This window comes from Streptomyces turgidiscabies Car8 (assembly GCF_000331005.1).
GTDB classification, from domain to species: domain Bacteria; phylum Actinomycetota; class Actinomycetes; order Streptomycetales; family Streptomycetaceae; genus Streptomyces; species Streptomyces turgidiscabies.
This window is the reverse complement of record NZ_AEJB01000622.1, coordinates 1-46,410: the sequence shown is the minus strand read 5'-3', so window position 1 is coordinate 46,410 and position 46,410 is coordinate 1. Positions and strand designations below refer to the sequence as shown.

Here is a 46,410-nt window from a genome sequence, read left to right as displayed (position 1 = left end):
CTCCTGGCGGCAGCGGTCGCCGGGGCGCGGCACCGGATCTGATGGAGCTGCTGCCCCAATGGCTCGCTGCGGCGAACACACATGGCTACGCGGCCCCTCCCCAGACGCTGCCCGCACTGCTCGACGCAGCCAGGGGGCGTACGGATCTGCGCCCGGCGGCGTTGGCGTTCGCGGGTCCGCGCGCGCTGTGGCTCGCCCGGCTGAACACGGACTGGCGGTTCGCCCTGCGCTCGACCCCGGGCGGGGGCACGGCCCTGCCCGGGGTCGAGGAGTCGGACCGGATCCGGCGACTGTGGCAGGAGGGCCTGTTCGCCGAACGCGTCTCCCTCCTCGCGGCGATTCGCGCACGAGAGCCCGCCGCCGCACGGGAGTTGCTGGAGACCACCTGGTCGACGGAGCGCGCCGAGGACCGGCTGATGTTCCTCGACTCGCTCCGCATGGGACTGCACGCCGAGGACGAGCCCTTCCTGGAGCGCGCGTTGGCCGACCGCAGCCGCAACGTCCGCGCGACAGCGGCCGAGTTGCTGTCCGCCCTCCCTGATTCGGCGCTCGCCGCCCGGATGGCGGTCCGGGCGGGTGCGTGTGTCGCGCTCGACCACACGAACAGCGCGGACAGCGCGGACAGCGCGGACAGCGGCGGTGACGACACGAGAGGCGGGCCCGCGCTCGTCGTCGAGGCACCGCACGAGTGCGACGCGGGAATGGAGCGCGACGGTGTCGTGGCCAAGGCCCCGGCCGGTCGGGGCGAACGGTCGTGGTGGCTCGGCCAGTTGGTGGAGGCAACCCCGCTCGGCTCCTGGTCGGCGCGGCTCGGCGGACGTACGCCGGAGGAGATCGTGGCGCTGCCGGTGACCGACGACTGGCAGGGTGAGCTGCACGCCGCGTGGTGCCGGGCGGCGGTGCGGCAGCGGGACGCCGACTGGTCCCGGGCGCTGCTCGGCAGGCCCTCGACACCCGAGGCGGGCGGGCCCGGAGCGGTGTCCCTGGCGGAACGGGCCAAGCTGCTCGCCACGCTGGACTCCGCCGAACGGGCCGAGTGGGTCGCGGGGTTCATCGCGACGCACGGGCTGTCCGAGGCCTTCCAACTGCTCGGGGTGTGCGCGGTGCCGTGGGCTCCGTCGCTCGGGCGGGCAGTGGTCGACGCGCTCAATATCGCGCGGGACGCGGGAAGTTACCCATGGAGCTTCAGCGGAGTGATGGGGCTGGCGGAACGCTGCCTGGACCCCTCCGAGGCCGGCCGCCTCGACGGCCTGCTGGCGATCCCGGACGAAGGGGAGGACGCGTCACCGGGCGCGGGAAGCTACTGGGCGGAGGCATTCCAGCGCCTGGTGGGCACACTGCGCCTCCGCGCGGCGATGGCGGAGGAACTGGCGACGGGCGGGGCGGTGGGCGAAGCGTGACCCGCGACCGAGAGCAACCCGCACCCCGGCCCTACGCTCCCGCCGACTCCCGTACGTTCGCCCGTAGCCACTCCACGACCGATGCGCTGGTCGCCTCCGGCGTGAAGATCTCCGCGATTCCCTTCTCCTTCAGCGCGGCGATGTCCGCCTCGGGGATGCTCCCGCCGCCGAAGACCCTGATGTCGGCCGCGTCGTGCTTGCGCAGAAGGTCGATCACGGCCGGGAGGAGGGTGTTGTGGGCGCCGGAGAGGACGGAGAGCCCGATCGCGTCGGCGTCCTCCTGGATCGCGGTGCCGACGATGTGCTCGGGCGTCTGGTGGAGGCCCGTGTAGATGACCTCCATACCGGCGTCACGCAGCGCCCGCGCGAGCACCTCGTCCCCGCGGTCGTCGCCGTCGGGCCCCGGCTTCGCCACCACCACGCGGATCGGACCGGCTGCCGCACCCATCGCTGCCTCCCTGAAGTGACCGAACGTCAGGTCAAGCATCCCCCAACCGGCAGTTTCACGACCGGTGCCGAGGGGGAAATCACACGGTGGGACACGTTCGCCGCGCACCGGTGGGACCGGCGCAAGGGGAGCCGCATCGAGGTCGTCGCACCACCGCGTCGCGAGCCACGCGCCGGGGCGGGCAAGGCGGGGCGGTGTGTCGGAGATGGCAACGAAGGGCAGCAGGGCACGACAGCGGGGAGCTTCGTCGCCGTACGGCAAGGAGCTTCAGCACCCCCTTGGCGTCCCACCCGCCGCACGCCCCACTCGCGCACCACCGCCGACGCCACCACCACCGGCCGTCCTCGTCGCGACCCCCACTTAGGGCACACGGGGGCCGGAGAAGTCCTCCGCGTGCCGACAGGAGGTCGGCCATGAAGGTCACATGGGCAGCACTGCCCCTGCTTCCGCTCTGCCAGCGCGTTCTGCCGAGCAGACTGACGGGTCTCTCCGCCGCCCTCCTCAAAGCGACGGCCCTGGAGCTGGCGATCCTGGCGGGACACCTGCTCCTCTATCCGTCGGGCATCGCCCAGGAACGCCGGGCCGCGGCCATCCCGGACCCCGTCGAGCTCCCCGAAACCGTCACCGCGCACCTGCCGGCGGAGCCGAAACCCCCGGTCGTCCTCCTCCACGGTTTCATCGACAACCGCTCCGTCTTCGTCCTGCTGCGCCGGTCCCTGGCCCAGCACGGCCGCCAGCAGATCGAGTCGCTCAACTACTCACCGCTGACCTGCGACATCCGCACCGCGGCGGAGCTGCTCGGTCGGCACATAGAGGAGACATGCCGGCGCACGGGCCAGCCACGGGTGGACATCGTCGGGCACAGCCTGGGCGGCCTGATCGCGCGCTACTACGTGCAGCGCCTCGGCGGTGATCTCCGCGTCCGTACGCTCGTCACCCTCGGGACCCCGCACTCCGGCACCCGCGTCGTTCCGCTGGCGGACGCGCATCCGATCGTCCGGCAGATGCGTCCCGGTTCGGATGTCATCGAGGAGCTGCGCCTGCCCGCACCCGACTGCCGTACGCGCTTCGTCAGCTTCTGGAGCGATCTGGACCACCTGATGGACCCGCCGGAGACGGCCTGCGTCGACCACCCGGACCTGTCCGCGCAGAACGTGCAGGTCACCGGCGTAGGTCACCTCGCCCTGCCCGTGCACCCGGCCGTCGCGACCGGGATACGGCAGGCCCTGGACCAGAGCGACGACATCCTCTCCGCCGGAGCACGGTCCGACCGGGCACGAACCGGTGGACTGACCGTGGCGTAGGACCCGCCCAAAACGCCTGCCACAGGCGGCTCATGAGCGCCGAGCGGCCCGCAAAATTCGAACAATCTTCGAACGCCAGGCCAAACCCGTGCCCGCAGTCCCCCGAAACACGGCCGATTGCCCGTTTCCCTCAGGCACGAAACCTGCAGAAGATTGTCGCGCCCGCATACCGCCGGGTACAGTCGCCGCACTGCTCTGCCAGCCCCTGTTGTCGAGGCGAAAGAGAAGTTGGTGAACGAACGTCACCCGTCGGGAGCGATGACCGCCCCGGCTCCGGCTTCCGATGCCGCGACGGCTCAGTACGCGTCGTACGGCACAGAGGAAGTCCCTTTTGGTGACTTCACCACGTACGACCCCACCTTCGCCAACGGTTTGGACGCGGACTTGGGCACGGGTACCACCACGGGAAATTTCGAAACCGACCCGCTCTTCGGCAATATGCCGGGCGGCGACACCGGTTCCTACGACAACTCCCAGTGGTCCACCGGCAGTCACCACACTTTGAACTACGACGCGTACGCGGCCCAGCACCACGCCGCCTACGACACCGGGGCGTACGACACCACCACCTGGGCGCCCGGCTACCAGCAACTCGCCGACATCCCCGCGCAGTCACCGCCCCCGGGCAGCGAGACCAACGGCTGGGGGTCCCCCCTCTGGGAGCAGGACGCCGGCAGCTGGACCCAGCCCGAGCAGACCGGCACGGCCGACCAGACCCAGCAGTGGGAATGGGGCACGCAGGTCTCCGACACCGGTGTGTACGACGCCACGCAGTGGAACTCGGACAGCGGCCCGGACAGCGCGTCCGCCCCGTCCGCCGAGTACGACCACGAGCACGAGTACGACCAGCGGGCCACCGCGATGTTCGAGCAGATCACGGACCTGGCGGACGTACCGGAGTACGACCTGCACGGGCTCGCCCACGACGAGTCGGACCTCGTCACCGACGGCGAACTCCCCGCCGAGGCCCCGCTGCTCGACGGTCAGGAAGAGCTCGCCCCGGGCATCGTGCCCGGCGCCGGCCGCGCGGCGTCCCGTACGGCGGCGCGCAACGCGGGCCGGTCCCGGCGGCGCACCCCGGCCAAACGTTCCGCTCTGCTGACCATCGCCGTCCCGTCCGCCTGTGTGATGGGGGTCGCCGGTATCGCCGCCGCCTCCGTGGGCGGGCTGAACGGTGACGAGGCGCAGAACACGACGGCGTCGGCGCCCGACGGCGTCGCCGTGAAGCCGTCCACCGCGAACAACAAGCTGGACTCCCAGCTGGAGAGCCTCTCCGCGGGCGCCGACGACTTCGCCGACCGGGCCAGCCGGACGCAGGAACGTATCGACCTCAAGGCCCAGCAACTCGCCGACAAGAAGGCAGCGGCGGCGGAGGCGGCCCGCAAGGAGCGACTGCGCCCCAAGTACGCCCTTCCGGTCGCGCAGCGCGGCCTCAGCGCCTACTTCGGCCAGGCCGGCATCAACTGGATGTCCGTGCACACCGGCATCGACTTCCCGGTCTCGTACGGCACGACGGTGATGGCCGCGACCGACGGCACCGTCCGGACCCAGTGGAACAGTGCTTACGGCAACATGCTGATCCTGACCGACAAGGACGGCACGGAGACCTGGTACTGCCACCTCTCCAGCTACCAGGTCGCGTCCGGTACGACGGTCAAGGCCGGCGAGCCCATCGCGTACTCCGGGAACTCCGGCAACTCGACCGGACCGCACCTGCACTTCGAGGTTCGGCCCGCCGGCGGCTCGGCGATCGACCCGCTCCCGTGGCTGCGCAGCCACGGCCTCGACCCGACGTAGTCACGTCCGGTTCAGGTTCCCGCACCCCTTCACCTGTGTCACCGGCGTGACCCGGGCATCTCGACGATGCCCGGGCGTCCGGTCAGAGCTTCTCCACCGGCGCGTACCGCAGCAGCAGCCGCTTCGGCTTGTCCTCGCCGAAGTCGACGGTCGCCTCGGCGTTCGAGCCGGTGCCCTTCACGCCCACCACGGTTCCCAGACCGAACTGGTCGTGCGTGACCCTGTCCCCGACGGCCAGCGCGACCACCGGCTTCTCGACTCCGCCCCGGCGCGTGGCGAAACCCGACGCGCCCGAGGCCGCGGTGCGCGAGCGCGAGGACGACAGCGAGGACGCCACCCCGGAGACCGGGCCGGAGGAGGTCGCCGAAGCCATCGCGCCCGTGCGCTTCCATTCCAGATGGGCGGCCGGGATCTCCTCCAGGAAACGCGAGGGCGGGTTGTACGACGGCTGACCCCAGGCGCTGCGCAGCGACGACCGCGTCAGATACAGGCGTTCACGCGCGCGCGTGATGCCGACGTACGCGAGCCGTCGCTCCTCCTCCAGTTCCTTGGCCTGGCCGAGAGCACGCATGTGCGGGAAGACGCCGTCCTCCATGCCGGTCAGGAACACCACGGGAAACTCAAGGCCCTTGGCGGTGTGCAGGGTCATCAGCGTGATGACGCCCGAGCCGTCGTCGTCCTCGTCGGGGATCTGGTCGGAGTCGGCGACCAGGGCGACCCGCTCCAGGAACGCGGCGAGCCCGGGCGGGGCGGCCGCCTCACCCTCGGCGGGCCCATCGGCCTCCCCCGCCTCGGCGGCCGCCCCCGACTCCTGCTCGAACTCCAGGGCCACCGCGGCGAGTTCCTGGAGGTTCTCGATCCGGGTCTCGTCCTGCGGGTCGGTCGACGCCTGCAACTCGGCGAGATAGCCCGTGCGTTCGAGGACCGCTTCGAGGACGGTCGCCGGGCCGGCGCCCGACTCCACGATCGTCCTCAGGTCCTCCATCAGCGTGTTGAACCGCTTGACGGCGTTGGTCGAGCGGGAGGCCATCCCGTACGCCTCGTCCACCCGCTTCAGCGCCTGCGGGAAGCTGATCTTCTCGCGCTGGGACAGCGCGTCGATCATCGCCTCCGCGCGGTCGCCGATGCCGCGCTTGGGCACGTTGAGGATGCGGCGCAGCGGCACCGAGTCCTCGGGGTTGGCGAGGACGCGCAGGTAGGCCAGGACGTCCCGGACCTCCTTGCGCTCGTAGAAGCGGACACCGCCGACGACCTTGTACGGCAGGCCGACGCGGATGAAGATCTCCTCGAAGACACGCGACTGGGCGTTCGTCCGGTAGAAGACGGCGACGTCACCCGCCTTCGCGTCGCCCGCGTCCGTCAGCCGGTCTATCTCCTCGGCGACGAACTGCGCCTCGTCGTGCTCAGTGTCGGCGACATAGCCGGTGATGCGCGCGCCCGCGCCCGCGTTGGTCCACAGGTTCTTGGGGCGGCGGGACTCGTTGCGCTCGATGACCGCGTTGGCGGCGCTCAGGATCGTCTGCGTGGAACGGTAGTTCTGTTCGAGCATGATCGTCGTCGCGTCCGCGTAGTCCTCCTCGAACTGGAGGATGTTGCGGATCGTCGCGCCCCGGAAGGCGTAGATCGACTGGTCGGCGTCTCCCACGACGCACAGCTCGGCGGGAGGCAGATCGTGCTCACTGGGCGGTACGTCGACCGGGTGCTCGGACGTTCCGACGAGTTCCCGTACGAGGGCGTACTGGGCGTGGTTGGTGTCCTGGTACTCGTCGACGAGGACGTGCCGGAAGCGGCGGCGGTAGTGCTCGGCGACGTCCGGGAAGGCGCGCAGCAGGTTGACCGTCGTCATGATCAGGTCGTCGAAGTCGAGCGCGTTGGCCTCACGCAGCCGCGACTGGTACATCGCGTACGCCTGGGCGAGGGTCTTCTCGAAACCGTCGCTCGCCTGGGCGGCGAAGTCCTCCTCGTCGATCAGCTCGTTCTTCAGGTTGGAGATCTTCGCGCTGAAGGACTTGGGCGGGAAGCGCTTGGGGTCCAGGTCCAGATCGCGGCAGACCAGCGCCATCAGCCGCTTGCTGTCGGCGGCGTCGTAGATCGAGAAGGATGAGGTGAAGCCGAGCCTCTTGCTCTCCCGCCGCAGAATCCGTACGCACGCGCTGTGGAAGGTCATCACCCACATCGCGTTCGCGCGCGGGCCGACGAGCTGCTCGACGCGTTCCTTCATCTCCCCGGCGGCCTTGTTGGTGAAGGTGATCGCGAGGATCTGGCCGGGATGGACACTCCGCTCGCCGAGCAGATACGCGATGCGGTGCGTGAGCACACGTGTCTTGCCGGAGCCGGCGCCCGCCACGATGAGCAGGGGGGTGTCGGCGTGCACGACGGCCGCGCGCTGGTTCTCGTTCAGCCCGTCCAGGAGCGCGGCCGGGTCCACCACGGGGCGCGGGGCGCCGTCGCGGTAGTACGCGTCCCGGTCCGGCGGCGCGTCGAACTTCCCGCCGAACAGGTCGTCCGGAACGGTCTCCGGAACATGCTCGTCCTCGGGCGGTGGCGGGGGCTCCTCCGCGTGGGCCCGAGGGCCCTGGAGGTCCGCCAGGAAGCTGTCGTCAAAGAGGCTGCTCATCGCTCTCCGAGTCTAGGCGCCCCCACTGACAACCCGCCGCCACCCCGAAAACATCCGCCGAACACAGCCGGCCCGAAGCTCCTGCCGCCACTCGACCGCCCGACCGAACTACATACAACATGCTAATTAATCTCATATCACCCTGAATCGAATTCACAGAGCGATGTTTAGGGCCGAGGTCACAAAAACGTATCGGGCATAGCGGTCATCAACCTTCACAGGAGCCACACCTGTTGGTTAGCGTGCCGTAAGGCCGCTCGATCTCCACCGGCGAACATCGCCGGGCCGCGCGGCCTCCGCCGAGTCCGATCGTGCCGCCCTGTGCGGCAGGAGCCGGGGACCCACCGAGAACTTGGGGTGAATCGGTCCGACTGCCGTCCAGGGCAAGGACCGTAGGGCAACCCTTCCGAACCACCCGCCCGAACCCGACAGCTAACCCGGTAGGCGGAACGTGGAAGGAGTCGCCTCCCTTGGCGTCGTCGCACCGCAAGTCGCGTCCTACGGGAACGCGCGTAGCAGGCATACGGACCCCGGCCTTCGCCACGGCGGCCCTGACCGCTTCCGTCGCCCTGCTGACCCAGACCGCCAACGCCGCGCCCACGGAGCCCACCACTCCCCCGGCGCCCTCGGCCGACGACAAGCCGAGCGTGGAGGAGGTCGAGGCGGAGGTCGATGACCTCTACCACAAGGCCGAGTCGGCCGCCGACGTGTACAACGCCGCCAAGGAGCGGGCCGCCAGGCAGCAGGGTCGCGTCGACACCTTGATGGACGACGTGGCCCGGCGCACCCAGAAGCTCAACGACGCGCGCGAGGAGCTGGGTTCCTTCGCCGCGGCCCAGTACCGCACGGGATCCGTCGCCCCCGACACAGCGACGTTCCTGCTCGCGGACGACCCGCAGGACTACTTCGACCAGAACCAGCTGATGGACCGTATGACCGCCCGCCAGAAGGACACGGTCGACGAGTACATCACCCAGCAGGCCGAGACGACGCGGAAGCGCCAGGAGGCCGCCGCGAGTCTCGACGCGCTCACGGAGTCCCAGGACGAGCTGCAGACGACCAAGACGGCCGTGCAGACGAAGCTGGTGGAGGCCCGCCGGCTGCTCTCCCGTCTCACCGCCGAGGAGAAGCTGCGGCTCGCGGCGATCGAACGCGAGAAGCAGGCCGACGCCCGCCGCCAGGCGGAGGAACTCGCCCGGCAGCAGCAGGCCGCGGAGCAGCAGCGTCAGCAGGACGCGGCAGCGGCGGCGCAGCAGTCGCCGGGCACCGCCTCCTCGGACACCCCCACGCCCGCGGTCCCCGACTCCTCGTACGCCGGCAAGGCGGAGAAAGCCCTCGCCTTCGCACGCGCACAGGTCGGCAAGCCGTATGTCTGGGGTGCGACAGGACCAGATTCATACGACTGTTCGAGCCTTACTCAGGCCGCCTGGCGCGCCGCCGGCGTCAGCCTTCCGCGCACCACCTACGACCAGGTGAACGCGGGCACAACCGTCCCCCTCTCCGACATCCAGCCCGGTGACCTGGTCTTCTTCTACGAAGGCATCAGCCATGTCGGCCTGTACATCGGCAACGGAATGATGATCCACGCACCGAAGCCGGGTGCGTACGTCCGCGAGGAATCGATCTTCTACGACGGTGAGTCGGCGATCCACAGCGTGGTGCGCCCGGCCTGACGCACAGCCGACGGGGGAGGTCGGTGGGTCAGGTCCAGAGCACGGCGATGAAGATGTTCGCCGTGGTGAACAGACCCACCAGGCCGAACAGACGCTTGTCCACGGTCTCGTCGTCCCGCTTCACATAGACGAGGCCGAGGATCACGATCAGCAGGGCCAGCTTCACGCCGATCTTGACGTTGTTGACCGGCTGGTCGTCGGCCTGGTTGAGGCCCACCAGGGCGACCCCCGTGACCAGCATGGTGAACGCGCCGTGCAGCATCGCCGGCACGAAGCGGGCCGTGCCCTGCCCCATCGCCTTCAGCTGGGTGAGAAACCCGCCCAGGAGGGAGGCGATGCCGATGATGTGCAGGCCGACACAGAGATGGATGAGTACGTCCATGGGCCGGAGCCTAGCCAGAGGCGCACGCGCCGTATGACACCGGGCCGGGCGTACGGGGTTCGTGAGGTGTCCGCCCGAGGTGTCCGCCAGGCGCCCTGTGGTTGAAGGCACCTCGCATATATGCACCCCATAGCACCCTGTAACCGCCACGCGCCCCGTGAATCGCCGCATCGGTCAGCCCTCTGCGCGAGTCGGCGACGCCGGAAGGGGATCACGGTCGCATGCGGTCACCCGACGGTCGGCTGAGACCAGTTCCGTACATGCCGTTACCCCACCACACCCTCAGGTTTAGCGTCCTCCACCAGGTGACCGGCTCCCCACCGCCGCCCGGGCCAGGGGCGGCAGTCGGACACCACCGCCGAGAAAGTCCGGCGGCGGACCGCTCCCCCTGTGCGAGCCGTCGCCGGACGCGCAACCGCCCTCCTGGGTCCGCTTCCCAGGCAGCCTTCCGGCGGTCGTCGTGGTGGCGGTCGTACGAAAGGACGTGACGCCCCCGTGGCCGCGCACCGCAAGCCCCGACAGCGCTCACTCAACGGCAATACGGCCCGTACCGCCGCGACGATCGCCCTCGCGGGCGCGGCGACGGCGACCGGCTTCGACGGCATCGGACACGCCGAGCCACAGCTGACATCGGCGCAGGTCGAGGCCAAGGTGACCAGGCTGTACGAGGAGGCGGAGGTCGCCACGGAGAAGTACAACGGCGCGAAGGAGAAGGCCGAACGGGCGGAGCGGCGGCTGGGCACCCTGCGGGACGAGGCGGCACGCAAGGAGGAGCGGCTCAACTCGGCGCGGGAGGCGCTGGGCTCGATGGCCGCGGCGCAGTACCGGTCCGGTGGGCTAGACCCCGCGCTGCAGCTCGCCCTCTCCGACGACCCCGACGGCTATCTGGACGGCGCCGCGTTCGCCGAACGGGCGGGCACCAGACAGGCGTCGAACGTGGCCCGCGTACGCAAGCAGCTGCGGGAGATCGAGCAGCTGCGCGGGGCCGCCCACGTCGAGCTGGCCGCCCTCAAGTCCCGCCAGGCCGAGCTGAACCGCCACAAGAAGACCGTGACGGGAAAGCTGGGCGAGGCCCGCAGGCTGCTGTCCCGCCTCACCACGGAGGAACGCGCCCGGCTCGCGACGGAGGGCGGCAGCGGTGGCTGGGGGCACGCTTCACGGTCGTCGGGGAGCGCGCGGGAGGGCCTGGGGGCAGCAGGGGCGACCGGAGCCACCGGGACCCCCGGTGCGGCCGGGGCTTCCGGAGTGGCCGAGGCACCCAACTCCCGTGCGGCGGCGGCTGTCGCCTACGCCTATCAGAAGCTCGGCAGCCCCTACGTGTGGGGCGCCACCGGGCCGGACGCCTTCGACTGCTCGGGCCTCATCCAGGCCGCGTACCGCTCTGCGGGCATCTCCCTGCCCCGCACGACCTACGCCCAGATCAACGCCGGCCAGCGGGTCTCACCGTCCGAACTCCTCCCCGGCGACCTGGTGTTCTTCTACTCGGGCATCAGCCATGTGGGCATCTACGTGGGCAACGGCCAGATGATCCACGCCCCGAACCCGTCTGCGCCGGTACGGGTGGCACCTCTGGGCGAGATGCCGCTCGCGGGCGCCACGAGGGTGGTCTGAGACAACGTCGTCCTCTGGGAGCACCCCTCTCCCCCTAGACCAGGCGCCGTGCCGTGGCCCACCTCGTCAGCTCGTGCCGGTTCGACAACTGGAGCTTCCTGAGCACCGCCGACACATGCGACTCCACCGTCTTCACGGAGATGAAGAGCTGCTTGGCGATCTCCTTGTACGCATAGCCCCTGGCGATCAGCCGCAGTACCTCACGCTCGCGCTGGGTAAGGCGGTCGAGGTCCTCGTCCACCGGCGGGGCGTCCGTGGAGGCGAACGCGTCCAGGACGAACCCGGCGAGGCGCGGCGAGAACACCGCGTCGCCGTCCTGGACGCGGAAGACGGAGTCGACGAGGTCGGTGCCGGTGATCGTCTTCGTCACGTAGCCACGCGCGCCGCCGCGGATCACACCGATGACGTCCTCGGCGGCGTCCGAGACGGACAGTGCCAGAAAGCGCACCGGCTGGGTGGCGTCGCCCATCAACGGCGCACAGCGGCGCAGGACTTCGACACCGCCCCCGCCCGGCAGATGGACGTCGAGGAGGACCACCTCGGGCCGGGTGGCGGTGATGACCGTGACCGCCTGGTCGACGTCGGCGGCCTCGCCGACCACCTCGACGCCGGTGCGCTCGGTCTCCCCGATCTCGGCCTGGACACCCGTACGGAACATCCGGTGGTCGTCGACGAGCACCACACGCACCCGCCGGCCGCCCGTGTCACCGCTGCCGCTGCCGTCGGCGGCGGCAGCGGCAGCGGACCGGCCTGCCGGTGCGTCCGGTACGGCTGGGGCGGATGCCGTCGGTCCGGCCGGTACGGCAGGTCCTGTCGGTTCGGCCGACTCCGCCGAACCGGCCGCCCCGGTCTGCCTGTTGTCCCCGTGCGCCTCGCTCATGACGTGTTCTCCGCCCTCTCCATCTCCAGCTCGACCTCCGTGCCGCCGCTCGGTACCGCGCGCAGCCGCGCCGTACCGCCGTGGCGCTCCATACGGCCGACGATCGATTCTCTGACGCCCATGCGGTCGGCGGGTATGGAGTCGAGGTCGAAGCCGGGTCCGCGGTCCCGGACGGACACGAAGACCGTCCTGCCCTCGACCTCGGCATAGACCTGCACCGCGCCGCCCTCGCCACCGTACTTGGCGGCGTTCACCATCGCTTCCCGCGCGGCCTGCATCTGTGCGCCGGTTCTGTCGTCGAGCGGGCAGTCACCGACGACCACGACCTCTATGGGGACGCCGTGCTTGTCCTCCACCTCGGCCGCGCTGCGCCGCACCGCCTCGGCGAGAGTGGCCGGCTCGTCGGCCTCGTCCTTTCCTGTGCCCTCCGGTTTGTAGAGCCAGTTGCGCAGTTCGCGTTCCTGGGCGCGGGCGAGGCGACGCACCTCGTTCGGGCTCTCCGCGTTGCGCTGGATCAGGGTCAGGGTGTGCAGCACCGAGTCGTGCACATGGGCGGCGACCTCCGCGCGCTCCTGCGCGCGAATGCGCATCAGTCGCTCCTCGGAGAGGTCCTGGGTCATCCGCACGAGATACGGACCGGCCAGCAGCGCTATCCCGACCAGCACCGCGAGCGCCGCCTGCAGAACCGAGCCGAGGTGGGCGGCGGAGCCCTGCAGGACGAAGACGCCGGACACTCCCGCCGTGACCAGCATGACGCCGGCCGCGGCCCGGACGAGGGTGAGGGTGCGCCGACGGCTGCCGACCTCCATCCAGCGGGCCCGCCGTGCGTTGTCCGCCTGGCGCCAGACCAGGGCGACGCCGGCGGCGACGAGCACCGTCGGGAACAGATAGGCCTTGGCACCGCCGCCGAGATTCACGTTGCCGACGAAGACCATCGCCACGACGACCATGAGGAGCAGGGCGACCATCTGCCCCTTGTCCGGCTTGCGGGCGACCAGTCTGCGGCGCCCGTCCGGCGAGGTCTCGGTGCTGACGAGGGACGGGGGCCGCTGCGCCTCCACGCCGCCGACCCCGAGCGGGACGAAGAACCAGAAGGCCGCGTACAGCAGCGCGCCGAGTCCGTCCGCCATGAACAGGCCGACGAACATGAGGCGCAGCCAGATCACGGGCAGCCCGAGATGCCCGGCGAGCCCCCGCGCCACGCCTCCGAGCCAGCGTCCGTCGCTGCTGCGGTAGAGCTTGCGCGGGGGCCGCGGTTCGACGAGTGGCAACGCTGCGGCTTCGGGCATGCCATCGATGTTCACACGCCCGGCGGGCCCGGGCATCAGGGTCCGCCCCCGAGACTCCCCTGATCTTCGAGCCCGGCTGCCGTCGAACGCTTCCCCCGCCCCGTCTCAGGGCCGATATCAGGGTTCGTCCAGGGTCATACCGGCTGCCGCCGGGCCGCCTCAAGCGCCACCATGGACTCATGACAGATCACGCACACGCCGCGACGGGTCCGGGACCCGGCTCCGGCCCACGCCCCGCCCAGGGCGCCGGGCCGCAGGATGCCGCGCCCGCCGCGGCGACCCCGCCCGCGGAGAAAGGGGAACCGCGCGCACCCGAGCACGCGGCAACGGACGATCAGCTGCCGGCCAGGTTCCGGCGCGACCGACGGCAGAAGATGCTGGGCGGAGTCTGCGCCGGGCTCGGGCGGACGTGCGACATGGACCCGGTGATCTTCCGGATCACGCTCGCGGTGCTCTCCGCGACCGGCGGCATCGGCCTCATCTTCTACGGCTTCGCCTGGTTGTTCGTGCCGTACGACGACGAGGAGGAGAACGAGGTCCGCAAGCTGCTCACCGGCCGTGTGGACGGCCAGGCACTGACGGCCGTGCTCTTCGCCCTGGTCGGCTGCGGGGTGTTCCTGACGATGCTGAAGAACGGCGGGGTGCTGTCCTTCGCCGTCATACTGTCCATTCTCCTCGCGGGCGCCGGCTACTGGTCGCGCAACCGCGGCGCCCCCGACCCCGACCCGCTGGCCGCCCAGGCCGTCGCCGACGCCCCACCGGAGGCCAAGGCGCCCCCGGCCCCCTCCGCCTACCCCTCCTGGTGGCGCGACCCCATCGTCAAGGACGGCACCCACGTCGGCGGTACGGGCTATCTGTGGGGCCCTCCCGACACCCGCGACCGTGACATCACGGCAGCGGTCAACATCACCTACGGCAACTACGGCGGATCGCATCCGGGCATACGGACCTCCTGGCCCAGCCAGCCGAAGCCGCGCGGCCCGCGCTGGATCGGCGGCTGGATCTTTCTGCTCGCCCTCCTCGCCGGCTTCCTCGGCACGGCCGCGAGATGGGACGACGGGGCACTCGCCACCAGCTTGCAGACCGGCCTGGCCTGCGCGCTCATCGTGTTCGGTGTCGGCATCGCGGTCAGCGCGTTCCTCGGCCGTACGGGAGCCGGCTCGATCTTCCTGGCGATCATCACGGCAGCTCTGCTGGCAGGCTCGGCCGCACTGCCCAAGGACGTCAGTTCCCACTGGGTGCGCACGGAGTGGACACCGGCCGCGGTGGCAGACGTACAGCCGAGGTACGACCTCGGTACGGGCGTCGCCACGCTGGACCTGACCGGGCTGCGCCTCGCCAAGGGGCAGACGGTGACGACCGCGGTCGAGGTGGGCGTGGGCAGGATCGAGGTGATCGTGCCGAAGGATGTGACGGTGGCGGCGGAGATCGAGGTCGGCATAGGTGACATCCAGTTGCCCGGCGAGGGGAAGCAGGACGTGGACGTGGCACCCGGCAAGCACAAGCAGGTCACGCTGTCGCCGGTCGGCGGGGGCGACGCCGGCACGGTCGACCTGGACCTCGGTGTAGGCGTGGGACAGGCGGAGGTGACCCGTGCCTCGTCATGAGTTCCAGCCCGGAAAGCTGATCGCCGGCCTCTTCGTCACCGTCGCCGGTATCACCTACCTGGGCGACGCGGGCGACGCCTGGGAGACACCCTGGTTCGCCGTGATCCCGCTCCTGGTGTTCGGCCTGGCCCTGGCAGGCGCGGTGGGCCTGCTGGCCGGGGCGGTACGCCGCCGCAGAACATCCCGCCACGCGGCGGCGCTCACCGAGAACAGCAGAACGGAGACGGCAGAACCTGGGTGAGGCTGCCGGAGATGCCCGACCGACCGGCCGCCCACCGCACCGGCGGTGGGCACCCGACCACGCGCACCGGCTCTCAGATCACCGCTGCGCTACCGATAGCCGCCGGACCGCTGCCGCCGTCGCGACCGCAGGGCGGCGTCGACGGAGAAGACGGACGCGCCGGCGAGGACCAGGGGAAGCCAGGCCATCAGATAGGGGAGGTCGTTGCCGTAGTAGTACGGGGTGGAGGCCCAGCTCACGGTCAGCCAGAGGCTGAGCGAGATCAGCGCTCCGCCGACCGCCGCCAGCCGGGCCAGCAGCCCCAGCAGCGTGCCGATACCGACGGCCAGCTCGCCGAAGGCGATGGCGTAACCGAAGCCGGCGGGGCTCTTGAGGGCGAGGTCCACCAGGGCCGGGATCGCGGAGGAGTCCCGGACGCTGCGCATCAGGTCACCGACAGAGCCTGATCCGGAGTCGGCGAAGAAGGAGCTGTCGGTGAGTTTGTCCAGGCCCGCGTAGATGAAGGTGACGCCGAGGAAGACGCGCAGAGGCAGCAGGGCGTAGCGGGTCGCGGTGTCCCGCCAGTCCCGGTCACCGTCGAGATAAGGGGAGTGCGTATCCGTCCGAGTGCTGTGAGTCATCGCCCTGAGCCGCCTCTCGCCTGCCATACGTTGACCCCTCAACAGACCATACGTACGACAACGTGATCTCGCTCACCCCCGGCACCGGATTTTTCCCGTCGGTGACCGACCGTTCTCCCGCCCGGCCGAGGACGTGCCCCCAGTTCGTTCGCTCAGCAAGTCCGGCGGCTTGTCAGCCTGTTCGGTCCGTTCAGCCCGTCCGGTTCGTTCACCTGCCGGTCCGTTCTGGCAGTTCCGGCCGTTCAGTCCGTCACGTCGATCACGCACCGGTTCGTCTCCACGCCCGCCGCGGTCACCACCTGTACCTCCACCCGGCCGGGCTCCACGTCTGCCGGGACCGGCACCGTCAGTACCTCGTCACGGGGGTTGCTGAAGCCGCCGGGTACCGGGACCAGGGGGACGTGGACGTGGACCGGGCCGATGCGGACGACCATGCGGGACAGCCGGTCGGCGGTGCCCGCGCCCGGGGGCACGAAGCCGGCGCCGCGGATCTCGATGTCGTCGCCGGTGCGGATCGGGGCGTCCAGATCGCCCGCCTCGCGGGACCGGACGACCGAGAGGATCACCGGTCGGCCGCCCTCCGCGTACTTGCCGGCCACATAGGTGGCCGCCGACACCAGCACCACCACCGCCAGCCCCCACGGCAGGTCCGGCAGCTGATCCGGGCGCCGGGCCAGCCGTACGACCGCGAACAGGAGAGCGACCGTGCCGATCATCACGTACTGGATGTCCGCGAAGGTGCCGCGGCCCGCGTCGTCCGTCAGCAGGTCGGCCGCGCGGGGGCGGTCCGCGCGTACCTTCTGGAGGCGCTGGCCGAGGACACGCAGGCCGACGACCCTGCGGACGAGCACCGCGATGGCGCACACCACCGCGAGGACGGTCACGACACCCGCGCCCCGGGCGAGGTCGAGGCCGGCGATCAGTGCGTCGCGCTCCTCGTGGCCGGAGGCCCCCGCGAGCCGGCCCACCAGGACGAGCACGGCGTACGCCAGGAACAGCACCCAGCTCGCCGCCACCACACGGGAGGTCGACAGGCGGTTGTCCTCGCCGATCAGGGGCGCCAGCGCCCCGCCCCGCGCCCGGTGGAACCAGGACGCGGCGGTCAACACGCCACCGACCAGTACGGCGGCCACCAGCCCTGCCGTCCGGGCGGCGGTCCAGCCCGCCCCGATCGCGGTGAGCGCCTGCACGAGCAGCAGGACGCCGATCAGCGCCCACACCGTGAACGCCGTACGGCGCCACAGCCGCGCGAGCCACACCTCACCCTCGGCCCGGCCGCGCTCGGCGACGACGGCCGCGGACTGGGTCAGCTCGTCGGAGACCCACTGGCGGGACGCCGAGAAGGAATGGGCCACCGCGGCCGGCAGCCCCTGCCCGGCCGCGAACCCCTCCCGCATGAGCAGGAACTCGGCGACCGCGCGCCGGTGCCCCGTACGCGCCCCGTGCGGGCAGTCCCCACAGGCGCAGCCACCCCCGTGTTCCCCGGGGAGCACACCTTGCCTCGCCTCCTGCACCGCCACGCCCGACGCCCGCCTTCCCCACACCCGACACGACACATCACGAACCAGGACATCCACCCACTGGAACAAACCGGGGCAGAACGGGACTTCGGAAGCCTCAAACGTGGCTCACGCAACTCCCCTACGACGAGAGCGAATTGTGCCCTACATAACACTCGTCGTGTGCGGCAGGTCGGCCCCGGCAGGGGAAAAGGCGAGTGAAACCGCGGCCCGCTTGTTGACCCGGCTGCGAGAATTCACGTATGGCCGAGATCATCCAGCGCGACGGGACCTGGGTCTTCGACGGCAGCACGGTCAGGATCACGCCGGGGCTCCACCGTTCCGTGCCGCTGTTCCGGCAGACGTACGGCGAGGTCGCCGTGCCCCTGGAGGCGGTCTCGGGCATCGTCTACGAACCGGAACGCAGGCGCGGGCGGCTACGGCTCAGGCTCCGCGAGGGCGCCGACCCGCTGCTCCAGGCGACCGGCGGACGGCTGCCGGACGCTGCTGACCCGTACCGGCTGACCGTGGACATCGACCGGTCCGGAGTCGCCGAGTACCTCGCCGAGGAGATCCGGCACGCCCTGCTCCTCGACCAGGTTCCCAGGGAACCGGCCAAGGCGTATCTGCTTCCGGGCCCGCCCGTGCCGGTGTCGGTGCGGTCCAGCGACGGCATGGTGTCGTTCGACGGTACGCAGGTCCGTATCGACTGGGCCGACACCTCCGACCGGGTCAAGCGGGCCACCGGCCCCCGCATCATCTCCAGCCACGATCTCGTGCGGGTCGACTGGCTGCCCAACTCCGGTTACGAGGACGGCTTCATGCGCTTCGTGACCCGCGAGACGGTGTTCTCCAAGCTGCCGCCCGAGAAGGACCCCTATGCCCTCGACCTGTGGGGCAGCACCCGCCGCGACCTGCTCACGGCGCTCGTCGCGACCGCCGTCACCGCCCGTCTGCCGCATCCCTCCACCCGAGCGGTCGACCACCTGGACGGGTTTGGGCCCGGACTCGCGCTCCCGCCCCGGTCCGACCATCACGACGTACTCCTGCGCAGGCTCCGGGAGTTGGGTGAGCTGCACCGCGAGGGCATGCTCACGGACGAGGAGTTCGCGACCACCAAGGCGGCCGTCCTGCGGGGTTTCTGAGCCGTACGGGCATCGGGGCCCACCCGGAGTCTCCGACCCGGCCGCTAACCCAGCAGGTCCGGCTCACTTCTGCTGATGTCCCGCCACAGGGGCTGGTAGTTGATCCACGCGACCAGGTCACCGCCGAGCTGTTCCCGTGTCGAGACCGCCTGCTTGTGGTCGATCAGGATGGGCCTGCCCGCCGCCCGTGCCGTCAGCTGGACCTGACTCGACCGTTCCATCGACACGAACCACCAGGCCGCCGCGTCCACCGAGTCGCCCACCGTGAGCAGCCCGTGGTTGCGCAGCACGAGAGCCTTGCGAGAGCCCAGTGCGGAGGCGATCCGGCGGCCCTCGTCGGCGTCCACGGCGACGCCCGTGTACGTGTCGTACAGCGCGTGGTCCTCGTAGAAGGCGCAGCTCTCCTGGGTGATCGGGTCGAGGAGGTCGCCGAGGGCGGAGAGAGCGCGGCCGTGCACCGAGTGGCAGTGGGCCACGGCGACGACGTCCGGGCGGGCGGCGTGCACCTGGGCGTGCACGGTGAAGGCCGCCTGGTTGATGTGGTAGCGGCCCTCGATGACCTGGCCGTCCTGGTTGGCCATGACGAGGTCGCTCACCGTGACCTGCTTGAAGGGGATCCCGAAGGGGTTCACCCAGAAGCAGTTGCTGTACTCCGGGTCGCGTGCCGTGATGTGCCCCGAGACACCGTCCTCGAAGCCGAAGCGGCCGAACAGCCTGATCGCCCCGGCCAGCCGTTCCTTGCGGTGCCTGCGCTCGTCGTCGAGCGACTCGTACATCGGGGGCATCGCGAACTGCAGCTGGTCGGTGGGCAGCGGCAGGGGCGGAGTGGGCCCGTGCATAGGTCCTCCAGCACTGGGTTCCTTTACGGAGCGGAAGTTACCGTCGGTCCGCGCAGGAGAACAGGGATGTTTGCGAAGAGATGTGCGACGAGATGAAAGAGATATCTGGGCCAGGGATCCGAGGCGCCGACGCGACACCGACCGGACACCGGCGAATACACGTCACAGGATGTCGGGTATCCACGTCAGACTCGGCCCCATGAACTGGGCAGTATTCACCACCGCGGAACCCGACCTGGCCGGAACCGTCGAAAAACGCTTCCGGGCCTTCGGCCACCACACCCTCGCCACCCTCCGCAGGGACGGGTCGCCCCGCACCTCCGGCCTCGAGGTCCGCTTCCTGCGGGGCGAGTTGTGGCTCGCCATGATGCCGGACTCGCTCAAGGCACGGGACCTGCGCCGCGACCCCCGTTTCGCCCTCCAGGCGAACCCCGGCCCGGGGACGGACATGGCCGGCGGCGACGTACGCGTCAGCGGGCGCGCGTACGAGGTCGAGGATCCGGCCGTCAAGGCCGCGTACGCCGAAGAGGTGGAACCGCCGGAGCCGTTCCACCTCTTCCGCACCGAGCTGACGGAGGTCGTGCGGACGTACGTCGAGGACGAGAAGTATCTGGTCGTCCAGGTCTGGCAGCCCGGAGAGCCGGTGCGCACCCTCAGGCGGACGTGAGCCGCCCGGCCCGGGGAACTACCGCCTGCGGGACTACTCCCACTCGATGGTGCCTGGCGGCTTGCTCGTCACGTCGAGGACGACCCGGTTGACGTCGGCGACCTCGTTGGTGATGCGTGTCGAGATCTTCGCCAGGACCTCGTACGGCAGGCGGGACCAGTCGGCGGTCATCGCGTCCTCGGAGGAGACCGGGCGCAGGACGATCGGGTGGCCGTACGTACGGCCGTCGCCCTGGACGCCGACGCTGCGCACGTCCGCGAGGAGGACCACCGGGCACTGCCAGATGTCGCGGTCGAGGCCGGCGGCCGTCAGTTCCTCGCGGGCGATGGCGTCGGCCTCGCGGAGGAGGTCGAGGCGGTCCTTGGTGACCTCGCCGACGATGCGGATGCCGAGACCGGGGCCGGGGAACGGCTGGCGCTGGACGATCTCGTCCGGCAGGCCCAGCTCCTGGCCGACCATCCGGACCTCGTCCTTGAAGAGCTTGCGCAGCGGCTCGATCAGCTCGAACTCGAGGTCCTCGGGCAGGCCGCCCACGTTGTGGTGGGACTTGATGTTGGCGGTGCCGGTACCGCCACCGGACTCGACCACATCGGGGTAGAGGGTGCCCTGCACCAGGAAGGCGACCTCGGGACCCTCGTCGGCGATGATCTCCGCCTGCGCCTGTTCGAAGACGCGGATGAACTCGCGCCCGATGATCTTCCGCTTCTCCTCGGGGTCGGAGACCCCGGCGAGCGCGTTCAGGAAGCGCTCCTCGGCGTCGACGACCTTCAGGGTGACGCCGGTCGAGGCGACGAAGTCCTTCTCGACCTGCTCGGTCTCACCCTTGCGCATCAACCCGTGGTCGACGTACACGCAGGTCAGCTGGGATCCGATGGCCTTCTGTACGAGGGCTGCGGCGACCGCCGAGTCCACGCCCCCGGAGAGGCCGCAGACGGCACGCTTGTCGCCGACCTGCTCGCGGATCAGCGCCACCTGCTCGTCGATGACGTTGCCGGTGGTCCAGGACGGGGTCAGGCCCGCGCCCCGGTAGAGGAAGTGTTCGAGAACCTGCTGGCCGTGCGTGGAGTGCATGACCTCGGGGTGGTACTGGACCCCGTACAGCTTCTTCTCGTCGTTCTCGAAGGCGGCGACCGGGACGACGTCCGTGGACGCCGTGACCGAGAAGCCCTCGGGGGCGGCGGAGCAGGCGTCGCCGTGGGACATCCACACCGACTGGTCGGCCGGGGTGCCCTCGAAGAGGGTGGAGGACGGCTTGGTGACGGCCAGCTGCGTACGGCCGTACTCGCGGGCTCCGGAGTTGTCGACCGTGCCGCCGAGGGTGGTCGCCATCAGCTGGAAGCCGTAGCACATGCCGAAGACGGGGACGCCGGCTTCGAAGATCGCGCGGTCGAGGCGCGGGGCGCCCTCCGCGTAGACCGACGAGGGGCCGCCGGAGAGGATGATCGCCGCCGGGTTCTTGGCGAGCATCTCCTCGACCGGCATGGTGCTCGGCACGATCTCGCTGTAGACCCGGGCCTCGCGGACTCGGCGGGCGATGAGCTGGGCGTACTGCGCACCGAAGTCGACGACCAGGACGGTGTCGGGGGCGGGGGTCGCTGCTGACACGGGGGCCTTCCGGCGGTTGGGCGGGGGTCTGTACGGGCGATTCTACCGGGGTGGGCGTGGGACACCTTGCCGTCGCTGAGGGCTGCCGCCCCCAGGCCCCCGCTTCGGCGCGGAACGGGCCTTGTCCTCAATCGCCGGACAGGCTCAAGAACTAACCCCCCGCCTTGGAAAGGCGCCCGTCCCCCATGCATACTGACCCCCATGCTCACGCACCCGACCTTCGTCTTTACCTATGGCAACCGGCCCACCGGCTGCCATGGTCGTGCTGCTTGAGCAACTGACAAGCGACTTCCCAGGCGCCCCGGGCCGACAAGGCCCGGGGCGCCTGCCGTTTTCCGGGTTCTGCCGGTCCGGGGCACCTCCTTCCGATCTTCGGATCCTTCCGACAAGGAGCCCCTCATGACCTCTCTCGATGTGACCGGCGCCCGTACCCCTGAGGCCGCCGATGTGATCACCGGCGCACGGGAACGCATCGACGCCCTCGACGACCGGATCATCGGTCTCGTCCAGGAACGGATGGCCGTGTCCGCCGTGATCCAGGAGTCGCGGATCACCTCCGGCGGGCGGCGCGTGAACCTGTCCCGTGAGATGGACGTCCTCAGCCACTACCGGGACGCGCTGGGCAGGCCCGGCACGTCCCTCGCGATGACGTTGCTGGAGCTGTGCCGGGGTCGTATCTGAGTTCGGGCGCCGCCTCGCCCGTCCGGAGCGTGACCGCCGTACGCCGCCTTCGTTGGTACCGGTGTCCGTGCCAGCCAGGGGCGGGCCCGTACAAACCACGCGTGGCTCCAGGGTTGTGACCGGACGGCAGGGGACAGCAGCCCGGTCACACCGGAGAACGGCCGGCCCCGGGGACGCCCGGAGCCGGCCGGCACAGCACAGTCGACTGCAGCACAAGGGCCAAAGAGTACGAGTCCGGGTCAAAAGGTTGCGTACTCGGAGACCTTCCAGCACGATGCAGGAACAGCCCCAAGTCCCTCAGCAGGCAAGTGCATTGCCTTGCGATCCCCTACCGCCATTGGTCCAGACCAGGCGTGCGCCCCCTGTACGCCGGGGCGCCGACGGTGGGTACAGACCAACAACGCGGCGCAACCCCCCGGCGCCGCTTCCCCCAGGCACCGGCGCTGCCCTGACGCCGGTGCTGACGGAGAAGGGCCCCGCGGCTCCGCCCCGCGGGGCCCTTTGCCATGGGGCCCACAGCAAAGGGGCCCATTGCCGTACAGGCTCCCTGGGCTCAGGAACGCGTGACGATCCCGCACTTCCCGTCGCCTGTCTCGGCGGCGCCGTCACCGCTGCGATCGTAGGGGTCGACGGTGGGACCGGTGGGGTTGGCGCCCGTCGTCGCGGTGTCCGAGTCGAAGTGCGGGTGGAAATAGCCGTCGTTCACGTCGCAGTCCGAGTTGCCGAACGTGCTGTCGTAGCGGGTGACGCTGATCTTGCCTGAAGTGACCTCGTACTTGGCCGGGTCGTAGAGCACGATGTCGATGATCCGGCGCACGATGGTGCGGGCCACCTCGGTCGCGCCCGCGTCCGCGTGCACCAGCGGGTAGACGAAGGTGTAGTCGGTGTGCACGACAACGGTGTGGCTTTTGCCCGCCGCGAACGTCATCCGGCCGCGGGTCTTGATCACGTTGCCCGTCAGGCGCACCTCGGCGGGGTCGAACCGGCTGAACATCAGCAGCGGGTCGTTCTTCTTGTCCGGTTTGCGCAGGGAGACGTTCAGCTCACCGAGCAGATCCCTCTGGGCGGGGTCGATCGCCTTGAGCGCGGACGCGGGACGTCCGCCGCGCAGGGTGCCTCGGTCGAGGTTCGCATCGATCAGGAACTGCTTGCTCTGCCGCAGCACCCGTTCCACCTCGGCCTTCGAGAACGGGCCGACCGCCTTGGCCTGCGGCAGGACGATGCCGGCCGCGCCGTCCGAGTACCGCTCGGCGGGTGATCCGGCGAACGGCCTGGCGAGCGTCGGGACATCCGGGTCCACCGCCGACGGCGGCGCGGACGGCGCGACCGTCTCCTCGGGCAGCGGCGAGGCATCGGCGGTTGCGTCCGACCCGGCGAAACCGAAGGGGTCGCCGGGGAGCAGTGACGGTTTCATGGCCACCACCGCCACGGCGATCGCCAGGGGTACGCCGATCACCGCCCACCACCGTCGGCGCCTGGCCGCGCGGTCGGCGGCGTTCTGCCGGGCGGGGTCGGTTCGCCAGCCCACGGGCTGTTCGCCCCTCGCGTCCTGCTGACGCAGCCGTTCGGTGACCATCCGAGCCCGTGCGGACGGCTCCTTCTGCGCGGAGGCACGGATGTCCCGCTCGGTGTCGCGGGTGAACTTCTCCCACACGTCGTCGGGAAGCGACAGCTCGGGCTCTTCGGACGGCTTGCCGCCGGACTGATTATCAGACACGAGGGATATTTCTAGGTGATCCCAAAGCGTCTCCACAACCAGCCCCTACTCAAAACCTCCGTCGCGTACCCAAAACCCGAGAGAGCAGTCCAGATGTGACCCAGCACACATAAATTTTCTGTGAGCGAAGAGCAACCATTCACAGCCGCCGCATGTCACACGTTCAGAACCAGGGGTTACGCCTGTGCCCCGTACCTGGATGTTCCGAGGTCTTGAGGTCTTCATGAAGCTTCGCCGTGCCATGGTCGCCGCAGCGGCGACGGCTGTCATAACCCCGCTGGCCCTGCTGTCCGCGCCCGTCGCGTTCGCCGACGAGTCGCCCTCGGCCTCCCCGAGCGAGACGACCGTCACCGGTACGCCCTCGCAGTCCCCGAGCGACAGCTCGTCGGCGACCCCGTCGGCCTCCGCGCCGTCCGGCACCGGTCTGCCGTCGGACGTCCCGTCCGACAGCGCCTCGCCGAGCGCGAGCGTCAGCGACTCCGCCTCGGCCTCCCCGTCCGTCTCCGCCTCCCCCTCGGTCTCCGCCGAGCCGAGCGAGAACCCGACGGACCCGGACGTCCCGTTCTGCGAGGACCTCGACGAGGACTACAGCGACGCCCAGGTGTCCGCCGACATCAAGGGCCTGCCCGGCAAGATCGTCGCGGGTGACGGCTTCCACGCCTTCAAGCTGGTCGTCACGAACGACTCGAAGGCCGACATCAAGGGTGTCGCCTTCTACGCCGAGGTCGAGAACTACGAGTTCGACGAGGCGAAGTTCCTCAGCCCGTACGTCGACCTGGAGTTCAAGAACCCCGAGACCGGCAAGTGGGACCGGATCGGCGACGACGACTGGGCCGGCGACTACTTCTTCTACGTCGACAAGCTGAAGGCCGGGGCCGACGAGTCCGTCGACCTGCGCGTCAGCATCGACAAGCAGGCCCCCGCGGGCGACGCCTACTCCTTCGGCTCCGGCGCCTACATCGACAACGTCGACGGCCAGGACTGCATCGCCGAGGGCTGGGCCCAGTACGACTTCGAGGTCCTGAAGTCCGGCTCCACGAACCCCGACCCGGGTACGGCCACGCCGAGCGACAACGGCTCCAAGGACCCGGTCCACAAGCCCCAGGGCAACGTCTCCGACCTGCCGACCGGCAACCTCGCCGACACCGGCTCCAGTTCCGCCCTGCCGATGATCGGCCTGGTCGGCGGTGTCGCCGTCGTCGCCGGTGCGGGTGCGGTGTTCGCGATGCGTCGCCGGAAGGCGGGCACGGAGGCGTAAGCCTCCCGCAAGGACAAGAGAAGGACCTGCGCTCGGAGGGGGGCGCGGGTCCTTCTCTTTATTGTTCCTGCCGTCTCTTCACTACTTCTTCGGCACCGTCGGTATCCCGAGGAACGGCAGCCGCAGCGCGCCGAACGCCTCCGCCGGGACCGCCGGTGACTTCGGCTCGACCGGCTTCAGACGCTCGTACGCCGCCCCCTGGGCCGGACGCGGGTCCGCCTCGCCGTTGTTCGGCCAGTACGACACCGCGCGTTCCGCCTGGGCGGTGATCGTGAGGGACGGGTTGACGCCCAGGTTCGCGGAGACCGCGGCGCCGTCGACCACCGAGATCCCGGGATGGCCGTACAGGCGGTGGTACGGGTCGATCACGCCCGTCTCCCGTGAGTCGCCGATCGGACAGCCGCCGAGGAAGTGGGCGGTCAGCGGCATGCCCATCAGTTCGCCCACGTTGCTGCCGGCGAAGCCGTTGATCTCGGCGGCGATCGCCGAGGCGCCCTCCGTCGCCGCCCTGATCTGCTTGGGGTTGGGGGAGCCATGACCCTGACGGGCGGTGAGGAGGCCCTTGCCCGCGCCCTTGGGCTTCAGGTAGGTGGTCAGGGAGTTGTCCAGGGACTGCATCACCAGGCCGATGATGGTCCGCTCCGACCAGTGCCGGTTGGAGATCGAGCGCAGGACCAGCAGGGGGTGGCGGGCGGCGTTCACCAGCCAGCCCAGGGCCCTCGACGACCCTTCCGCGTACGGGACCTGGAGGATCGACAGACCGCCCATCGAGTTCGAACCCTTGCCGTACCGGACGGGTTCGATGTGAGTGTTCGCGTCGGGGTGGATCGAGGACGTGATGGCGACTCCACGCGTGAAGTCGACCTTCGCGTCCCCGGTCACCTTGCGGTAGCGGCGGTCGTCGGTCTGGGCGCCGACCAGCGCCTCCGAGTTGGTACGGGTCAGCTCGCCCAACCGGTTCGAGAGGTAAGGGAGTTGGCCACCCGCCTTCATCCGGTGCAGCAGGGTCTGGGTGCCGTACGTACCGGCCGCGAGGACGACACGGCGGGCCGTGAGGGTGCGGCCCGCGCCCTTCCGCTTCGCGTCCGTCGGGAGCGTGGTGACCGCGTAGCCGCCGCGTGAGTCGTCCGTGACCGACACGACCGTCGTCAGGGGGTGGACGACCGCGCCCGCCTTCTCGGCGAGGTAGAGGTAGTTCTCGTTTAGGGTGTTCTTCGCGCCGTGCCGGCACCCGGTCATGCACTCACCGCACTCGGTGCACGCCTTGCGAGCGGGCCCGGCGCCCCCGAAGTAGGGGTCGGGAGCCTGCTCCCCCGGCGCCGCCTTCACCGCCTTCTCCCCTCCCTCTCCGTCCGCACCGTCTCCGAAGAAGACGCCGACCGGCGCCATGTGGAAGGTGTCCCCGACGCCCATCCGCTCGGCCGCCGCCTTCAGATGGACGTCGGACGGGGTCATCGTCGGGTTGAGCCGTACGCCGAGCATGCGCCGGGCCTGGTCGTAGTACGGCCCGAGTTCCTCCTGCCAGTCCGTGATGTCACGCCACTGCGGGTCGTCGAAGAACGGCTTCGGCGGTACGTAGAGGGTGTTGGCGTAGTTCAGCGAACCACCGCCGACACCCGCGCCCGCCAACACCATCACGTTGCCCAGCAGATGGATGCGCTGGATCCCGAACAGACCGAGCCTGGGAGCCCAGAGGTAGTTCTTCAGGTCCCAGGAGTTCTTGGGGAGCGTCTCGCGGGTGAAGCGGCGGCCCGCCTCCAGTACACCGACCCGGTAACCCTTCTCGGTCAGCCGCAGGGCGGTGACGGAGCCGCCGAAGCCGGAGCCCACGACGATGACGTCGTAGTCGTAGTTCTGGTCGTCGTCGTGGTCGTACGGCACGTGCTCTCCTCGTTGAGAACAGAAAACGTCGGTCAGCGCAGCCTCAGGGCCTTCATGACCTTCAGGCTCCTGCTCATGAACTCCGCGTACTTCTCGTCGTCCATCCCGAGGGCCGGGGCCATCGGCAGCAGGCGCTGCTGGGCGACCGTCTGGGCCTCGGTGTACTTGAGGATGCCCTCGGAGCCGTGGCGGCGGCCGAGGCCCGAGTCCTTCATGCCGCCCATGGGCGACTGGACGCTGCCGTACGCGGACGCGTAGCCCTCGTTGACGTTGACCGTGCCGCAGCGCACCCGGGCGGCGACGGCGCGGCCACGGGCGCCGTTCTTCGTCCAGACCGAGGAATTCAGGCCGTACGGCGTGGAGTTGGCGAGGGTCACCGCCTCGTCGTCCGTGGTGAAGCGGTAGATGGAGACGACCGGGCCGAAGGTCTCCTCCGAGCAGACGGCCATCGGGGTCTCGACGCCGTCGAGGATGGTCGGCTCGTAGAAGTACGGGCCGATGTCCGGGCGGGCCGTGCCGCCCGCGATGACCTTCGCGCCCTTCGCGACCGCCTCGTCGACGTGCTTCGTCACCGTCGCCAGCTGGCGTTCGCCGACGAGTGAGCCCATGTCGGCGCCGTACGCGAGGGACTTGCCGAGCCGCATCGCCTTCGTGCGGGCCGCGAAGCGCTCGACGAACGCGTCCGCGATCGACTCGTGGACGTACAACCGCTCGATGGAGATGCAGAGTTGCCCGGCGGAGGAGAAGCAGGCCCGGACCGCGCCCGCCGCCGCCTTCTCGATGTCGGCGTCGTCCAGGACCAACATGGCGTTCTTGCCGCCGAGTTCGAGGGACACGCCGACCAGGCGCGCGGCGGCGCCCTGCGCGACCTCGCGGCCGGTGCGGGTGGAGCCGGTGAAGGAGACGTAGTCGGCGTGCTTGACGACCTCGGGGCCGACGACCGGGCCCTCACCGAGGACGACCTGGAAGACGTCGGCGGGCAGACCGGCCTCGATGAGCAGGTCCCGGGCCCACAGGGCCGTCAGGCAGGTCTCCGTGTCCGGCTTCATCACGACCGCGTTGCCCGCGACGAACGCGGGGATCGCGTCGCCGACCGACAGTTCCAGCGGGTAGTTCCAGGGGGCGATCTGGCCGACCACCCCGCGCGGGTGGCGCAGTTCGGTGACCTTGGTGAGGGTGGGCATCGCGCCCGCGTGCCGCTTCGGCTTCAGGTACCGGGGGGCCATGCGGCCGTAGTGACGGGCGGCCACGGCGACGGCCTGGACCTCCTCGTGGGCGTGCAGACGGGCCTTGCCGGTCTCCAGCTGGATGAGGTCGAGAACCTCGGCCTGGCGTGCCAGCACCAGGTCGTGGAAACGCAGCAGCACGGCCGCCCGCTGCCGTACCGGGGTCTGCTCCCACACGGCCTGGGCGATGCGGGCCCGCTCGTACGCCTTCTCCACGTCCTCGGGGGTCGACTCGGGCAGGTCTGCCAGCTTCTCGCCGGTGAACGGGGTGTGGTTGGCGGTGCGACCGGAGCCGACGACACCCTTGGTGAGCTGCGCTATCAGCTCGGGGGTGACCACGTCGGCGGCGGTGCGGGCGCCTGTGGGCGCGGGTGCCAGGGGGTTCGTACCGGTGGGGGCGTCGGTGCCGGGCTTTACCGGGGCCTGCGAGTCCGTCATGAGCCGCAGGGTATGACGGCTCGGAGGCTTTGGGTACCCATGGGTAACCCGGATTCACCGAGTACGCACATGGTTCCGACCGGAAGCGGCATGCCGCCAGTGAGCACTGGCAACGAATCCGCTGATCAGGGCGTTGGGCGTCGCCCGCTCACCCCGGGGTCGGCGGGATGTGTCACTTTTCCCGGCCGGGAGTCACGTCCTGTCGATTTCGAGCCGGTCGCGTGCCTCCTTGAAGACGTCCGCCCCCCGCTTCTCGTCCGGCGTCCCCTTGGGCATGTCCACGCGCAGCTCGTACAGCCTGCCGTCGTCGGTCAGGATCTCCACCTGCATGACCCGGACGAGCCTGCCCTCGGTGTCGTAGGTGGTGTCGGCCTGGACGGACTTGTAGCCGCCGACCGTCGTGTCGGTGTACCGGGTGGTCGACTCGCCGTATCCGGCCCAGGTCTCGGCGGCCTCCTCCGCCTGGCCCAGGGGCGAGCGGGGTGCCTTGTCCCACAGGGTGAGGCGGACCTGGATGACCGCGTCGTTGTCGTAGATCGCCATCCGGGGCTGGTCGGCCGCGTCGCCCTGCTCGTGGAAACGGACGTACTGGCGGGGAAGGGCTAGGACGGCCCTCAGGTCCTTCTCTTCGTGGGCCGTCCAGCCGTCGAGGGTGGGATCGGCCTCCGTCGGCGGTACGGCGTCGGGGGGTACGGCTTCCGGCGTGCTGCCCGGCTCCTCCACCGCGACCGCCGCCTCCTCGCCGCTGGTCTCGACAACCGCGCCCTCGACGACCACGCCCACGGCCACGAGCGCGACCGCGCCGCCCAGCACCCCCAGGATCACCCGCCGGGACCGGCCACGACGCGATGCCTTCGGGGCGGACAGCGAGGCGGCACGCGTCTCGGGGCCGGGCGACCCGGGCACGGGATTGCCGGGTACGACCGTCTCGGGCCCCGAAGCGGAGGCGGAGGCCGATGCGGACGCGGACGCGGGAACAGGAGAGGGCTCGGGCGCCTGACCCGCCGCCTTCAGCCGTACCGTGCCCGCGTCGTCCGCCAACTCCTTGATGTTGAACGGTTCCTGAGCCTCCGTCAACTCACCCCGCTCGGGCGCCTCCGGCAGCGGCCAGCCCTTGGCGACCGCTTCCAGGGCTGCGGTGACCTCCTCCGCGTCGGGGCGCTCGGCGGGGTCCTTCGCCAGCATTCGTACGAGCAACGGGCCGAGCGGGCCCGCCTGTTGAGGCTTGACCGGCTCGGCGGCGAGAATCGCGGCGAGCGTGGACTCCAGCGTCGTACGGCGGAATGGGGACCAGCCTTCGACCGCCGCGTAGAGGAGTACGCCGAGCGACCACAGGTCGGAGGGCGGGCCTGCGCCCCGGCCGGACATGCGCTCGGGTGCGATGAACTCCAGGGAACCGACGAACTCCCCGCTCATCGTGAGGGATTCCTCGCCCATGATGTGCGCGATACCGAAGTCGGTGAGGACGACCCGGCCGTGCGGGCCGAGCAGGACGTTGGCGGGTTTCACGTCCCGGTGGACGATCCCGACGGAGTGCGCGGCCTTGAGCGCGCCGACCACCGCGAGGCCGATGCGCGCGGACTCGGCGGGCTTGACGGCGCCCCGCTGGAGCACCTCGTGCAGCGACTCGCCGCGCACCAACTCCATGACGATCCAGGGGAGTCCGTCCTCGACGACGACATCGTGCACGGAGACGGCCGAGGGATGGTCCACGCGCGCGGCGGCCCGCGCCTCCCGGTGGAGGCGGTGCGCTATCCGCTGGTGGGCGGCGTCCTGCGGGTCCCCGGGCAGCCTCGGCTGCTTGACGGCGACCTCACGCTCGACGAGTTCGTCGTGGGCCCGCCACACGGTGCCCATGCCACCGGATCCGATGCGCTCGGTCAGCCGGTACCGGCCACCGACGAGCCGACCCACATCGCCCTTTTTGCCCCCATTGTCGTTCCCCGCGCCCCTGTTCGGGCCGCCTTCCCCGCCGTTGCTCATGCCCCATCCCTACCCTGCGGGGCGGACGCTTGTCGACGCCGGTCCAGGGCGTCCGTCGTACGGCGGGGCAGTGCCGTACGGCCCACCGTCGCCGCCAGTTTGCGCAGTCGCCGCCAGTCCATGGGGGGCGTGGGGGCGGGCACCCCGGGCCGGTGACGGGGGACGCGGACGCGCAGGGCGCCCGGTTCGACGCGGCAGCGGACGGGGGTGGGCAGGACCAGGGCCTCGCCGTCCAGGCCGACCTCGATCTCGCCCAGGTCGGCCTCGACGACGACCTCGTGGGCGGTGACGACGGTCAGGCCGGTGGCGTACCGGCCGAGCAGCAGTTCGGCCGCCTGGGCCGCGTCCTCGACCTTGATGCCGAGCACCCCGAGGGCGCCGGCGTCCAGCCGCTCACGACGGCCGAGACCGGCGAAGTCGTCCATGCGGTAAGGGTTGTTGCTGACCAGGACGGCCTGCGGCGCGTGGATGACCGTCTCCCCCGGCTGCTCCCCCGTCCGCACTCGCGTCTGGGGGTAGGCGCGGGCGGTCAGTGTCGCGCCGCGCTCGAAGGTGAGCAGCTCGGGCAGAAGTCCCAGGGTGGTGCCGACCTTGTCGTCGCGGTAGGCGGGGCTCTGCACGATCGAGGCGTACGCGCCGAAGGAGGCGTTGTTGACGAAGGGGCGGCTGTCCGCCGTACCGTCGCCGTCTCCGTCGGCGCTGCCGGTGTCGGTTCCGGCGCCGGTGCCGCTGTCGAGGTAGCCCAGGTCCACCCGCAGCTCCACCCCGCCCGCGTCCGTGAGGGCGTCGAGGCAGGTCGCCGGGTCGTCCCGGTCGAGGCCGAGGTCCATGGCGAAGTGGTTGCGCGTACCGGCGGACACGACCAGGAAGGGCAGGTCGTGTTCGGCGGCGACGCCCGCGACGAGTGCCTGGGTTCCGTCGCCGCCGGCCACGCCGAGCAGGTCCGCGCCCTCAGCGACGGCCTCGCGGGCCAGAGCGACCACGTCCTCGGGTTCCGGTTTGCCGGGGTCGATCAGATGGACGCGGGCACCGAGCCGCTCCGCCTTCTCGCGCAGCCGGAAACGCTCGACCTTTCCGTCGCCGGAACGCGGGTTCATGAGGAGGAACGGGCGCAGGGGTGCGGGCGCCTCGTACTCACGGACCGGAATGACATGGGACCTGGTGCTGCTCAGTGCGAACTTCCCGGCCCACACGGCGGCGCCCCACAGGGCGAGGGACGCCGTCGCGGGCCACAGCAGGTTGGCGGCGGCGAAGAGCGCGACGACACCGACGGGAGTGGCTACGGCGAGCACGACCCCCACACCCCGTACGAGGCCGCGCCGCGCGAGCGCCCACCACAGGCTGGACGCGGTGAGGACGGCTCCGCCCACGCCGACCGCCGCGAGCAGCAGACTGCCCATGCCCGCGTAGCCGATCGGCAGCAGTACCGCCAGTCCGGCAGCTCCGAGCGCACCGCGCGCCGCCCAGCGCTGCCGGGCGTGCGCACGCCCGAACAGCTCGTTGCTCACGCCGGTACCCATGTCCATGTCGACGTTTTAGCAGAGTTCGCATTCAGCCTGCTCACAGCTGGAACAAAGCGGGATTCAACGGTGACCCGGCTCACCCCACTGAGCAGGATGATCACGGTGCTCTTACCTTGAAGACACGATCGGGTCACGGTATCTTCACGAGCCAGTCGCCACGCAGACCCGGTATCGGCGCGCGTATTCGCACTTCACACTTCCCACCTTCTGGAGAACGTGACGATGGCCGTGCCCGAGACGAATTCCCTGAGACAGCACGAGACAGGGACAGTGACCGAGGCGGAGACCGCGACCGAGACCGCGACCGAAATACGGCATCACGTCTCGCGGGCCGAACTGCGTGGCACTCGGGTGCGCTTGGCCGGGTACGCGTATCAGCGCCGGGTGGAGACACCGGACGTCACCACTCAACTCGTCCTGCGGGAGCGGGAGTCGGGCACGGAGTACCGGCTGCCCGTCACGAGCGTCCCGTCTCCGTGCCTGGGCGCCGAGGAGGACGAGGGACGGTACTCGTACGAGCGGGCCGGATTCGAGGCCACCTTCGACATCGACACCGTCGCCGACGGATCGTCCCTCGACGACGGGCTGTGGGACATCTCCCTCGCCGTCGGCACCCAGGGGCACACGCGTGAGGTGCGCATAGGCAGCAACCGGGCCGACCGGCTGCCCGGCCGTCCCGACGTGCGGATCACGGAGACCGTACGCGGTCGGCGTGCCGTCACGCTCTACACCACCGTCCCGTACGGCAACTACACGATCGACCTCGGCGAGCGGAAGCACCCGGTGCTGAAGCGGATCACGTTCGGGGACATCCGCTGGCACGCCGGCCGGCCCACCGAGCTGCTGATCACCGGCCGCTGCACGCTGGGCGCGTACCCGCGCGGGGCGCTGACCGTGCATCTGCGCAACGGGGAGGAGCCGGGCGGAACGGTGGTCCTCAGTGCCGTACGGCCCCCGCACGGCGAGCAGTTCACCGTGCGTGTGCCTGTCGCCGAGCTGGGCCCGGGTGTGTGGAGCGGTGAACTCCGGCTCGGCGAGCGGGTGTTGCCTTTGCCGCCGCTACCGAAGCGGCTGGCGGCTGCCAAGTGGTGGCGTCGGACGGGGCTTTGGTACGCGAAGCCGGTTTCCCGCCCCGGCGGCGGATTCACCCTCCGGGTGGGCCGGACCGGCAAAAAGGAACTTCTCCGGGCGGCTCTCCGTCTCTGAGGTCATCCACCCGTGACGAAGGTGTCGAGGGCGACATCGAAATACTCCTTCGCCTCCCGCACCTTGCCGACGGGCGCCGACACCCACACGTCGTACATCCGCCCGCCCTCCTCCCAGCACAGGTCGTACGTGTGTCGTGGCCCCTCGGCCGCGCTGAAGCCGTCCCAGGTGAACTCCCAGAGCGCGGCGGCGTGTTGGGTGTGCACGGTCTCGGTGACCCGCCCGTCGCGGTAACCCGGGTTCGTGGAGGCGCCGTTGGCGTCCGCCCGCTCCATCACGGCGAGTGGGCCGCCCGGTTGGGGATCGACGACCTTGATGCCGAGCCGGAAGATCTCCCCCGGCGACAGATAGAAGACCCGCTCCTTCTGCTCGGTCCGCGTGAACCCGTCCGGAACGGCGAGCGAGAAACCGCGCGGGTCGTGTGCCAGACGGTAGCCGGAGGGAGCGGTCGCGGCAGAAGGCGTTGCCCCGGGCGACGCCGTCGCCGTACTCGGCGACACCCCCGTCGCACCGGGCGACCTGGTCGACGTACCGGGCACCGCCCCCGTCCTGCCGGGTGTCACCTGCGACGCGCCCGACACCGTCGGCGTCGCCGGTGCCGTGCTGCTCGACGAGTCGCCCCCGCCGCCCCCCGAGTGCATCAGCAGCGCCGCAGCGGACACTCCCGCCCCGGCCAGCGCCGCGACCAGCACCGCGGCGATGAAAACGGCCCGCCTCGAGGGTCTCGGTGGCCGGTCCGCCGTACGGGAGGAGGCCCTGCGGAGGGAGACCGTCGGCGTCGACTCCCGGCCGCCGGATTCGTCGCGCCGCTGGGTCTGCGCCCGGCCCGGGGTGTACCCGGCCGACAGCTTCGGGGTCCGCCCGGTCGCACGGAACGCCCGAAGCATCCGCTCCGCCTCCGCCGCGTCGAGGCGCCGCTCGGGATCGCGCTCCAGGAGGCCCCGTACGACGGGCAGCAGCGGCGCGGCCTGCGCCGGTGGCCGTACCTCGTCGATCACGACAGCGTGCAGAATCCCGCCCAACGAGTCGCGCCGGAACGGTGATTCACCGCTGAGGGCCGTGCACAGCAGCGCGCCGAGCGACCACAGGTCGGACTCCGGCCCGGTCCTGACGCCGGACATCCGCTCGGGCGCGGTGTACTCGGGCGAGCCGACGAAGGAGCCGCTCTCGGTGAGCGTGGTCGCGCCCGCTACCTGGGCGATACCGAAGTCGGTGAGGACGATCCGGTCGGTGCCGTCCTCAAGGAGGACGTTCGCGGGCTTGACGTCCCGGTGCAGCACCCCGGCGGCATGGGCGGTCCCCAGGGCGCCGAGCAGGGCGATGCCGATCCGGGCGGCCTCGTCGGCGTCGACGGGCCCGTGCCGGGAGATCCGGTCGGCGAGCGAGCTGCCGTCGATCAACTCCATGACGATGTATGGGCGTTCGTCGTCCTCGACCACGTCGTGCACGACGATGATGTGCGGATGGTGCAGCTGGGCGACCGCACGCGCCTCGCGCAGGCTGCGGTCGCGCCGCAGCCGGGCCTCGTCCGTCTCGAGGGAGGTGTCCTGCGTCAGCTCCTTGACCGCGACCCGCCGTTCGAGCAGCTGGTCGGTCGCCCGCCAGACGACGCCCATACCGCCCCGGCCGACTCTCGCCTCCAGGCGGTACCGCCCGGCGATCACTCGGAAGCTCTCCCCCTCGGTCCCCATGAGCCTCATCATGCCCCACCGGAGGACGCGACTCCGGGACGGTGAGCGGCGGATGACCGACAACCGCCGTACCCGGCCCGGCGGACGGCGGACGCGGTCAGCCGGAGTTCGGCCGCCACCCTCGCAGTACCGTCGTGAACTGCTCGCGCGCGGTCGCCCAGTCGGCCGCCGGGGCGGACATGTAGATCACGTACTCGGCTCCGTCCCGGCCGAGATACGCCTGCTCGATGGCCCGCCGCGGCCCCGGGAACTCCGAGTCCTTGGCCAGGGCTGTCCAGGTGAAGTCCCAGAGCGCGCCCTTGCGGTCGCGGTAGATGTTCGACTCCAGGCTGACCCTGCTGTACTCGCTGAGCCGCTTGAGCTGCAGTTCCAGGTCAAGCTGGTGGAGGTAGGGGTCGTCGAAGTCCGGGTCCTTGTCGATGGCGATACGCAGGAAGTGCTTCCCGCCGTCGGGGGTGTAGTCGATCTGCCCGTTCGTCACCGTCCGCGTCCACCCCTGGGGCAACGGGAGGCTGAAACCGGCCGGATCGACGACCCGGGCCCAGCCCTCCGGCACGTCGGTGGCGGCGGTGGACGTGGCGGAAGGAGTGGCGGAGGCCGCGTCGGACGCGGAGACGGACGGAGTCGCTGCGATGTCGGAACCCACCTCCTGCGACCGCGAGTTCCACTGGTGCAGCCCGACCGCTCCGCCCACTCCGACGAGCACGACCAGCGCGGCGACGAGCGCGATCGTCCGACCTCGGCGGCGTGGCCGGCCCGGGGCGCCAGGACCGACGACGGTCCCCTGCTGAGCCGTGGTGGAACCGGCTGCCGCGCCCCCTATACGGAAGGACCCGACCTCCCCTTCTGCCGGCGCCCGCACCGACCTGCTGCGCAGCGTCGGCACGTACTGCTCGGCCGCGCGGGGCCGTCGCCCCTCCGCCGCCTCCGCGAGCATCTGCTCGGCCTCGGCGGCTCCGGGCCGTACGGCGGGATCCTTGAGAAGCAGGGCCGTGATGACGGGCCCGAGCGGACCGGCGTACCGAAGCTCGGCGGGCTCGTCCTCGACGACCGCCTGCATGGTGGTCAGCGGGGAGGTGCGGCGGAACGGTGACCGGCCCTCGACGGCCGTGTACAGCGTGGCGCCGAGCGCCCACAGGTCGGAGGACGGTCCCGGATCGTCGCCGCGCAGCCGTTCCGGCGCGAGGTAGTCGACCGACCCGACGATCTCTCCGGTACGGGTGATGGTCGTGTCCCCCTCGACCTGGGCTATGCCGAAGTCGGTGAGCAGGACTCGGCCGTCCTGGGAGAGGAGGACGTTGCCGGGCTTGATGTCGCGGTGCAGTACACCGGCGGCGTGCGCGGCGGTCAGCGCGCGCAGCACCCACAGGCCGATCCTGGCGGCCTCACGCGGCTCGACGCGTCCGGCCTCCTTGACCGCGTCTGCCAGCGAGTTGCCCTCGACAAGTTCCATCACGATCCACGGCCGGCCGTCGTGGTCGAGCACGTCGTGCAGGGTGACGACGGCGGAGTGGTTGATCCGCGCCGCCGCGCGCGCCTCGGCCCGGGTCCGGGCGAGCAGGACGGCCTGCTCGCTCTCGGACACGTACAGCGCGGCCGTCAACTCCTTGACGGCGACGGCACGGTGCAGCAGCTCGTCGTGCGCACGCCACACCCGGCCCATGCCACCGCTGCCGATGACGTCGACGAGCCGGTAGCGGCCCGCGAGGAGCTGGCCCTGCATCTGATTCACGTTTCCCCGCAATGGTCTTGACAGGGGCAAGACTAAGGAGCGCCCTCGCCGGGGGGAACCGCAGGGGGCCCTACGGAGACAGCACTGTGACGGTTCTGCCCGCCGGGCGCGACCCCACGGTCAGCCGGTTGCCTGATAGGTAGCCGCCGCCTGCTCGTACAGCCGGGTCACCTCGTCCCGCTCGGCCTCCGGTCCGCGCACCTGGACCACGTGGTACCGGCCGTCGACGACTATCGCGAGATTACGTACGAACACCTCGCTGCCGGAGCTGTTCTGCCAGGTGAACTGCCCCTCGACCATGGTCCGTCCGCCCACCTCGATGGTCCGCATCCCGCTGGACGTGGCCCAGGTCGAGTCGCGGAACGGCTGCAACTCGTACTCCCGCTCCCGCTGGTACGCCATCGGATCGGCGCCGGACGTCTTGGTGGTGTCCCGGCCCGGTACGACGATCAGCTGGAACGAGCCGTGCGAGTAGACGACTTGGCCGCGCCCGTTCTTGCCCGCCCGGTCCCAGCCGTCGGCCACGGCGACGCGGAAGCCCGCGGGATCGGTGCGCACGGTGAACCCGGCGGCGGCATCGGGCCCGTCGGCCGGCGTCGTCTCGGACGAACCCGCCGACGGGGAGGCGCTGTTGCCCTTTTCCCCACTGGGCGAGGTCTGCTCGGGCCTCGGTTCGCTGCTCGCGTCCGGAGTGTCGGACGACTGCTCCGGCGCCGCGCTGACCTCCCCGGCGGAACCGGTCCGCTCCCCGTCCCGCGCTCCGTCGCTGTTGGCCTTCGGCATGAAGAACAGGGCGTACGCGATCGCCGCGGCCAGCGCCAGCAGTATCAGGAGGAGCAGGTTGCGGCCCAGTTTGCGGGGCGCCCGCTGCTCCTGCCTGGCCCGCTTGTGCCGGCCGTGCGGACCGGCCGCGGGCAGACCCGCCTTGCGCCTGCGCACGAGTTCGCCCCGGCGTCGCACGATCGGCAGCCGACGCGGATCGGTGGGCGGCGCGGCGACGACGTGCGCGCCGGCCTCCGGCTCCGGCGCCGACCTGACCAGGGAACGCAGCCAGCCGTTCAGCTCCTCGAAGTCGAGCCGCTCGATGGGGTCCTGACGCAGCAGCGACTCCACGACGGGCCGCAGCGGCCCGCACTCCTCGGCGAAGGCGGGCGGCTCGGCACACACCAGCTGCACCAGCTCGGCCGTCGACTCCTCGGGATAGGGCGCATGACCCTGTACGGCCCTGAAGAGCAGCGCGCCGAGCGCCCACAGGTCCGTCGCGGGCCCGATGGGCGCGGCCAGCTGCCAGTTCTCGTGGACGGGCCCGGCCTGCTCGGGCGCCCAACGCTCGGTCACCGCCCCGACGACAGCCATCCGCGCCTGCCGTGCCCGCTCGGCGGCCAGCGCGGTGGCGGGCCCACGCCTGGGCGCGTCGGCGACGGCCGCGCCGTCCCAGTGGCCCGGGGGCCGACCGGGGACACGGTCGGCCGGCGCGCGCTGATCCTGCGGCTGGGCGTGAGGGGACTGGTCCTCGGGCTGGGCATGAGGCAGAGCGTGGGTGAGCGGGCGGTGCTGCTGGTGCGGAATAGTGTCGGACACTCCGCTCGCCGCAGCGCCGTTACCTCCGGCGGGGAGAGCGGTACGCGCCTGTCCGGTGTGTCCGGCAACTCCGGTCGCGGGCAACGCCACACCGTTCCACGCGGGCGTGTTGCGCACGCCGTAGGGGTCGGCGATCTGCCCCGGAGGCGGAGTGGCCGCAGCCCGCTCCACACCGGCGCCGTACACACCGGTACCGGCGTCACCGGCCGCCTCGATCGAAGGCCGGGCGCCGGGCAGCGCCATGCGCCCGCTCTGCTCGGCCTCCTGAACCCGGGCCGCTGCCCGGGCCCCCGCCCGATACGCGGCGATGGCCCCGGCCCGCGCCGCCCGGATGTCCCCCTCGGTCTCCAACGCCCGCCGCTCGCCGGAGCCTCCGCTGCTTCCCTCGACGCCGGTGCCGGGCATCCCTCCACCCGACCGCGCCTCGATGGCGGCACGCCGAGCAGCTTCGGGATCCGCACCGGAATCCCCGGCGAACGTCCCCCCGGCAACCCCGTAACCCCCACCGCCGGTCAGACCCTGCGGCCTCGCTACGGCCTGCCCTCCCGCCGACGAACCCGGCGACTGCCCGTACCCACCGCCCCCGCCACTACCGCCGGCCGAGCCCGCACCGCCACCCGACCGCGCCTCGATGGCGGCACGCCGAGCAGCCTCGGGGTCTCCGCCGGAATCCCCGGCGAACGTCCCCCCGGCAACGCCGTAACCCCCGCCACCCGACCCGGGAGCGCCACCCGTTGTGGAAGCGCCGACCGCCGCGGCCGCGCCCCCCGGCGCGCCGGTCACCCCCGGCCCGTCCCGGCCGGGTACCGGGTCGTACCCGCACAGCGCCTCTTCCGCCGCGCCGGACGCCAGCCCCGTGAGCATCACGCGTCCGTCGTCGCAGACGAGCACCGTGCGCTCGGTGATGTTCCGGTGCACCCAGCCGTGGGCGTGCAGCACCCGCAGGGCCATGAGGACGTCGGCGGCGACCTCCGCCGCGCGATAGGGCGTCAGCGGCTTCTCGGCGAGCAGCGACTCCAGAGACCTGGCCGGCACCAGTTCACTCACTATCCACAGTGAGCCCCCCTGCGCGAACACGTCGAAGACCTGGTCGAGCCGTGGGTGATCGGGGATGGACGCGGCTGCCTGCGCGGCCTCTATGGCACGCAGTACGGTCGGATCGCTGGGCCGACGGGTGGCCGTGGACCGCGCGGCAGCGCTTCGCGCCCGACGCCCGTCCCGCGCCACGAACCCGTCCGGCAGCCCGTCCGCGTCGAGCACCTCGGCCTCGACGACTTCGGGCAACGGCACCTGCCTGACCAGGACTTCCTGCCCGCTGTACGTGTCGAAGGCCCGGGTCTCGCGCTGTTCGAACTCATCCGACGGCGGAAGCGGCAGGCGGTAGCGGTCGGCGAGTACCCGCCCCGCATATTCCTCCACGATGCCTCCCCCGGCCGTCCGGCTGCTCAATTCCGTTCGCCATACGTCCCGTTCTGCATGCGTACGGTCCGCAACCACTCACGATACGTGCCGGAGGCAACTCACAAAGAGGGGATTCGAGATCTCACGGCCTCAACTCGGGAGCGCGCGCATCACGATTTCGGCTCGAACGTCTCCGTGAAGGTCCGCCATGTCTCCTTGCGCAGCTCACTGTCCCAATTCGACGCTTTCGCCGTGAACATGAGCCCATACCCGAGTTGGCCGTTGACGACGAACCCCCGGTCCACCGACCGGTACTTCGTCCCGCCCTCCGAGTAGGTGAACTCCCAGTCGGCCGTGTTCCAGCCGCGGTAGCTCACCTTCGCTATTCGGATCCTGTCGTACTGCGAACGCGTCATGTACTGCTCTTGGTTCTTCCAGTCCGCCACGGGATCACTCTTGGGTGTCGTGGTCCATCCGACGAGCAGCCTCTGCCCGTCGGGCCCGGCGAAGCGGGCCCCCGCGGCCCCCGTGGACTCGTACTTCCACCCGGCGGGCAGTCCGATGGAGAACCCCTGCCCACTCTTGTACGTGGACACTCCCGCGGAGCCACCGGCCTCACCGGACGCACTCGCCGACGCACTGGGGGAGTTCCCCGTGCCCGCTCCCGTGCCCGTCCCGGTTCCCGTCTCCGTGCCGGTCTTGGTGTCGGCGCTCTGACCACCGTCCGTACGGGTGCCGTCGTCCTTGTCCTCCTTGGTCGCGGGGGAGCCGGATGACGTGGACGTCACCTTGTCCCCGCCGCTCTTCGCCCCGCCGGCGGAACTGTCGGTGGAGTCGTCGCCCCCGAGCACGAGGGCCAGCACCACACCGAGCACGATGACGGCGACGACCACCGCGATGAGCACCAGCGTGCGCTTCGGCACCACGTCGGTGATCGGCGCCCTGGGCACGGACCGCGGCGGCAGATCCGGCGGCGGCACCACAGGCCACCCCGAACTACGCCCCCCGGTACCGGAGTTGCTTCCCTGCGCTCCCCGGTCCCGAGCCTGGCCGTCCCGTGCGCCGGGAACGACAGCCCCCTGCGCGGTACCGCCGGTGCGCTTCCCGGCCTCCGGCGCACCGGCGTTCTTCGCAGCCTGGTCCGCCACACCGGCGGAAGCCGCACTCCCCGAGGCCGCGCTCGTGGAACCCGCGGTCCCCGAGGCCGCGCCGGCCCCGGCCGCTCCCGCGGGCTCGGAGGAACCGGCCGTCCCGGCGGAGCCTGCGGACTTCGTACGAACCGCCGCTCCCGCCCCGGCACTCGCCGCGACAGCCGCCTTCTTCACGGACCGGAACGCTCCCCGGAACCGCTCGCCGGCCTCTTCGGCCCGCTTGCCCCCGGAACCCGACTCGGCCGGACTCCCGCTCTCCGCGCTCTTACCGGCTTCCTTGCCCTTGCCCTTGCCCGGCAGAACCGGCAACGGCACGACCTTCGTGGCATCCATGGGTTCCGGCGCGGCCGGCTTGGGCTCGAGAGCGTGGATCACCGCGTTGAGCATCCGGCGCGCACCGGCGTCGTCGAGCCGCTTGGCGGGATCCTTGTTGAGCAGCCCGTAGATCACGTCCTTCAGCGGGCCCGCGTTCTTCGGCTCCTCCAACTGCTCCGTCATCACGGCGGTCAGCGTCGCGATCGCGGACCCCTTGTCGTACGGCGGCACACCCTCGACCGACGCGTACAGCAGGCCGCCGAGCGACCAGAGGTCGGCAGCGGGGCCGGGCTTGTGGCCTCGGGCCCGCTCAGGCGAGATGTAGGAGGGCGCGCCGACGAGCATGCCGGTCGAGGTGATCGACGGGTCGCCCTCGACCTGCGCGATACCGAAGTCGGTGAGGACGACCCGGCCGTCCTCGGACATCAGCACGTTCGACGGTTTCACATCGCGGTGCAGGATGCCCTCGCGGTGCGCGGACCTGAGCACGTCGAGGATCGCGAGGCCCACCTCGGCCGCGCGCCGGGGCTCCAGCAGCCCGTCCTCACGGATGACCTCGGCGAGCGACTTGCCCTCGACGAGCTCCATCACGATCCACGGCCGGTCGTCCTCCTCGACCACGTCGAAGACGGTCACGGCACTGTTGTTGCGGATCCGCGCGATCGCCTTGGCCTCGCGCAGCGTCCTCGTGATCAGCCGCCGCTTCTCGTCCTCGTCGATGCTCCCCGGGAACCTCAGCTCCTTGACGGCGACCGTCCGGCCGAGGGTCTCGTCCTCCGCGCGCCAGACGGTGCCCATGCCGCCGCGGCCGAGGACTCCTCCCAGCCGGTACCGCCCGGCGAGGAGACGCTCACTCCTGTCCTGACGGGATGCTCCCGCCCGCTCCGCCTCCGACATGCGTCCCCTCAAGCAACCCGCCCTGACAGAGCCTCCATTGTCCCTCACCCGACAACCGGCCGATGCCCCGGGTGCCCCTCGGGACGGACGGCGGCCCGTGGGAAGGAAGGCCGCGTGACGCAACCGATCCCCCGCCCCACCTGCTGTCACTGCCATCCCCCCTCCCGAATGAACCCCCTCGCGAGCGCGGGCCCCGGTCCCGAACCGGGCCCGCTCGCTGCCGACTTCTGCCCCCGCACCCCGTAGAACGGACGGGTGCCGAGCAAAGATCCCAGCTCACGACACTCGTTCGAGTGACGGTCAGGAGTTCGAGAAGAGCGGACGGAAAGTTGCGGGAAGGCCGAAACCCGCGCTTCGGGACCGGAAGTTGCGGATGCGTCAGAGCGGCACGATGTCCGGCGCACCCAGCCGCGCAGCGTCCGCGGTGAGGTCGTCCGGCTGCCGCTGCGACTCGCGCTCCGCCTCCACGCGCTTGTCGTAGTGCTCGACCTCACGCTCGATCTGGTCCTTGTCCCAGCCGAGGACGGGCGCCATCAGCTCCGCCGCCTCACGCGAACTGCGCGTCCCCCGGTCGAATGTCTCGATCGAGATCCGGGTCCGCCGGGTCAGCACGTCGTCCAGATGCCGCGCGCCCTCGTGCGAGGCCGCGTAGACGATCTCCGCCCGCAGATAGTCCTCCGCCGCCTGCAGCGGCTCGCCCAGCGAGGAGTCCGCGGCGATCAGATCGAGGACCTCCTGCGCCAGTGAGCCGTACCGGTTCAGCAGGTGCTCCACGCGCACCACGTGGAGGCCGGTGCGCGCGGCCGTCCGCGCCCGGGCGTTCCACAGCGCGCGGTAGCCCTCGGCGCCCAGCAGCGGCACGTCCTCCGTCACACACTCGGCGACTCGCTGGTCGAGTCCGTGCACGGCCGCGTCGACCGCGTCCTTCGCCATCACCCGGTAGGTCGTGTACTTGCCGCCCGCCACGACCACCAGGCCCGGCACCGGATGCGCCACCGTGTGCTCGCGCGACAGTTTGCTGGTGGCGTCGGACTCCCCGGCGAGCAGGGGCCGCAGGCCCGCGTACACGCCCTGGACGTCGTCCCTCGTCAGCGGCACCGCGAGTACCGAGTTCACGTGTTCCAGCAGGTAGTCGATGTCGGCGCTGGAGGCCGCCGGGTGTGCCTTGTCCAGGTCCCAGTCGGTGTCCGTCGTGCCGACGATCCAGTGCCGGCCCCACGGGATCACGAACAGCACGGACTTCTCGGTGCGCAGGATCAGCCCGGTCGTCGAGTGGATCCGGTCCTTGGGTACGACCAGATGGATGCCCTTGGACGCCCGGACGTGGAACTGGCCGCGTTCGCCGACCATGCCCTGGGTGTCGTCGGTCCACACCCCGGTGGCGTTGACGATCTGCCGGGCACGGATCTCGTACTCTCCGCCGCCCTCGACATCCTGCACCCGGGCACCGACGACCCGCTCCCCCTCCCGCAGGAAGCCGGTCACCCGCGCGCGGTTGGCTACCTTCGCGCCGTACGCCGCCGCCGTACGCACCAGGGTGGCCACGAAGCGGGCGTCGTCCATCTGCGCGTCGTAGTACTGCAGCGCTCCGACCAGCGCGTCCTTCTTCAAGGCGGGCGCGACACGCAGGGCATGACGGCGGCTCAGGTGACGGTGCGCGGGCAGACCACGCCCGTGCCCGCGAGCCATCGACATCGCGTCGTAGAGCGCGACGCCCGCCCCGGCGTACAACCGCTCCCAGCCCTGGTGCTGCAGCGGATACAGGAACGCCACGGGCTTGACCAGGTGCGGCGCGAGCCGCTCCAGCAACAGCCCGCGTTCCTTCAGCGCCTCCCGGACGAGGGCGAAGTCGAGCATCTCCAGATAGCGCAGCCCGCCGTGAATGAGCTTGCTGGACCTGCTCGACGTGCCCGACGCCCAGTCACGGGCCTCCACCAGTCCCGTGGACAGACCGCGGGTCACGGAGTCGAGCGCGGTGCCCGCTCCGACCACGCCGGCGCCCACGACCAGCACATCCAGCTCACGCTCGGCCATTGCTGCCAGTGACTCGGCACGCTCCACCGGTCCCAGTGCCGCTGTCCTCATCGCTGCCTCCAGCTGTCGGTCGCACCGGCCGTCTCCGCACGACCGGCCGACTGTGGTTCACGCCGTACGACTGCGCCTGCCCGAATCCCCCTGCCCGAATTCTGACCGGGTCGCCCGACTTCGGCCACCACCCGCCCTCAGCCTGTGGACAACCCACACAGAAACACCTGTGGAAACTCGCCCACCCAATCACGCATATCGGTCATATTTACTCCTAGTCTGACATTGCGCTCGCTCGTTCTGTCCACAGCGCTTGCGCACCTGTCCCGCTTCGGCTACTGGGAAGGACGGCCCTCGCATGCCCGCAGACCTCGCCGTCATCGGACTCGGACATCTCGGCCTGCCACTGGCCCAGGCGGCCGTCGCCGCAGGCATCCCCACCCTCGGTTACAAGACCGGCCCCGAGGCCGGTTCCCTCACCGCCGCGGAACTGCGCCGGATGCTCTCCAAGGGCTTCCGGACAGCAGCCGGCCCCGCCGAACTCGGCCGTGTACGCACCGCCGTCATCTGCGCGCCCACACCGTGCGGCGCCGACGGAACCCTTGACCTGAGCCAGGTGGAGGCCGCCGCCCGCACCCTCGCCGCGCGGCTGCGCCCGCACACCACGGTGATCCTGGAGTCGCCCGTCCACCCGGGAACGACGGAGGAGTTCCTGCGCCCTCTTCTAGAAGAGGGCTCCGGGCTGCGGGCGGGCCGCGACTTCCACCTCGCCTATTCCCCCAGCCGCGTCGACCCCGGCAACCGCGACTTCACCCCCGCCAACACCCCGAAGGTCATCGGCGGCCTCACCCCGGCCTGCACCGAGTCGGCCGCCGCCTTCTACAGCCGGCTCACCGACAAGGTCGTACGCGCGCGTGGACCCCGGGAAGCGGAAACGGTGCAGTTGCTGGAGACCAACTTCCGGCATGTCAACATCGCCCTCGTCAACGAGATGGCCGTGCTCTGCCACGACCTGGGCGTCGACCTGTGGGACGTCATCCGCTGCGCGGAGACCAAGCCGTTCGGCTTCCAGGCATTCCGCCCGGGCCCCGGCGTAGGCGGCCACGCGGTCCCCCAGGACCTGCACAACCACACGGGCCACACCGGCCGCACGGGCCGCGCCCTGCGCATGGTGGAACTCGCCCAGCAGGTCAACAACCACATGCCCCAGTACGTCATCCAGCGCGCGGCCACGCTCCTGAACGAGCACGGCAAATCGGCCCGCGGCGCACGCGTACTGCTGCTGGGCGTCACCTACAAGCCCGACCTCGCCGACCAACAGGGCTCCCCCGCCCAGGAGATCGCGATCCGCCTGATGGAGCTGGGCGCCTCGGTCAGCTACCACGACCCGCACATCCCGTCCTGGAGCGTCCTGGACCGCCCCGTCCCCCGCGCGGACTCCCTCTACGAGGCGGCGGCCGACGCCGACCTGACGATCCTCCTCCAGCAGCACCGCACGTACGACCTCCAGGGCCTGTCGGTGAAGGCACAGCTGCTGCTGGACACGCGGGGGGCGACCCCTACGGGGGCGGCGCATCGGTTGTGAATGGGGGCGCGTGCGAGTCGCCGAGCCTCGGAGGCCGGTGGCGCGGGGGCTCTCGCGTCGGTACCGTACAGGCAGGTGGAGCCCACCGCAGGGGCACTGCGGCAGGCTCCTGATGGTTCACGGGTGTCCGCCCCTAGTTCCTATGGGGGCGGCCGCTCACCATCCGTATGTCCGCAAGAGGCACCTCCTCCGGAACTTGACCGCCCGAAGACGGAGCCGGTCCCAGCGGGTGGGCTTGCGGTGGCGACCCATGGGCGCCCCCTTCCGCGACACCGCCCATAGACCCGGTAGGCGGCTTGCTGGAACTCGGGCCGGGCCCCGATGGGCGGGGGTCCGGAACCATGTCCTTGGAAGGGGGCGCTCCAGAGAACTGGGGCGCCGACACACACGCTAGTGGGCTCGCCACCCTTGATCGGCGCGCATTCGCCCCGAACGCAACCGTGCGCCCCCGCCCGCGAAACGCGCCCCACCAGCGCCACTTGGACACACGAAGGG

32 protein-coding genes and 1 riboswitch are annotated in these 46,410 nt (G+C 70.8%); of the genes, 13 read left to right on the top strand and 19 right to left on the bottom strand.

What is annotated here, in order from left to right; all coding sequences use genetic code 11:
- Positions 1-1,400 (top strand): DUF5691 domain-containing protein (locus STRTUCAR8_RS43235; protein WP_006382773.1); only part of this gene is annotated, 1,400 nt, incomplete at its 5' end.
- A gap of 31 nt (positions 1,401-1,431) precedes the next feature.
- Here STRTUCAR8_RS43235 and STRTUCAR8_RS43230 read toward each other — a convergent pair.
- Positions 1,432-1,848, bottom strand: a complete 417-nt coding sequence (locus tag STRTUCAR8_RS43230; RefSeq protein WP_006382771.1) for a coenzyme B12-dependent isobutyryl CoA mutase small subunit — start codon at positions 1,846-1,848, stop codon at positions 1,432-1,434.
- A gap of 413 nt (positions 1,849-2,261) precedes the next feature.
- Between STRTUCAR8_RS43230 and STRTUCAR8_RS43225 the strand changes: the two genes are divergently transcribed.
- Both STRTUCAR8_RS43225 and STRTUCAR8_RS43220 read left to right on the top strand, forming a co-directional pair.
- The gene (locus STRTUCAR8_RS43225; protein ID WP_006382748.1) at positions 2,262-3,152 is read left to right on the top strand and encodes an esterase/lipase family protein; all 891 of its coding nucleotides are present in this window, start codon (positions 2,262-2,264) and stop codon (positions 3,150-3,152) included.
- A 231-nt stretch (positions 3,153-3,383) separates the two neighbouring features.
- Complete coding sequence (locus STRTUCAR8_RS43220) at positions 3,384-4,949, top strand: M23 family metallopeptidase (protein ID WP_100247781.1); 1,566 nt, start codon at positions 3,384-3,386, stop codon at positions 4,947-4,949.
- A gap of 82 nt (positions 4,950-5,031) precedes the next feature.
- Here STRTUCAR8_RS43220 and pcrA read toward each other — a convergent pair whose 3' ends face one another.
- Complete coding sequence (gene pcrA, locus STRTUCAR8_RS43215; RefSeq protein ID WP_006382752.1) at positions 5,032-7,566, bottom strand: DNA helicase PcrA; 2,535 nt, start codon at positions 7,564-7,566, stop codon at positions 5,032-5,034.
- A gap of 287 nt (positions 7,567-7,853) precedes the next feature.
- Positions 7,854-8,028: riboswitch (cyclic di-AMP (ydaO/yuaA leader) on the top strand.
- A gap of 8 nt (positions 8,029-8,036) precedes the next feature.
- Between pcrA and STRTUCAR8_RS43210 the strand changes: the two genes are divergently transcribed.
- Complete coding sequence (locus STRTUCAR8_RS43210; protein ID WP_006382762.1) at positions 8,037-9,239, top strand: C40 family peptidase; 1,203 nt, start codon at positions 8,037-8,039, stop codon at positions 9,237-9,239.
- A 28-nt stretch (positions 9,240-9,267) separates the two neighbouring features.
- Here STRTUCAR8_RS43210 and STRTUCAR8_RS43205 read toward each other — a convergent pair whose 3' ends face one another.
- Positions 9,268-9,621, bottom strand: a complete 354-nt coding sequence (locus tag STRTUCAR8_RS43205) for a hypothetical protein (protein ID WP_006382776.1) — start codon at positions 9,619-9,621, stop codon at positions 9,268-9,270.
- A gap of 495 nt (positions 9,622-10,116) precedes the next feature.
- Between STRTUCAR8_RS43205 and STRTUCAR8_RS43200 the strand changes: the two genes are divergently transcribed.
- Entirely contained in the window at positions 10,117-11,232 is a 1,116-nt protein-coding gene (locus STRTUCAR8_RS43200; protein WP_006382753.1) for a C40 family peptidase, read from the top strand.
- 34 nt (positions 11,233-11,266) lie between these two features.
- Here STRTUCAR8_RS43200 and STRTUCAR8_RS43195 read toward each other — a convergent pair whose 3' ends face one another.
- Together STRTUCAR8_RS43195 and STRTUCAR8_RS43190 are read right to left on the bottom strand one after the other, a co-directional pair.
- Positions 11,267-12,112, bottom strand: coding sequence for a LuxR C-terminal-related transcriptional regulator (locus STRTUCAR8_RS43195; protein ID WP_006382772.1), 846 nt, complete (start codon positions 12,110-12,112; stop codon positions 11,267-11,269).
- Positions 12,109-13,437 carry an ATP-binding protein gene (locus tag STRTUCAR8_RS43190; RefSeq protein ID WP_006382778.1) on the bottom strand — a complete coding sequence of 443 codons (1,329 nt, stop codon included), beginning with the start codon at positions 13,435-13,437 and terminating at the stop codon, positions 12,109-12,111. Before STRTUCAR8_RS43190 ends, STRTUCAR8_RS43195 begins: the two co-directional genes overlap by 4 nt.
- Before the next feature lie 143 nt (positions 13,438-13,580).
- Here STRTUCAR8_RS43190 and STRTUCAR8_RS43185 point away from each other — a divergent pair, with 143 nt between their 5' ends.
- On the top strand, positions 13,581-15,008 hold the full coding sequence (locus STRTUCAR8_RS43185; RefSeq protein WP_044473887.1) for a PspC domain-containing protein: 1,428 nt from the start codon (positions 13,581-13,583) through the stop codon (positions 15,006-15,008).
- A complete protein-coding gene (locus STRTUCAR8_RS43180) occupies positions 14,995-15,249 on the top strand; it encodes a hypothetical protein (RefSeq protein WP_006382757.1) in 255 nt (84 codons plus the stop codon). The genes STRTUCAR8_RS43185 and STRTUCAR8_RS43180 overlap by 14 nt, the downstream gene beginning before the upstream one ends.
- An 89-nt stretch (positions 15,250-15,338) precedes the next feature.
- Here the strand turns inward: STRTUCAR8_RS43180 and STRTUCAR8_RS43175 are convergent, their stop codons facing one another.
- A complete protein-coding gene (locus STRTUCAR8_RS43175; protein WP_006382779.1) occupies positions 15,339-15,869 on the bottom strand; it encodes a DoxX family membrane protein in 531 nt (176 codons plus the stop codon).
- A 242-nt stretch (positions 15,870-16,111) separates the two neighbouring features.
- Positions 16,112-17,389: a hypothetical protein gene (locus STRTUCAR8_RS43170; RefSeq protein WP_044473886.1), complete on the bottom strand. Its 1,278-nt coding sequence runs from the start codon at positions 17,387-17,389 to the stop codon at positions 16,112-16,114.
- Between the two features lie 242 nt (positions 17,390-17,631).
- Here STRTUCAR8_RS43170 and STRTUCAR8_RS43165 point away from each other — a divergent pair, with 242 nt between their 5' ends.
- Positions 17,632-18,513, top strand: coding sequence for a DUF4429 domain-containing protein (locus tag STRTUCAR8_RS43165; RefSeq protein WP_006382760.1), 882 nt, complete (start codon positions 17,632-17,634; stop codon positions 18,511-18,513).
- 44 nt (positions 18,514-18,557) lie between these two features.
- Here STRTUCAR8_RS43165 and STRTUCAR8_RS43160 read toward each other — a convergent pair whose 3' ends face one another.
- On the bottom strand, positions 18,558-19,352 hold the full coding sequence (locus tag STRTUCAR8_RS43160; protein WP_006382761.1) for a class II aldolase/adducin family protein: 795 nt from the start codon (positions 19,350-19,352) through the stop codon (positions 18,558-18,560).
- A 199-nt stretch (positions 19,353-19,551) separates the two neighbouring features.
- Here STRTUCAR8_RS43160 and STRTUCAR8_RS43155 point away from each other — a divergent pair, with 199 nt between their 5' ends.
- Positions 19,552-20,019: a pyridoxamine 5'-phosphate oxidase family protein gene (locus STRTUCAR8_RS43155; RefSeq protein WP_006382749.1), complete on the top strand. Its 468-nt coding sequence runs from the start codon at positions 19,552-19,554 to the stop codon at positions 20,017-20,019.
- Positions 20,020-20,052: 33 nt separating this feature from the next.
- On the opposite strand, the gene guaA is transcribed toward STRTUCAR8_RS43155, so the two are convergent.
- Positions 20,053-21,624 (bottom strand): glutamine-hydrolyzing GMP synthase, encoded by a 1,572-nt coding sequence (guaA, locus tag STRTUCAR8_RS43150; protein ID WP_006382763.1) that lies wholly within the window; start codon positions 21,622-21,624, stop codon positions 20,053-20,055.
- Between the two features lie 342 nt (positions 21,625-21,966).
- Between guaA and STRTUCAR8_RS43145 the strand changes: the two genes are divergently transcribed.
- The gene (locus STRTUCAR8_RS43145) at positions 21,967-22,305 is read left to right on the top strand and encodes a chorismate mutase (RefSeq protein ID WP_078507493.1); all 339 of its coding nucleotides are present in this window, start codon (positions 21,967-21,969) and stop codon (positions 22,303-22,305) included.
- Between the two features lie 553 nt (positions 22,306-22,858).
- Here the strand turns inward: STRTUCAR8_RS43145 and STRTUCAR8_RS43140 are convergent.
- Positions 22,859-24,022 carry a hypothetical protein gene (locus STRTUCAR8_RS43140; RefSeq protein WP_044473885.1) on the bottom strand — a complete coding sequence of 388 codons (1,164 nt, stop codon included), beginning with the start codon at positions 24,020-24,022 and terminating at the stop codon, positions 22,859-22,861.
- A 223-nt stretch (positions 24,023-24,245) separates the two neighbouring features.
- Here STRTUCAR8_RS43140 and STRTUCAR8_RS43135 point away from each other — a divergent pair, with 223 nt between their 5' ends.
- Positions 24,246-25,280, top strand: a complete 1,035-nt coding sequence (locus tag STRTUCAR8_RS43135) for an LAETG motif-containing sortase-dependent surface protein (protein ID WP_044473884.1) — start codon at positions 24,246-24,248, stop codon at positions 25,278-25,280.
- Between the two features lie 81 nt (positions 25,281-25,361).
- On the opposite strand, the gene STRTUCAR8_RS43130 is transcribed toward STRTUCAR8_RS43135, so the two are convergent.
- The 4 genes from STRTUCAR8_RS43130 to STRTUCAR8_RS43115 all read right to left on the bottom strand — a co-directional run bounded on the left by STRTUCAR8_RS43130 (position 25,362) and on the right by STRTUCAR8_RS43115 (position 32,328).
- Entirely contained in the window at positions 25,362-27,161 is a 1,800-nt protein-coding gene (locus tag STRTUCAR8_RS43130; protein WP_006382751.1) for a GMC oxidoreductase, read from the bottom strand.
- Between the two features lie 32 nt (positions 27,162-27,193).
- A complete protein-coding gene (locus tag STRTUCAR8_RS43125) occupies positions 27,194-28,825 on the bottom strand; it encodes a succinic semialdehyde dehydrogenase (RefSeq protein ID WP_006382775.1) in 1,632 nt (543 codons plus the stop codon).
- 192 nt (positions 28,826-29,017) lie between these two features.
- On the bottom strand, positions 29,018-30,808 hold the full coding sequence (locus STRTUCAR8_RS43120) for a serine/threonine-protein kinase (RefSeq protein WP_044473883.1): 1,791 nt from the start codon (positions 30,806-30,808) through the stop codon (positions 29,018-29,020).
- The gene (locus tag STRTUCAR8_RS43115) at positions 30,805-32,328 is read right to left on the bottom strand and encodes a diacylglycerol kinase family protein (RefSeq protein WP_044473888.1); all 1,524 of its coding nucleotides are present in this window, start codon (positions 32,326-32,328) and stop codon (positions 30,805-30,807) included. The genes STRTUCAR8_RS43120 and STRTUCAR8_RS43115 overlap by 4 nt, the downstream gene beginning before the upstream one ends.
- 273 nt (positions 32,329-32,601) lie before the next feature.
- On the opposite strand from STRTUCAR8_RS43115, the gene STRTUCAR8_RS43110 reads away from it, so the two are divergent.
- Entirely contained in the window at positions 32,602-33,537 is a 936-nt protein-coding gene (locus STRTUCAR8_RS43110) for a hypothetical protein (protein WP_044473882.1), read from the top strand.
- Positions 33,538-33,539: 2 nt separating this feature from the next.
- On the opposite strand, the gene STRTUCAR8_RS43105 is transcribed toward STRTUCAR8_RS43110, so the two are convergent.
- From STRTUCAR8_RS43105 to STRTUCAR8_RS43085, 5 genes are all read right to left on the bottom strand, one after another.
- Positions 33,540-35,228: a serine/threonine-protein kinase gene (locus STRTUCAR8_RS43105; protein WP_044473881.1), complete on the bottom strand. Its 1,689-nt coding sequence runs from the start codon at positions 35,226-35,228 to the stop codon at positions 33,540-33,542.
- Positions 35,229-35,325: 97 nt separating this feature from the next.
- Positions 35,326-36,951, bottom strand: coding sequence for a serine/threonine-protein kinase (locus STRTUCAR8_RS43100; RefSeq protein ID WP_006382781.1), 1,626 nt, complete (start codon positions 36,949-36,951; stop codon positions 35,326-35,328).
- A 129-nt stretch (positions 36,952-37,080) separates the two neighbouring features.
- Positions 37,081-39,960, bottom strand: a complete 2,880-nt coding sequence (locus STRTUCAR8_RS43095) for a protein kinase domain-containing protein (RefSeq protein WP_006382766.1) — start codon at positions 39,958-39,960, stop codon at positions 37,081-37,083.
- A gap of 152 nt (positions 39,961-40,112) precedes the next feature.
- Positions 40,113-42,305, bottom strand: a complete 2,193-nt coding sequence (locus STRTUCAR8_RS43090; RefSeq protein WP_006382756.1) for a serine/threonine-protein kinase — start codon at positions 42,303-42,305, stop codon at positions 40,113-40,115.
- A gap of 378 nt (positions 42,306-42,683) precedes the next feature.
- Positions 42,684-44,390 carry a glycerol-3-phosphate dehydrogenase/oxidase gene (locus STRTUCAR8_RS43085; protein ID WP_006382759.1) on the bottom strand — a complete coding sequence of 569 codons (1,707 nt, stop codon included), beginning with the start codon at positions 44,388-44,390 and terminating at the stop codon, positions 42,684-42,686.
- A gap of 298 nt (positions 44,391-44,688) precedes the next feature.
- Between STRTUCAR8_RS43085 and STRTUCAR8_RS43080 the strand changes: the two genes are divergently transcribed.
- A complete protein-coding gene (locus tag STRTUCAR8_RS43080) occupies positions 44,689-45,915 on the top strand; it encodes a nucleotide sugar dehydrogenase (RefSeq protein WP_006382768.1) in 1,227 nt (408 codons plus the stop codon).
- Positions 45,916-46,410 lie beyond the last annotated feature (495 nt).

Excerpts from the sequence above, each read along its gene's own strand:
- STRTUCAR8_RS43230 (WP_006382771.1), bottom strand. The coding sequence starts at position 1,848 with ATGGGTGCGGCAGCCGGTCCGATCCGCGTGGTGGTGGCGAAGCCGGGG.
- STRTUCAR8_RS43225 (WP_006382748.1), top strand. The coding sequence starts at position 2,262 with ATGAAGGTCACATGGGCAGCACTGCCCCTGCTTCCGCTCTGCCAGCGC.
- pcrA (WP_006382752.1), bottom strand. The coding sequence starts at position 7,566 with ATGAGCAGCCTCTTTGACGACAGCTTCCTGGCGGACCTCCAGGGCCCT.
- STRTUCAR8_RS43205 (WP_006382776.1), bottom strand. The coding sequence starts at position 9,621 with ATGGACGTACTCATCCATCTCTGTGTCGGCCTGCACATCATCGGCATC.
- STRTUCAR8_RS43195 (WP_006382772.1), bottom strand. The coding sequence starts at position 12,112 with ATGAGCGAGGCGCACGGGGACAACAGGCAGACCGGGGCGGCCGGTTCG.
- STRTUCAR8_RS43190 (WP_006382778.1), bottom strand. The coding sequence starts at position 13,437 with ATGCCCGGGCCCGCCGGGCGTGTGAACATCGATGGCATGCCCGAAGCC.
- STRTUCAR8_RS43185 (WP_044473887.1), top strand. The coding sequence starts at position 13,581 with ATGACAGATCACGCACACGCCGCGACGGGTCCGGGACCCGGCTCCGGC.
- STRTUCAR8_RS43175 (WP_006382779.1), bottom strand. The coding sequence starts at position 15,869 with ATGACTCACAGCACTCGGACGGATACGCACTCCCCTTATCTCGACGGT.
- STRTUCAR8_RS43165 (WP_006382760.1), top strand. The coding sequence starts at position 17,632 with ATGGCCGAGATCATCCAGCGCGACGGGACCTGGGTCTTCGACGGCAGC.
- STRTUCAR8_RS43160 (WP_006382761.1), bottom strand. The coding sequence starts at position 19,352 with ATGCACGGGCCCACTCCGCCCCTGCCGCTGCCCACCGACCAGCTGCAG.
- STRTUCAR8_RS43155 (WP_006382749.1), top strand. The coding sequence starts at position 19,552 with ATGAACTGGGCAGTATTCACCACCGCGGAACCCGACCTGGCCGGAACC.
- STRTUCAR8_RS43135 (WP_044473884.1), top strand. The coding sequence starts at position 24,246 with ATGAAGCTTCGCCGTGCCATGGTCGCCGCAGCGGCGACGGCTGTCATA.
- STRTUCAR8_RS43125 (WP_006382775.1), bottom strand. The coding sequence starts at position 28,825 with ATGACGGACTCGCAGGCCCCGGTAAAGCCCGGCACCGACGCCCCCACC.
- STRTUCAR8_RS43120 (WP_044473883.1), bottom strand. The coding sequence starts at position 30,808 with ATGAGCAACGGCGGGGAAGGCGGCCCGAACAGGGGCGCGGGGAACGAC.
- STRTUCAR8_RS43115 (WP_044473888.1), bottom strand. The coding sequence starts at position 32,328 with ATGGGTACCGGCGTGAGCAACGAGCTGTTCGGGCGTGCGCACGCCCGG.
- STRTUCAR8_RS43105 (WP_044473881.1), bottom strand. The coding sequence starts at position 35,228 with ATGGGGACCGAGGGGGAGAGCTTCCGAGTGATCGCCGGGCGGTACCGC.
- STRTUCAR8_RS43100 (WP_006382781.1), bottom strand. The coding sequence starts at position 36,951 with ATGCAGGGCCAGCTCCTCGCGGGCCGCTACCGGCTCGTCGACGTCATC.
- STRTUCAR8_RS43090 (WP_006382756.1), bottom strand. The coding sequence starts at position 42,305 with ATGTCGGAGGCGGAGCGGGCGGGAGCATCCCGTCAGGACAGGAGTGAG.
- STRTUCAR8_RS43085 (WP_006382759.1), bottom strand. The coding sequence starts at position 44,390 with ATGAGGACAGCGGCACTGGGACCGGTGGAGCGTGCCGAGTCACTGGCA.
- STRTUCAR8_RS43080 (WP_006382768.1), top strand. The coding sequence starts at position 44,689 with ATGCCCGCAGACCTCGCCGTCATCGGACTCGGACATCTCGGCCTGCCA.